This is a genomic window from Kitasatospora sp. NPDC101447 (assembly GCF_044767225.1).
GTDB lineage: Bacteria > Actinomycetota > Actinomycetes > Streptomycetales > Streptomycetaceae > Kitasatospora.
Map to the genome: position 1 here is coordinate 1 of NZ_JBIWNL010000005.1, position 56,916 is coordinate 56,916.

At 72.5% G+C, this 56,916-nt stretch carries 48 protein-coding genes and 2 pseudogenes; 22 read left to right on the top strand and 28 right to left on the bottom strand.

From position 1 onward, the window contains the following. Positions 1-372: 372 nt before the first annotated feature. The 4 genes from ACIRST_RS08925 to ACIRST_RS08940 all read right to left on the bottom strand — a co-directional run bounded on the left by ACIRST_RS08925 (position 373) and on the right by ACIRST_RS08940 (position 4,665). Positions 373-1,644, bottom strand: coding sequence for an MFS transporter (locus ACIRST_RS08925; protein ID WP_402800962.1), 1,272 nt, complete (start codon positions 1,642-1,644; stop codon positions 373-375). Positions 1,645-1,679: 35 nt separating this feature from the next. Further along, a complete protein-coding gene (locus ACIRST_RS08930; protein ID WP_402800964.1) occupies positions 1,680-2,273 on the bottom strand; it encodes an ArsR/SmtB family transcription factor in 594 nt (197 codons plus the stop codon). A gap of 316 nt (positions 2,274-2,589) precedes the next feature. Beyond that, positions 2,590-3,192: a hypothetical protein gene (locus ACIRST_RS08935; RefSeq protein ID WP_402800966.1), complete on the bottom strand. Its 603-nt coding sequence runs from the start codon at positions 3,190-3,192 to the stop codon at positions 2,590-2,592. A gap of 579 nt (positions 3,193-3,771) precedes the next feature. Continuing rightward, positions 3,772-4,665, bottom strand: a complete 894-nt coding sequence (locus ACIRST_RS08940; RefSeq protein ID WP_402800968.1) for a LysR family transcriptional regulator — start codon at positions 4,663-4,665, stop codon at positions 3,772-3,774. Positions 4,666-4,768: 103 nt separating this feature from the next. Between ACIRST_RS08940 and ACIRST_RS08945 the strand changes: the two genes are divergently transcribed. Continuing rightward, positions 4,769-5,857 (top strand): alcohol dehydrogenase catalytic domain-containing protein, encoded by a 1,089-nt coding sequence (locus ACIRST_RS08945; protein ID WP_402800970.1) that lies wholly within the window; start codon positions 4,769-4,771, stop codon positions 5,855-5,857. Positions 5,858-5,877: 20 nt separating this feature from the next. Next, complete coding sequence (locus tag ACIRST_RS08950; protein WP_402800972.1) at positions 5,878-6,249, top strand: hypothetical protein; 372 nt, start codon at positions 5,878-5,880, stop codon at positions 6,247-6,249. Between the two features lie 166 nt (positions 6,250-6,415). Here the strand turns inward: ACIRST_RS08950 and ACIRST_RS08955 are convergent, their stop codons facing one another. Continuing rightward, positions 6,416-6,814, bottom strand: coding sequence for a peptidoglycan-binding protein (locus ACIRST_RS08955; protein WP_402800974.1), 399 nt, complete (start codon positions 6,812-6,814; stop codon positions 6,416-6,418). 301 nt (positions 6,815-7,115) lie between these two features. Here ACIRST_RS08955 and ACIRST_RS08960 point away from each other — a divergent pair, with 301 nt between their 5' ends. Beyond that, positions 7,116-8,033 carry an undecaprenyl-diphosphate phosphatase gene (locus tag ACIRST_RS08960; protein WP_402800977.1) on the top strand — a complete coding sequence of 306 codons (918 nt, stop codon included), beginning with the start codon at positions 7,116-7,118 and terminating at the stop codon, positions 8,031-8,033. Positions 8,034-8,277: 244 nt separating this feature from the next. On the opposite strand, the gene ACIRST_RS08965 is transcribed toward ACIRST_RS08960, so the two are convergent. Beyond that, positions 8,278-9,144 carry an SDR family NAD(P)-dependent oxidoreductase gene (locus ACIRST_RS08965; RefSeq protein ID WP_402800979.1) on the bottom strand — a complete coding sequence of 289 codons (867 nt, stop codon included), beginning with the start codon at positions 9,142-9,144 and terminating at the stop codon, positions 8,278-8,280. A gap of 324 nt (positions 9,145-9,468) precedes the next feature. Here ACIRST_RS08965 and ACIRST_RS08970 point away from each other — a divergent pair, with 324 nt between their 5' ends. From ACIRST_RS08970 to ACIRST_RS08990, 5 genes are all read left to right on the top strand, one after another. Next, positions 9,469-11,358, top strand: coding sequence for an amidohydrolase (locus tag ACIRST_RS08970; protein WP_402800981.1), 1,890 nt, complete (start codon positions 9,469-9,471; stop codon positions 11,356-11,358). A 116-nt stretch (positions 11,359-11,474) separates the two neighbouring features. Continuing rightward, positions 11,475-12,542, top strand: a complete 1,068-nt coding sequence (locus ACIRST_RS08975; protein WP_402800983.1) for an MBL fold metallo-hydrolase — start codon at positions 11,475-11,477, stop codon at positions 12,540-12,542. 190 nt (positions 12,543-12,732) lie between these two features. Further along, entirely contained in the window at positions 12,733-13,536 is an 804-nt protein-coding gene (locus ACIRST_RS08980; RefSeq protein ID WP_402800985.1) for an alpha/beta hydrolase, read from the top strand. Positions 13,537-13,627: 91 nt separating this feature from the next. Then, on the top strand, positions 13,628-14,635 hold the full coding sequence (locus ACIRST_RS08985; RefSeq protein WP_402800987.1) for an alpha/beta fold hydrolase: 1,008 nt from the start codon (positions 13,628-13,630) through the stop codon (positions 14,633-14,635). 74 nt (positions 14,636-14,709) lie between these two features. Continuing rightward, positions 14,710-15,387 carry a YoaK family protein gene (locus ACIRST_RS08990; RefSeq protein WP_402800990.1) on the top strand — a complete coding sequence of 226 codons (678 nt, stop codon included), beginning with the start codon at positions 14,710-14,712 and terminating at the stop codon, positions 15,385-15,387. A gap of 58 nt (positions 15,388-15,445) precedes the next feature. On the opposite strand, the gene ACIRST_RS08995 is transcribed toward ACIRST_RS08990, so the two are convergent. Continuing rightward, positions 15,446-18,268, bottom strand: a complete 2,823-nt coding sequence (locus tag ACIRST_RS08995) for a LuxR C-terminal-related transcriptional regulator (protein ID WP_402800993.1) — start codon at positions 18,266-18,268, stop codon at positions 15,446-15,448. A 69-nt stretch (positions 18,269-18,337) separates the two neighbouring features. Beyond that, positions 18,338-21,061 (bottom strand): ATP-binding protein, encoded by a 2,724-nt coding sequence (locus tag ACIRST_RS09000; protein ID WP_402800995.1) that lies wholly within the window; start codon positions 21,059-21,061, stop codon positions 18,338-18,340. Between the two features lie 261 nt (positions 21,062-21,322). Here ACIRST_RS09000 and ACIRST_RS09005 point away from each other — a divergent pair, with 261 nt between their 5' ends. Next, positions 21,323-21,733 carry a hypothetical protein gene (locus ACIRST_RS09005; RefSeq protein WP_402800997.1) on the top strand — a complete coding sequence of 137 codons (411 nt, stop codon included), beginning with the start codon at positions 21,323-21,325 and terminating at the stop codon, positions 21,731-21,733. A gap of 695 nt (positions 21,734-22,428) precedes the next feature. After that, positions 22,429-22,704: a hypothetical protein gene (locus ACIRST_RS09010; RefSeq protein ID WP_402800999.1), complete on the top strand. Its 276-nt coding sequence runs from the start codon at positions 22,429-22,431 to the stop codon at positions 22,702-22,704. A gap of 130 nt (positions 22,705-22,834) precedes the next feature. On the opposite strand, the gene ACIRST_RS09015 is transcribed toward ACIRST_RS09010, so the two are convergent. The 3 genes from ACIRST_RS09015 to ACIRST_RS09025 all read right to left on the bottom strand — a co-directional run bounded on the left by ACIRST_RS09015 (position 22,835) and on the right by ACIRST_RS09025 (position 25,289). Then, positions 22,835-23,878, bottom strand: coding sequence for a hypothetical protein (locus ACIRST_RS09015; RefSeq protein WP_402801001.1), 1,044 nt, complete (start codon positions 23,876-23,878; stop codon positions 22,835-22,837). Positions 23,879-24,061: 183 nt separating this feature from the next. Continuing rightward, on the bottom strand, positions 24,062-24,328 hold the full coding sequence (locus ACIRST_RS09020; protein WP_402801003.1) for a hypothetical protein: 267 nt from the start codon (positions 24,326-24,328) through the stop codon (positions 24,062-24,064). Between the two features lie 265 nt (positions 24,329-24,593). Next, a complete protein-coding gene (locus tag ACIRST_RS09025) occupies positions 24,594-25,289 on the bottom strand; it encodes an alpha/beta fold hydrolase (protein WP_402801007.1) in 696 nt (231 codons plus the stop codon). 723 nt (positions 25,290-26,012) lie between these two features. On the opposite strand from ACIRST_RS09025, the pseudogene ACIRST_RS09030 reads away from it, so the two are divergent. After that, positions 26,013-26,441: pseudogene (locus tag ACIRST_RS09030) on the top strand (transposase); the annotation flags it as partial. Positions 26,442-26,508: 67 nt separating this feature from the next. Here ACIRST_RS09030 and ACIRST_RS09035 read toward each other — a convergent pair. After that, entirely contained in the window at positions 26,509-26,952 is a 444-nt protein-coding gene (locus tag ACIRST_RS09035) for a helix-turn-helix domain-containing protein (RefSeq protein WP_350522320.1), read from the bottom strand. Between the two features lie 130 nt (positions 26,953-27,082). Here ACIRST_RS09035 and ACIRST_RS09040 point away from each other — a divergent pair, with 130 nt between their 5' ends. Together ACIRST_RS09040 and ACIRST_RS09045 are read left to right on the top strand one after the other, a co-directional pair. Next, positions 27,083-27,955, top strand: a complete 873-nt coding sequence (locus ACIRST_RS09040; RefSeq protein WP_402801010.1) for an aldo/keto reductase family oxidoreductase — start codon at positions 27,083-27,085, stop codon at positions 27,953-27,955. Positions 27,956-28,338: 383 nt separating this feature from the next. Next, complete coding sequence (locus tag ACIRST_RS09045; RefSeq protein WP_402801013.1) at positions 28,339-28,734, top strand: hypothetical protein; 396 nt, start codon at positions 28,339-28,341, stop codon at positions 28,732-28,734. Positions 28,735-28,760: 26 nt separating this feature from the next. Here the strand turns inward: ACIRST_RS09045 and ACIRST_RS09050 are convergent. From ACIRST_RS09050 to ACIRST_RS09085, 8 genes and pseudogenes are all read right to left on the bottom strand, one after another. Continuing rightward, positions 28,761-29,216: pseudogene (locus ACIRST_RS09050) on the bottom strand (transposase); the annotation flags it as partial. A 140-nt stretch (positions 29,217-29,356) separates the two neighbouring features. Continuing rightward, on the bottom strand, positions 29,357-30,055 hold the full coding sequence (locus ACIRST_RS09055) for a hypothetical protein (protein ID WP_402801015.1): 699 nt from the start codon (positions 30,053-30,055) through the stop codon (positions 29,357-29,359). Positions 30,056-30,285: 230 nt separating this feature from the next. Further along, on the bottom strand, positions 30,286-31,089 hold the full coding sequence (locus ACIRST_RS09060) for a hypothetical protein (protein ID WP_402801017.1): 804 nt from the start codon (positions 31,087-31,089) through the stop codon (positions 30,286-30,288). A gap of 350 nt (positions 31,090-31,439) precedes the next feature. Beyond that, positions 31,440-32,018, bottom strand: coding sequence for a TetR/AcrR family transcriptional regulator (locus tag ACIRST_RS09065; protein ID WP_402801020.1), 579 nt, complete (start codon positions 32,016-32,018; stop codon positions 31,440-31,442). A 66-nt stretch (positions 32,019-32,084) separates the two neighbouring features. Then, on the bottom strand, positions 32,085-32,975 hold the full coding sequence (locus tag ACIRST_RS09070; protein WP_402801023.1) for an SDR family NAD(P)-dependent oxidoreductase: 891 nt from the start codon (positions 32,973-32,975) through the stop codon (positions 32,085-32,087). A gap of 895 nt (positions 32,976-33,870) precedes the next feature. Then, positions 33,871-34,761, bottom strand: a complete 891-nt coding sequence (locus tag ACIRST_RS09075) for a hypothetical protein (protein WP_350522328.1) — start codon at positions 34,759-34,761, stop codon at positions 33,871-33,873. A 356-nt stretch (positions 34,762-35,117) separates the two neighbouring features. Then, positions 35,118-36,257 carry an FAD-dependent oxidoreductase gene (locus tag ACIRST_RS09080; protein ID WP_402801026.1) on the bottom strand — a complete coding sequence of 380 codons (1,140 nt, stop codon included), beginning with the start codon at positions 36,255-36,257 and terminating at the stop codon, positions 35,118-35,120. A gap of 190 nt (positions 36,258-36,447) precedes the next feature. After that, complete coding sequence (locus ACIRST_RS09085) at positions 36,448-37,143, bottom strand: TetR/AcrR family transcriptional regulator (RefSeq protein ID WP_402801028.1); 696 nt, start codon at positions 37,141-37,143, stop codon at positions 36,448-36,450. A 304-nt stretch (positions 37,144-37,447) separates the two neighbouring features. Here ACIRST_RS09085 and ACIRST_RS09090 point away from each other — a divergent pair, with 304 nt between their 5' ends. Further along, the gene (locus ACIRST_RS09090; protein ID WP_402801030.1) at positions 37,448-37,816 is read left to right on the top strand and encodes a hypothetical protein; all 369 of its coding nucleotides are present in this window, start codon (positions 37,448-37,450) and stop codon (positions 37,814-37,816) included. Between the two features lie 251 nt (positions 37,817-38,067). On the opposite strand, the gene ACIRST_RS09095 is transcribed toward ACIRST_RS09090, so the two are convergent. After that, positions 38,068-38,493, bottom strand: coding sequence for a DUF4267 domain-containing protein (locus tag ACIRST_RS09095; protein WP_402801032.1), 426 nt, complete (start codon positions 38,491-38,493; stop codon positions 38,068-38,070). Between the two features lie 111 nt (positions 38,494-38,604). Then, positions 38,605-38,955, bottom strand: a complete 351-nt coding sequence (locus ACIRST_RS09100; RefSeq protein WP_402801034.1) for an antibiotic biosynthesis monooxygenase family protein — start codon at positions 38,953-38,955, stop codon at positions 38,605-38,607. 220 nt (positions 38,956-39,175) lie between these two features. Here ACIRST_RS09100 and ACIRST_RS09105 point away from each other — a divergent pair, with 220 nt between their 5' ends. Beyond that, the gene (locus tag ACIRST_RS09105) at positions 39,176-39,757 is read left to right on the top strand and encodes a TetR family transcriptional regulator (protein ID WP_350522336.1); all 582 of its coding nucleotides are present in this window, start codon (positions 39,176-39,178) and stop codon (positions 39,755-39,757) included. A 256-nt stretch (positions 39,758-40,013) separates the two neighbouring features. On the opposite strand, the gene ACIRST_RS09110 is transcribed toward ACIRST_RS09105, so the two are convergent. Then, positions 40,014-40,730: a hypothetical protein gene (locus ACIRST_RS09110; RefSeq protein WP_402801036.1), complete on the bottom strand. Its 717-nt coding sequence runs from the start codon at positions 40,728-40,730 to the stop codon at positions 40,014-40,016. A gap of 231 nt (positions 40,731-40,961) precedes the next feature. On the opposite strand from ACIRST_RS09110, the gene ACIRST_RS09115 reads away from it, so the two are divergent. Together ACIRST_RS09115 and ACIRST_RS09120 are read left to right on the top strand one after the other, a co-directional pair. Then, positions 40,962-41,117: a hypothetical protein gene (locus ACIRST_RS09115; RefSeq protein WP_402801038.1), complete on the top strand. Its 156-nt coding sequence runs from the start codon at positions 40,962-40,964 to the stop codon at positions 41,115-41,117. Further along, the gene (locus tag ACIRST_RS09120) at positions 41,114-41,365 is read left to right on the top strand and encodes a response regulator transcription factor (RefSeq protein ID WP_402801638.1); all 252 of its coding nucleotides are present in this window, start codon (positions 41,114-41,116) and stop codon (positions 41,363-41,365) included. The genes ACIRST_RS09115 and ACIRST_RS09120 overlap by 4 nt, the downstream gene beginning before the upstream one ends. A 188-nt stretch (positions 41,366-41,553) precedes the next feature. On the opposite strand, the gene ACIRST_RS09125 is transcribed toward ACIRST_RS09120, so the two are convergent. Beyond that, complete coding sequence (locus ACIRST_RS09125; protein WP_402801040.1) at positions 41,554-41,718, bottom strand: hypothetical protein; 165 nt, start codon at positions 41,716-41,718, stop codon at positions 41,554-41,556. 212 nt (positions 41,719-41,930) lie between these two features. On the opposite strand from ACIRST_RS09125, the gene ACIRST_RS09130 reads away from it, so the two are divergent. Further along, positions 41,931-45,632, top strand: coding sequence for a HEAT repeat domain-containing protein (locus tag ACIRST_RS09130; protein ID WP_402801042.1), 3,702 nt, complete (start codon positions 41,931-41,933; stop codon positions 45,630-45,632). A 117-nt stretch (positions 45,633-45,749) separates the two neighbouring features. Here the strand turns inward: ACIRST_RS09130 and ACIRST_RS09135 are convergent, their stop codons facing one another. Beyond that, positions 45,750-48,467, bottom strand: coding sequence for a tetratricopeptide repeat protein (locus ACIRST_RS09135; protein ID WP_402801044.1), 2,718 nt, complete (start codon positions 48,465-48,467; stop codon positions 45,750-45,752). Between the two features lie 39 nt (positions 48,468-48,506). Here ACIRST_RS09135 and ACIRST_RS09140 point away from each other — a divergent pair, with 39 nt between their 5' ends. Both ACIRST_RS09140 and ACIRST_RS09145 read left to right on the top strand, forming a co-directional pair. Further along, a complete protein-coding gene (locus ACIRST_RS09140) occupies positions 48,507-48,758 on the top strand; it encodes a hypothetical protein (protein ID WP_402801046.1) in 252 nt (83 codons plus the stop codon). Between the two features lie 60 nt (positions 48,759-48,818). Then, positions 48,819-49,592 (top strand): glycosyltransferase family 2 protein, encoded by a 774-nt coding sequence (locus ACIRST_RS09145; RefSeq protein WP_350522342.1) that lies wholly within the window; start codon positions 48,819-48,821, stop codon positions 49,590-49,592. A 229-nt stretch (positions 49,593-49,821) separates the two neighbouring features. Here ACIRST_RS09145 and ACIRST_RS09150 read toward each other — a convergent pair whose 3' ends face one another. From ACIRST_RS09150 to ACIRST_RS09160, 3 genes are all read right to left on the bottom strand, one after another. Continuing rightward, positions 49,822-50,772, bottom strand: coding sequence for a DUF2218 domain-containing protein (locus ACIRST_RS09150; RefSeq protein WP_402801049.1), 951 nt, complete (start codon positions 50,770-50,772; stop codon positions 49,822-49,824). 246 nt (positions 50,773-51,018) lie between these two features. Next, complete coding sequence (locus ACIRST_RS09155) at positions 51,019-51,669, bottom strand: response regulator (RefSeq protein WP_402801052.1); 651 nt, start codon at positions 51,667-51,669, stop codon at positions 51,019-51,021. Beyond that, entirely contained in the window at positions 51,666-52,808 is a 1,143-nt protein-coding gene (locus tag ACIRST_RS09160) for a sensor histidine kinase (RefSeq protein ID WP_402801055.1), read from the bottom strand. Before ACIRST_RS09160 ends, ACIRST_RS09155 begins: the two co-directional genes overlap by 4 nt. Before the next feature lie 235 nt (positions 52,809-53,043). Between ACIRST_RS09160 and ACIRST_RS09165 the strand changes: the two genes are divergently transcribed. Both ACIRST_RS09165 and ACIRST_RS09170 read left to right on the top strand, forming a co-directional pair. Next, on the top strand, positions 53,044-55,296 hold the full coding sequence (locus ACIRST_RS09165) for an MMPL family transporter (protein WP_402801057.1): 2,253 nt from the start codon (positions 53,044-53,046) through the stop codon (positions 55,294-55,296). 280 nt (positions 55,297-55,576) lie between these two features. Continuing rightward, entirely contained in the window at positions 55,577-56,572 is a 996-nt protein-coding gene (locus tag ACIRST_RS09170; RefSeq protein ID WP_402801060.1) for a WD40 repeat domain-containing protein, read from the top strand. The last annotated feature ends 344 nt before the right edge of the window (positions 56,573-56,916 follow it).

A 56,916-nucleotide genomic window follows, 5' to 3' on the forward strand; every position in this document is an offset into this window, starting at 1 on the left:
GCAGCAGCGGCTCGATCACCGCCCACTGAGCATCCGTCAACGACGAGTCATAGGACGGCTTGCACGCACAGACACACATGGCGGTGATCTTCGCGGACAGGGCAACGCAAAGATCACCACCAGTGGATCACGCCATGAAGTTGATCAATTACCCAACACTTTCTCAGGCGAGCCGGCCGCAAGCGCGGTGTCGAAGCCGAGGCGGATCGGCTCCGCACTGGTCGTGCGACCTGTCGCTCTGTCAGGCGGGCGGTTTCGGTGGCAGCAGGACGGGATTGCAACCGATGGTGAGGTAGGCGTCGTCCCCGGTGTGCGAGAAGCGGTCGGTGGTCAGTTCGACCGGGTGGGCGCCGGACAGGGCATGGAGCCCGATCAGCGAGTCAGCTTGGTCCGCTGCCGGGGCAGTTCGGCGTGGCGTACCGCGTCGGAGGCCAGGGCGATGACCGCGCCCAGGCCGGCGAGGGTGCCGCAGCCGAGGAACACCGGGGCGGTGCCCCAGGCTCCGATGGCGGCGCCGACCAGCGGGTAGCTGAGGGGGGCGATGCCGACCATGGTGAGCATGACGACGGAGGTGACCCGGCCGAGGTAGGCCGGGTCCGCGGCGGTCTGCATGAGGGCGTTGTTCAGGCTGCCGAAGACACCCGCACACAGGCCGATGACCGCGGCCAGCACCGCGGCGAGCCAAAGGGCGGGTACCAGCGCGATGGTGGCCGCGCCCGCGCAGCCCACGAGCAGTATCCAGGTCATCGTCAGGCCGGCACGGGGCAGCCATCCGGCGATGGCCAGCAGTGTGGCGCTGGCCGCCGCTCCTGCGCTGAAGCTGCTGACGATCCAGCCGTAGCCGGCCGTTCCCCAGCCGCGTTCGGCGTTGAGGAGCACCATGCCGACGTTGAGGGTGCCGGTGAGCCCGAGTTCGCAGACGGCGCCGGCGACGACGAGCGGGCCGATGAGGCGGTGGCGGCGGATGTAGCGCAGGCCGTCGAGCAGGTCCTGGCGCGCGGTGCCGGGCTCCGGCTGCTCGGCGTCGCTCGCCCCGAGGGGCCGTATCCGTATCGTCAGCAGGAGCGGCAGGGACAGTGCGAGGAGCACCCCGGCGACGGTGAAGGCGGCCGCGGGTCCGCCGACTCCCATGGCCAGGCCGCCGATCGGCGGGCCCACGACCTGGCCGAGGCGGGTCGACAGCGAGCGCATGCCGGTGACCCGGGCCAGCTGGTCAGGGGTGGTGATCCGGGACGGGAGGGCGCCGACGGCAGGTACGAACAGTGCGTCCGCGGCGCCGAAGACGAGCGCCATCGTGACCAGGATCCACAAGGCCGGCGCCGTCAGTGCGATGCCTGCGGCCACTGCCAGGATGAGGGTGCAGCGCAGCGTGTCGCTGCCGAGAATCACCCGGCGGGGGTCGAACCGGTCGGCCACCACGCCCCCGGCGAGCATGAGTAACGCTCGTGGTAACGCTCCGGCGGCCATGACGAGGCCGACTTCGGTGGGGCCGGCGGCCTTCTGCGCGGACCAGCCCAGGGCGACGAAGTACACGCTGTCGCCGACGAGGGAGAGCGTGTAGGCGGTGAGCCAGCGCAGCACGTTGGCGTCACGGTGAGCCGGTGTGGTGGCACGTTCGAACAGGACTGCTTGCGGGACGGCCATGGTGGGCTCCAGTGCGCGTTCGGAGTTCGGCTGGGTCAGGGCCGGAAGGGAAAGCCGTAGACGTGCACGGACACGTGCTCCCGGCCCTCGGTGTCGCCGGCCGCCCTGGCGGCCTTGCCGCGCTCGCGCCAGCGTCGGGCGAGCGCCTGGAGCTCGTCGCTCATCTCGGCGAGTTCGCTCGGCGTGAGGTCGAGCAGCCACTCGGAGGAGAAGGATGCGTCGGTCCACGTCTGCCCCCAGGCGGACTTCTGGTCGAGATATGTGCGGTACTGGGCGACGCGGGTGTCGAACATCCCTCGGGTCACTGCACCGACTGCGGCGGCGCCCTCGGGTGTGTCCGCGAAGTCCGATTCGCGAAAGCCCCAGCCCTCTTCGGATGAGACCTTCCACCACCGCTCGCGGCCGTCGGTGCTCTGGTCGCTCGCCTGGGTCACGAAGCCGTGCTCGGCCAGCTTGCGCAAGTGGTAGCTGACCAGCGAGGGCGTTTCGTCGACATGCTCGGCGAGCTGGGAGGCGGTCGCGGTGCCCGCGGCGTACAGCAGCCGGTACAACTGCATCCGCAGCGGGTTCACGAACGCCTTCAGCCGTGACAGGTCAGTGATGTGCCCAGGCTCGTGCTTCGGTCGCATGCACCCACGCTAGATATGAAGCAAAAACTTCGCAATAGTTGCTTCAGAGTTGGACGGCCGACCGCCGGCTCCGGCGTCGGGCGCAGCGGGGCCGGTGGTGTCGACGGTGGGGTGCGGGCGGTGGCGAGGTATTGGGGGATGACAGGCTGGCGGTGGCCTCCAGAAGGAGCGGGTCCTCGTCGGGGCGCTCCAGGAGGGCCTGGGTGAGGTGGAACGCGGACTCCAGGAGTGCGGCCGAGCGTTGTGGCGTGGCGATGGCGGCGGCCTGGGGTCGGTTTCGGGTGCGCGACGGGTTCGGCGGCTCGTGTCCGTCGTTTCAGGCGTTGGGGTCGCTGAGCGGTCCCTCGAAGTCGCTGATCATCGCCGGGTCGTCGAAGGAGTTCGACTGTGGCCATGGGGTGGCTCCTGTGACGCCCAGGTCACCGCGCATTGCCTCTCTGGTGGCGCGTATCAGGGGCCAGAGGGCTTGTTGCGCCTCGGCGGCGGATCGCAGGGTTTCGCCCGTCCTGGGGTTTCCCTGTTCGATGCGCTTGATCTGCCCGTAGACCCGGGTCAGTGCGTCGTTCAGCTCGTTGGCCGGTCCGATCACTGTGTCGGGGGCGACCATCAAGGTCTCCGACCAGCGGTCCCGGTGGGCGTCCTTGGCTCCTTCCAGCGCCCGAATGTCGTCCTCCCCGGATGCGCGATCCCGCAGGACATACAGGTGGCGGCTCAGCGCTGTGGCGAACTGCCGGGCATCCCGGTGGAGTTCGGTGTAGCAGCGCCGCCGCAGTTCGCGGTTCTCGCGGGCCTCCTGGATGGCGTGGCTCGTCTCAAGTTCGCGCTTCTTGGCTCGTTCGGCGCCCCGCTGGGTGAGCAACGCACCGCCCAGCGTGCCTGACACACCGGTGATCGCAAGCAGTACCGCCCCCAGGTCCATTGGATCACCATAGGGCTTGGTTTCTCGGGTCATGCCAGTTGTTCAGCTGCTCGCACCAGTCAGGCCCGGGGCTGTTCCTCTGCTTTGTCACGGCCGCAGCCTCCCACCGCCGTGCCGATGCCGGACCAACTTCACCGAACGGGGGACACCCGCGGCCCGCCTGTGCTCTGGCGGCTGAGTGCTCCCGGCGCCTCGGCACGTCGCTTTGACCAGTCCTGACGCAGACGCCGAGCTGCGCTCCACCCGGGGTACCGCGCCGTCGCCTGCACGGGATGGGCCTGTCGACGGCGTACCGGCTGCTGGACCGCGCTTCCACGTCCGGCCCCTGCTGGTCGACTGACCACCCCGACTTCCCGCGTCAAGAGCTGCGCGGCCTCGTGGACGAGCCGAACCGAGAACGCGCCTCCTCGGCCTCAAGGATCCCGAGCCGCCCGTCGCGGAGCTGCGACGGTTCGGGGGACTGCGCGGAGGCCTCCTGCGCGCGGGCGCGGTCCGGCATCCCAACGCCGGGGCCGACCTGCTGGAACGACTGCTGACGGACCCGGGCCCCCACGCCGTCGAGGACGCTGCGGCCACGTGTCAGGCGGTCGAGCAGATTGCTCGGGTGACGGCCGTGATCGCCGGGGTCGGACGGCCGGGCAGTCGCGCCACGAGTACCCGGCGGATCTCGGGAGGTGCGCCTTCGACGTGCAGCAGACTCACCCCGGAGGGCAGCATCGGTGAGAGCCGGGAGGGCACCGTTGTCACCCCGAAGCCACCGGCGACCAGTTGAAGCTTCGTCAGCCAGTCGCGCGCGCAGTGGACGATGTGCGGCCGTCCGGGCAGACCTGGCCAGACGCCGAGCAGTGGCTCGGAGTCCGACGCCGGGGTGGCGATCCACGGGGCGTCGACCAGTTCGTCGACGTGCGCCGCGGTGCGGCCGGCGAAATCTCCGGTCGAAGGCACTGCCACGACCAGTTCGGTGTCCGTGACGGTCTCGACGTGCAGGCGCGGTGACTCGCCGTCCAAGGGCCGGTGGGGCGGGCGGGACGTCAGCACGGCGAGGTCGATCGAACCCGCGCGCAGTGCCCGGACCAAGGTGGGCGTGGTGCCCTCGGAGGTCGTGACCGTGATCTGCGGGTCGGTTGCCGCGAGGCGGGCGAGCGAGGGAGGCAGGAGGGCCGCGCCCGCGCTCAGGAACAGTCCGAGCCGCACCGGTTCGGTCCGCGAGACGGTGCCGGTGAGGTCGCGCTCGGCGGCCGTGAGGCAGTCCAGGATCGTGCGGGCGTGGCGCAGCAGGGTCAGACCCGCGGGGGTGAGGCGCACTCCGTCGGGGCGGCGTTCGAACAGGGCGGTGCCCGCGCTTCGTTCGAGCGAGGCGGCCTGGCGTGAGACCGCCGACTGGGTGTAGCCGAGCCGGGTGGCTGCTGCGGTGAAGCTGCCGGACTCGGCGATCTGCCGCAGGACGCGCAGGCCTGTGCTGGAGATGTCCATGCGGCATACGCATACCACGGATGCAGGATCGTCGCTTCCCGCATTGCCGTGGGGCTCCTAGTGTCGATCGCGATGAAAGACGGACGAACACGGAGGTCATCACGTGCGAGCAGCAGTCCTGACGCGGTTCGGTGCCCCGCTGACGGTGCGGGAGGTGCCCGACCCCGAGGCCGGCGGCGGCGAGGTGGTGGTCGAGGTGCTCGCCACCTCGGTCGCCCCGTACGCGGCCGAGGTCTTCAGCGGCGAGCGGAACTACCCCCTGGTCCCTCCCGTCGTGCCCGGGATCGGCGGCGTGGGACGGGTCGTCCACGTGGGCCCGGACGCCACCCGGCTGCGCCCCGGTGACCTCGTGTGGTGCGACTGCACGGTGCGTTCGCGGGATGACGCCCTGACGCCCGACATCACGCTCCAGGGCTGGAGCTCTCGCGGCGAGGGCGGCGCGCGGCTCGCCCGGTACCTGCATGACGGATCGTTCGCCGAGCTCATGCGGGTCCCGACGGAGAACGTCTTCCCGCTGCCCGCAGCGGCAGGGGACGACCCGGCCCGCTGGGCCGCGCTCGGCGTGCACGTCATCCCTTACGGCGGGCTGCTGGCTGGCGCGCTCGCGGCCGGTGAGACGCTGCTCGTCAGCGGGGCCACCGGCAACCTCGGCAGCAGTGCGGTCGCGGTCGCGCTCGCCATGGGGGCGGGCTGTGTCGTCGCGCCGGGCCGCAACCGGGCCGCGCTCGACCTCCTCGCCGACCGGTTCGGTCCGCGTGTGCGCCCGGTCCCGCTGTCCGGGGACGAGGCCGGCGACCGCGCGGCGATGTCCGCGGCGGCGGGCGGCCGGATCGACATGGTGATCGACCTGCTGCCACCGAGCGCACCCAGCTCGGCGGCGCGCACGGCAGCCATGACCGTGCGCGAGTACGGCCGCGTCGTTCTCATGGGCGGCGTCGGCATGCTCGGTGGCGACGACCTCGCCCTCCCGTACCCGTGGATCATGCGCAACTCGGTCACGGTGCGCGGCCAGTGGATGTACCCGCGTACGGCGAATGTCGGCATCATCCGGCTCCTCGCCTCCGGCACCCTGGACCTCGCCCCCGAACGGGTCCGGTCGTTCGGCCTCGACGCCGTCAACGAAGCCGTCACGTACGCCGCCTCACACGGCGGCCCGTTCGACCGCACCGCCCTCACCCCACCGGCTCGCTGAGAAGACCGACTGATCCCCACATGTCAGCGCCACGGCCGACCGCCCTCACGAGCGCAGGTCGCCGTACGACCGAGCCGTCCAGCGGTGTTCGGCCCCCGGGCTTCGGCGGAACCGGCACCGTCGACGCCGCGGTCTCCTCCGACGGGCACTTCCTCTACGCCCGGACCGGCGTCAACGGCATCCTCGACGAGTTCGCTGACCGGTCGCTGGAGGGAGCCGAGATCCACCAGGCATGGATCTCGCGGCGAGTTGCCACCGACGTCCTGCCGCTCCTGGTCAACACCTGCGACGCAGCCTGCCTGCAGATCCTTCCCGAGCCTCCCGAGGACTACGTCCGGACCCTGCACACGGGCGGCCCCGGGCTTGCCCAACCCCTCGCTGACCACGCCTGACTCGTCGGCCGGTTGCCGGCTGCCGGCTGCCGTGCCGTGGCACGACACGGCACGGCACGGCACGGCACGACACGGCACGACACGGCACGACACGGCTCGGCTCGGCTCGGCTCGGCTCGGCTCGGGGGCGGCCGTGGGCCGCAGGCGGGCCGACGGCCGCAGGGCCTCAGGTCGTGGGGAGGGCCAGCCGGCACGTGTCCCGGTACGAGCCCGGGAACACCGACCCATCGCGGTCGATCTCCACCATGGCGGTACCGGTCAGCCGACCGACGACCCCGTCCGGCGGCCCGACGTAGTACCCGGGAACGCGGTTGATCTTGTCCTGGACGATCCTGACGGCCTTCTCGGTCATCGGCCCGAACTTCCCGTCCACGGTGATCCAAACCCCGTTGGAGGCCCAGACGTTGTAGAACTTCTGCACGCACGACACGGCCACAGCGGAGTTCGGGTAGCCGTACCCGATGTACGGCGCACCGCTGTTCGCCTCCGCGGCGCCCGGCACCGCGACCACGGTCAGCAGCGCCGCCGCCGTCGTTGCGAGGATCCGGCCACCCTTGCGCGTCACACCCATGTTTCCCCCGTTCGATCGAGCTCTTGATCAACAGCGCCCCGAGAGTACAGGTCTCCGCCCACCGGCACGCCGCTGGGACGAGGACTGCCGCACCGCCGGCCTTGCGCGGCGGTGCGGCGGTTGCTGTCGTGACGTCAATTCGCTTACCGGGCGCAAGCCGACCGCAGGCGACCCGGCGAAACGCATAGATCATCTTGTAGTAACCTCGCTCCGCCGAGGGACGGGGGAAGCGGCGTCACCCTCGTGCGGAGGCCGTTCACGGGCCTCCCGCCGATTGCGAAAGTCGTCGTCGAAGATGTCCGTCCTGACCTATCCCGAAGCCGTCGGTGTCGGCCTGCTGCAAGGCGTCACCGAGCTGTTCCCGGTCTCCAGCCTCGGCCACAGCATCCTCCTGCCCGCAGTGATCGGCGGGCGCTGGCGGCACGACCTCGACGTGTCCGCGCCGGGCTCGCCGTACCTGGCCGTCCTGGTCGGGCTGCGTCTGGCCACCACGCTGGCCCTGGTGATCCGGTTCCGGCAGGACTGGGCGCGGATCGCGCGGGGCCTGTGCAGCTCGGTCCGCCGCCGGCTCATCCGCGACCCGGACCAGCGCCTCGCCTGGCTGGTGATCGCGGGGGCCACGCCGGTCGGCATCGCCGGGCTGGCCATCAGCGGGGTGTTCAAGGCCGCCCTGGGCAAGCCCGTCCCCGCCGCCGTCTTCCTCACCGTGAACGGCCTCATGCTGTTCGGCGTCGAGCTGCTCCGCCGCGACGGCTCCGGCCGACGCCGGGCGCAGCCGTACATCGCCCCTGGCGACGAACACCTCTCCGCCGAAGGACAGTCGGACCGTCGGATCGTCCAGTTGAGCTACCGGCAGGCGGCCTTCATAGGGGCAGCGCAGATCACCGCCTTCCTGCCCGGGATCAGCCGAACGGGAATCACCATCGGCGCCGGCATCCTCAACGGCCTGTCCCACGAGGACTCGGCCCGCTTCGCGTTCCTCCTCACCGCGCCCGTGATCGGGTCCGCCGCCCTGTTCGAACTGCCCTCACTGATCGACGCGTACGGCGCCGACCTCGGCGCACAGGTCCCGGTCGCGAGCGCGCTTGCCTTCGTCGGCGGGTACGCGGCCGTGCACTTCCTCAGCAAGTACTTCCAGACGCACACGCTGAAACCGTTCGCCTGGTACTGCTCCCTGGCCGGGCTCGGCGGACTGGTCTACCTCACGGTGTGAACTCCGCCTCGAAGCCCCGGGATTCAGTCACCGACGACGCCGCTCAGCCGACCGCCGGCCCGCCACCCGATCCGTGCGGTTCAGGGCCGCCGGCTGACCAACGCCCGGCACGGGGGCGGTGACCCGACGGGCTCGACCGCGCTCCCCCGCTTACCCGCTCCCCCGCTTGCCCGACACAGCGTGCTCGATCCCTGAACCGGCCGGCCGGTCCGGCCACCGGCCGCCCCGAAGGCCGGCACCAGGGTCAGCCGGCGGACTCACGCGGGTCGATGCGGTAGGCGAAGGGCAGGGTGCCCGGGTCCAGGACGGTGGCGCCGCCGTCGACGGTGAGGGTCGCACCGTTGACGAAGGAGGCGGCCGGGGACAGCAGCCAGGCGATGGCCTCGGCGACCTCACGCGGGTCGGCGGGACGACGGGCCGGGAGCAGCCGGGTGGCTTCGGCATAGGCCGCGTCCGTGCCGCCGTCGCTGTCGCTGTTGCCGTCGCTGATGCCGTCGCTGTCGCTGTTGCCGTCGCCCAGCTGCGCGTCCTCGGCGAAGCGGGCCATTCGGCGGTCGGCCATCTCGGTGCGCACCCAGCTGGGGCACACGGTGTTGGCCCGCAGCCCGCTCGCGCCGTAGTCGACGGCCAGTGAGCTGCACAGCTGCAGCAGGGCCGCCTTGGACGCGGCGTAAGCGGCGTTGCGCAGGCCGTTGCGCAGCGCCGAGACGGAGGCGACGGCGACGACGGCTCCGCGTGCCCGCAGCAGGTGCGGCAGAGCCGCCCGCATCGTCAGGAACGGGCCGGTGAGGTTGGTGCGCAGCACCAGGTCCCAGTCCTCGTCGGAGGTCTCGCCGACGCCGCCGCCGCGGCCGACCCCGGCGTTGACCACCAGTCCGTCGAGGCGCCCGTAGCGGGCGACGGTGCTCTCCACGAGGTCGCGCACGGCGGTAGGGTCCGTCGTGTCGGCCGGGTGGGCCAGCGCGCCGCACTGCCGGGCGACGTGTTCCAGCGGCTCGCTCCGCCGTCCGGAGACGACGACCTCGTGGCCGCCCTCCCGCAACAGCCTCGCGGTCGCCGCGCCGATGCCCGTACCGCCCCCGGTCACGATCACAACTCGCTGCTCCGTCATGGGCCTTCCCCTCCGATCGGCCACCAACCACCCCTGCCGCCCTAGCTGTATCACAGGGCCGGCGCAGGCACGGCGCAGGCTGTCCCACTACGGCGGACGGAGCCCTGGGGGTTTCCCGCATTCCGGTGCGGCGGCCGACCGGCCGACGGCCCGACGACGATTCCCGGCGCCGCGGCACCACGGCTCGCGGGGGCTTCGCACCGGGGACGGTCCCCAGCCTTGCCACGCGCCGACGACGTGTCGGGACTGGGGTCTTTCCACGGTTCGAACGGACCGGGCTCGGTGGTCTGCTGTGCGTGGCACCCACCGCAGCGAGGAGCTCCGATGACATCGATGCCCGTGGCGGGCCTGCGGCCCCGCCTGGGAGACGACCGCGCCGATCTGGTCGTCCGCAACGCCCGGATCCACACCGGGGACCGACGACGCCCGACGGCCTCGGCGTTGACGGTGCGCGGCGGGCGGATCGGCGTGGTCGGCGACGACCGGGACGTCGCACCGTACCTCGGGCCGGACACCGTGGTGGTCGACGCGCAGTACCGCAGGGTCGTCCCCGGGCTGAACGACTCGCACTGCCACGTCGTCCGCGGCGGCCTGCACTTCGTCCTGGAGTTGCGGTGGGACGGCGTGCCGTCGCTCGCGGTGGGCCTCAGGATGCTGCGGGAACAGGCCGCCCGGACTCCGGCCGGCCAGTGGGTCCGGGTCGCCGGGGGCTGGAGCGTCGAGACGGTCGCCGAGCACCGCCTGCCCTCGCCCGCCGAGTTGAACGCGGCGGCGCCCGACACGCCGGTGATCATCACGCACCTGTACCAGTCCGCCGTCCTGAACCGGGCGGCGCTGCGCGCGGCGGGCATCACCCGCGACAGCCCGGACCCGGCGGGCGGGCAGATCGTCCGCGGCCACGACGGCGAGCCGACCGGGATGCTGATCGCCGCCCCGGCCGCCGGACTGCTCTACGCGACGATCGCCAAGGCCCCGGTGCTCGACCCCCCGCTGCAGAAGGCCTCGACCGCCCACTTCCTGCGCGAGCTCAACCGGTTCGGCCTGACCTCGTTGGTGGACGGCGCCGGCGGGTTCCAGGACTTCCCGTCGGGCTACACGGCCGTCACGGAGCTGGCCGCCGCGCAGGAGCTCACGGTGCGCATCGCCTACCACCTGTTCCCGCAGGCCCTCGGGCAGGAGGTCGAGGACCTGCGGCGCTGGGCCACCCTGGTCAAGCCCGGCGACGGGGACGAGTGGCTCAGGTTCAACGGCGCCGGCGAGAACCTCGTCTGGGCCGCCACCGATTTCGAGAACTTCGCTCAGCCCCGTCCCGAACTGGGTCCGTACGAGGACCAGTTGGAGCAGGCGGTGCGGGTCCTGCTGGAGAACGGCTGGGGATTCAGACTCCACGCCACGTATGACGAGACCATCCGCCGCGACCTCGCCGTCTTCGAGAAGCTCGCCGCCGAAGGGCTCTTCCCGGGACCGGGACGGTGGCTGTTCGACCACGCCGAGACCGTATCGCCGCAGAGTCTGGACCGCATCGCGGCGCTCGGCGGGTCGCTGGGGGTCCAGCACCGGCTGGCATACCAGGGCGAGGCCTTCGCGCGCCGGTACGGCGCCGCCGCGGCGGCGGCCGCCCCGCCGCTCGGCGCGATGCTCGAACGCGGGCTGGACGTGGCGGCCGGCACCGATGCGACCCGGGTCTCCACCTACAACCCCTGGGTCGCCCTGCACTGGCTCGTCTCCGGGCGCACCGTCGGCGGTCTGCGCACCCGTTCGACAGCACACTGCGTCAGCCGGGAGACCGCGCTGGAGATGTACACCGCCGCCGGGGCCCGGCTCACCGGCGAGCAGCAGGTGAAGGGCCGGCTGAGTCCGGGCTTCCTCGCCGACCTGGCCATCCTCACCGACGACTACTTCACCGTCCCCGAGCAGGACATTCCGCTCATCGAAGCCGCCCTCACCGTGGTCGGCGGCCGGATCGTGCACGCGGTCGGCGAGTTCGAGGGCCTCGCGGCGCCCGCGCCGCCGGTCGAACCCGACTGGAGCCCGCTCGCCCACTTCGGCGGCTACCGGGCCGACCCGCGCCGGGCCGGCGACGGCGCGCGCCAGGCCGAGTTGCTGGGGCAGGCCGCCGCCGACTCCACCGAGCAGCTGCGCCGGGCGGGCCGGCGCGGGGCCGGTACCGAGACGGACGCCGTCCTGCGGGTGTCCGACCCCTGCTTCGGGTGAACCGCCCCGAGCGCCTGACGCCCCCTGCTCGGCACGACCGAACCCGAACCCGAACCCGAACCCGTACCCGACCCGATGGCGAACCGATCCCGAAAGGCCACGCAATGAGCCACTCGATGAACACCCCGGCCGACCGCCGGGCCCTGCTGCGCACGGCGGCCGTCCTGCCCGCGGCCGCCCTCGCCGGCACGGCCCTGGGCGGTGGCACGGCGGCCGCCGCCCAGGGCACCGGCACCGACCTGCCCGACTTCGCGCCCGTACCGCTCGCCGCGAAGGGGCCGGCGATCGACGACACGGGCTACTACGTCGGCCGGATCGACGGGAACCTCCACTGGGTCACCGACGGGTACTACCAGGCGATGTTCCTCAGCACCCGGGAAGGCGTCGTCCTGGTCGACGCCCCGCCGACCATCGGGCACAACCTGCTGCGGGCGATAGCCGACGTGACGCGGGCGAACGGCCGGCCGTCGCAGGTCACGCACCTCGTCTACTCGCACTCCCACGCCGACCACGCGGGCGCCTCGTCGATCCTGGGCAAGGACGTCGTGCGGATCGGTCACGCCGAGTGCCAGCGCCTGCTGCTGCGCGACGGCGACCCGAACCGTCCCGCGCCGACCGTCACCTTCAAGGATCACTACACGCTGGAGGTCGGCGGCGAGCGCCTGGAACTGGCCTACCACGGCCCCAACCACAGCCCGGACAACATCTTCGTCCACGCACCGGAACACCGGACCCTGATGGTCGTCGACGTCCTGTACCCGGGCTGGGTGCCGTTCAAGAACCTCGCGGTCTCCCAGGACATCCCGGCCTGGCTGCGGGCGCAGGACATCGCCATGGGCTACCCCTGGCGGACCCTGGTCGGCGGTCACCTCGGCCGGCTCGGGGTGCGCGCGGACGGCGACCTCCAGCGCGCCTACACGGCCGACCTCGAAGCCGCCGCCCGCGCCTCGATGGACCTGGACCCCACCCCGTACTTCGCGAAGTACGGCCCGCAGGGCAACTCCTGGGCGATCTTCAAGACCTACCTCGACGCGGTGGCGGCGCAGGCCGCCGCACCGGTGATCGCCAAGTACACCGGCGTCCTCGCCGCGGCCGACGTGTTCACGCTCGACAACGCCGCAGCGATGGTCGAGTCGCTCCGGATCGACGCCGGGATCCTCGGCCCGTTCGGCACCCGCCCCTGAGGACCGGTCGGCACTCACCGCCCGAGAACCGCCCCGACCCGCTGTCGCCTCTGACCCGCTGTCGCCTCCGGCCCGGTAACGCCCTGCCCGGCACGACCGGGCGCGGCACGACCGGGCCCGGCACGACCGGGCGCGGCACGACCCGCCCCGGTCCCACCCGGTCCCCTCCCCGAGAAAGGGCACACGACCCATGACCAGCCCGACCCCCGTCCTCTTCATCCACGGCCTGTGGCTGCACAGCACCTCCTGGCAACCGTGGATCGACCTCTTCCGTGCCGAGGGCTACGCCCCGTCAGCGCCCGGCTGGCCCGGCGACCCGGACACCGTGGAGGAGGCCCGGCAGAACCCGGAGAGCATCGCCGACCACGGCATCGACGACGTCGTCGAGCACTACGCGACGATCATCCGCGGGCTGGGAGCGCCGCCGGTCCTGATCGGCCACTCCTTCGGCGGCATGATCGCCCAGAAGCTCCTCGGCCAGGACCTGGCCTCGGCGGCCGTGGCGATCGACGCAGCCCAGATCAAGGGCGTCCTGCCGCTTCCACTGTCCGCGCTGCGCTCGACGCTGCCGGTGTTCAGGAACCCGGCGAACCGGCACCGCGCGGTGTCCCTGACCACCGAACAGTTCCGCTTCGCGTTCGGCAACGCGCTGAGCGAGGAGGAGTCCGACGGACTCTTCGAGCGGTGGACCATCCCGGCGCCGGGCAAGCCGCTGTTCGAGGCCGCCGCGGCGAACTTCGACCCCCACTCGCCGGCCGAGGTCGACACCGCGAACTCCGGACGCGGCCCGCTGCTTCTGGTGTCCGGCGGCAAGGACCACACCGTCCCGGAGTCGGTCAGCCGCGCCACGCTCAAGCAGTACCGGCACTCCGGGGCGGTCACCGAGTTCCTGTCCTTCCCCGGCCGCGGGCACTCGCTGACCGTCGACAGCGGCTGGCGGGAGGTCGCGGAGGCGGTGCTGGCCTGGCTCCGGCGCCAGGGCCGGACGGCCTGACCACGCGTCGACGGCGGCACGACCGCCGCCCGCCCGACCGGCCCGCGCCAGGGGCCGCCGCCCCTCCGTCACCCACCACCTGGAGCACCGAGTGAGACTCCCCCTGCCCGGAACCCGCAGCCGCCGTCGACTGCTCGGCGCGGCCCTGGCCGCGACCGTCGCGCTGGGTACGGCGACGATCAGCGCCGCCGCGGGCCCCACGACCGCTTCCCCCGCCACCGCGTCCGCCGGTGAACGGATCCCCGCGGGGTTCACCGAACACCGCGCCCGGGTCGCCGGCATCGGCCTGCACTACGTGGCCGGCGGCCACGGGCCGACGCTGGTGCTGCTCCACGGCTACCCGCAGACCTGGTACGAGTGGCACGGCATCATGCCGGCCCCGGCCGAGCACTACACCGTCATCGCCCCGGACCTGCCCGGCGCCGGGCAGAGCGACGCACCGCCGTCGGGCTACGACAAGAAGACGATGGCCGCCGAGCTCCACGCGCTGCTGGCGTCGCTCGGCAAGGACGACGACGTGCGGATCGTCGGCCACGACATCGGCACGATGGTCGCCTACTCCTACGCGGCGCAGTACCCCGCCACCGTCGAGAAGCTGGTCCTCAGCGAGGCTCCGATCCCGGACCCGACCATCTACCGGATCCCGTCACTGACCGAACGGGGCCCAGGGGTCTGGAACTTCGGCTTCTTCAACCTGACCGACGGCCTGCCGGAGAACATGATCCGGGGCCGTGAGGTCAGCTGGACCGCCGGCTTCATCGGCGGGTTCGAGGGCGTGCCGGGCGCAGTGAGCCAGGCCGACATCCGGGTGTTCGCCCACTACCTGCGCGACCCCGCCCACCTCGCGGCGAGTCTGGCCTGGTTCCGGGTGTTCCCGCAGGACATCCGGGACAACGCGCAGTTCCAGCGGACCCCGCTCCCGATGCCGGTGCTCGCCATCGGCGCATCGGGCAGCCTCGGCAGCGCCGAGGGCGAGCAGATGCAGGCCTACGCCTCCGACGTCACCGGTGTGACCATCCCCAACTCCGGCCACTGGATCTACGAGGAGCACCCCGACGAACTGACGGCCCTGCTGCTCGACTTCCTCGGCCGCTCCTGACCCCGACGCCGCGCCACCCGACGCCGCGCCACCCTCGCCGCCGCGCCACCCCCGACGCCGAAGGAGAACGCCCAGTGCCCGCCCCCCGCAACCACGGTCCGCTGCCCGCGCTGCTGCTGGCCCTGACGGTGGCGACCGGGCTGGTCGACGCCGTCAGCTATCTGGTGCTCGGCCACGTCTTCGTCGCCAACATGACCGGGAACGTCGTCTTCGCCGGCTTCGCCCTCAGCGGCGTCGACGGAGTCTCGTGGAGCGCGACGTTGCTGGCCCTGGCAGCCTTCGGCGCCGGGGCGTACCTCGGCGGACGCCACGTCGGTGGCAGCAGCACGCACCGCGGGCGACTGCTGGCGCTCTCGACCGCCGCGCAGAGCGCCGTCGTCATCGGAGCAGCCGTGCTGGCGGCGCTCGCCGACCCGGGGCGGCGAGCGGTCCAACTGACCCTCGTCGCCCTGCTCGCGGTGGCGATGGGAATGCAGAACGCCGTCGTGCGGCGCCTGGCCGTACCCGACCTGACGACGACGGTGCTCACCCTGACCACCGCCGGCCTGTTCGCCGACCGGACCGGCGCCCGCGTCCGCGCTCTGCGCGTCGCCTCGATCCTGGCGATGGCCGCGGGCGCCCTCGGCGGCGGACTGCTGTTGCGGCACGCCGACGTGGCAGCCCCGCTGTGGACCGCCGCGGGGCTGCTCGCCGTCTGCTCGGCCACCGCCGGCCGGCTCAGCCGCGCACGGCACGCCGGAGCCTGGCACTGACCCGGTCCCGGCGCGGTGCGACGTGGCGCAGCGTGGCGTGGTGTGGTGTGGCGTGGTGCTACGGAGCGTGCGCCGGGTTCGCACCGGAGGTCGCCGGACCGTCGGCGAACGCGGCCGGATCGAGTGCGACGGCGATCTTCCGCCGCGAGGTGATACCGAGTTTGCGGAACACCTTGTTCAGGTGGAACTCGACCGTCGAGGTCGTGATGAACAGCCGGGAGGCGATCTCGGCGTTGGTCAGTCCCGACACCGCCAGCAGCGCCACCCGGCGCTCCTGGGGGGTGAGGTCGAGGCTGGTCCCCGGGACGCGCCGGCGCGCCGTCTCCCCGGTCGCGAGCAGCTCGGTCCGGGCCCGTTCGGCGAACAGTGCCGCTCCCCCGGCCTCGAACACCTCGTGCGCGGCCCGCAGGTGGGTCCTGGCCTCGGCGCGGCGCCTGCGCCGCCGGAGCCACTCGCCGAACAGCAGGCGTGACCTGGCCTGTTCCGCTGCCAACGGCACGCGCCCCAGCAGGTCGACCGACTCCGCGTACCACTTCTCCGCCTCGGCGTCCTCGGACACCAGCGCCCGGCACCGGGCCAGCAGCCCCAGCGCCCACGGCGTCCCGGCGAGCAGTGCACGTTCTTCGAGTCGCTCCAGCGTGCGGGTCGCCGTGCGCCGGTCGCCGGTGCGGACGGCGGCCTCGACGAGCAGTGGCAGCACCTGGTTCCCCTGTGACGGCGGGTCCTCGTGGCAGACCGTCGAAGCATGGCGCAGCGCCGCCTCGTAGCTCCCCTTTCCGAGCTCAAGGACGCAGAGCGCGTGGAGCGCCAGCTGGCGCAGCAGGCCCAGTCCGTACGTCCCGGCGACGGTCTCCATCGTCGCGACGGCGGCACGGGTTTCGCGCTCCCGGCCCATCCACGCGTAGAGCAGGGCCCTGCGCAGGTCCCCGTGTGTCGTCAGCCCGATCGCGGTGGCGTAGTCGTCGGCCTCCGCGTAGAGCGCCTCCGCCACGGCCGGCCGGCCGTTCCAGATCTCGGTGTACGCCAGGTCCGACAAGGACAGGCTGAGGCCGTAGAGCGCTCCGTTGCCGCGGTCCACGGCCGCCAGTCGGCCGACGATCTCCACGTACGCCTCGATGTCCCACACCTCGGTCGCCGCGATGCTCACCATGACGCTGAACGGACTGGCCATGTTGCGCAGTTCGGGTGCGGAGCGGAGCCGGGCCAGGGCCGCGCGGAGCACCGTCACGCTGCTCCGGTAGCCGCCGGCCGACCGCAGGCTCAGTCCTTCGATCAGCCCCGTGGGGCTCCAGGTCCGGTCGTCCGGCTCGGGCGGGGCGGCCGTCACGGCCCGGGACACCGCCGCCGAGGTCGTGCGGTAGACGGGCCCTCCGGCGATGACCGCGGCGTGCACGGCTTCGTAGAGCAGCTCCCGGGTCGTCCGGGGGTCCGCGTCGCCGAGCTCGGCGACGGCGTCGAGCATCATGGCCGGGACCCGGTCGATCCGGACGTTGAACAGCTCGACCGAGGCGCGCATGCGCAGCGCACGGGCCCGGGTGGCAGGACGGTCGAGGGCGGGTACGGCGAGGTCGAGCAGCGGTGGCACCGCGGCGTGGTCGCCGGAGGCCTGGTGGGCCTCGGCCGCGGCGAGGTAGCGCTCGGCGCGCCGGGCCGGGTCGGCGGTGAGTTCGGCGGCCCTGGAAAGGAACAGCGCCTGGGCGGAGTGGCCGCCCCTGGACCGGGCCCAGTCCGAGGCGGCGTCCAGGTCCGCCGCGGCCGAGTCGTCGGGTCCGAGGGCCGCCTCGGCCCGGTGCCAGGCGCGCCGGTCGGGCACGCGGGCCGGGTCGCTGGCCGCCGCGAGCGCGGCGTGGACCCGCCGCCGGTCGTCCCCCGAGGCCGCCGCGTAGACCGCCGACCGGATCAGCGGGTGCCGGAACCCGCCTCCGGCCCCGTGGTTGAGGATTCCCGCGTCGACGGCTGCGACGGTGGCCCCGGCCGGCAGGCCCAGCACGCCCGCGGCCTGCCACACCACCGCCATGTCGTCGGTCGGCGCCGCTGCCATCAGCTGGAGCAGCGTCCGGGTGTCGGGGGGCAGCGCGGCGACCGACTGCCGGAAGTGCTCCTCCAGCAGCCTGCCCACCGGCAGCGGCTCGGGCACCGGCGCGACCCCGGCGAGCCGTTCGGCACCCAGGTTCGCGCCCAGTTCGATGAGGGCCAGCGGATTGCCCCCGGTGCCGGCCACGATCCGGTCCGCGACCGCCGTGTCCAGGTGGCCGGGCACGGCGAGGGCGAGCAGTTCCCTGGCGTCGGTGGCGGCCAGCCCGTCGACCCGCAGGTGCGACACGGCGTCGAACAGTCCGCGGTCGCCGAAGTCGTCCCTGGCCGCGAAGATCAGGCCCAGTGAGTCGGCGTGCAGTCGCCGGGCGACGAAGGCCAGCGTCTCGGCCGACTCCCGGTCGAGCAGGTGGACGTCGTCCACCAGGCAGAGCAACGGCAGCTCGGACGCCACGTCGGACAGCAGGGTCAGGGCCGCGAAGCCCACCAGGTGCCGGTCCGGCGGCGCCGCGTCCGCCAGGCCGAACGCCGCGTTCAGCGCGTCCCGCTGCCTGGTGGGCAGCCGGTCGACGCGGTGCAGGTGCGGCCGCAGCAGCCGGTGCAACGCGCCGTAGCCCAGCGGCTGCTCGGCCTCGACACCGACCAGCCTGGTCAGCTCCAGACCGGCGGCCAGCGCCGCCGCGTGGTCCAGCAGCCGCGTCTTGCCGATCCCGGCCTCGCCCACGAGCACCAGGGCGCCCCCGAGCCCGTCGCGCACTGCGTCCAGCAGCTGTCCGATCACTTCGCGTTCGGCCGAGCGGCCGACCAGCGGCCGCACCGCCCCGGTTCGCGGCCCGCGCCACGCCATGGAAACCCCCTTGTCCTCGGAACACCGACCGGGGGAACGCTAGACGCACCGGCAGGAGTCGATCGAGCGTCACGTGACGGTGCATCGACACAAGGCGCCGACGACCGTGCGCAGCTCGGTGCGCGAGACGACGCCGAGTTTGGGGAAGATCCGGTGCAGGTGCGAACTGACCGTCCGGTGGGACAGGTAGAGCCGCTCGCCGATCTCACGGTTGGTCAGGCCGTCGGCCGCCAGCCGGACGATCTGCAGCTCGTGCGGGGTCAGCCGGTCGTGCACGTCCGGTGTCCGGCCGCGACTGGTCTCGCCGGCCGCCCGGAGTTCCCGGCGGGCCCTCTCCCCCCAGGGGATGGCACCGAGCGCGTCGAACATGTCGCGGGCGGTGCGGAGGTGCTCCCGGGACTCGACGCTGCGGCGGCGGCGCCGCAGCCACTCGCCGAAGGCCAGGTGGGTACGGGCCCGCACCAACGGCAGGGCGCTGAGGTCGGTGCCCAGTGCGGCCTCGAAGAGCGGCTCGGCGTCGCCGTCGGCTGCGACCACTGCCCGGGCCACGCGCAGATCGGCGTGCAGGGCCGGGGCCGGCGTCAGTTCGGCCACCGCCTCAAGCTCCGCCACGACCGGCAGCACCGCCGCTGTGCGTCCGCAGTGCGTCGCGGCGTCGACCAGGTCACCGAGGGTGGTCAGCCGCAGCGCGACCTGGAACGCCGGATCCGCCGGATCGTGCAGCCGCCGGAAGTGGCCGTACGCCTCCTCGAACCGGCCCTGGCCCGCCGCCGCCAGGCCGCGCGCCATCGCCGCGGTCGCCAGCACCGGACGCGCGCCGACCGGCAGGCCGATCTCCTCGGCCTCCTCTGCGAGCAGCAGGGCCTCGTCCTCCTCGCCGCGCAGTGCCGCGAGCTTGGCGGCCGTGGCGGTCATCAGGGCGTACATCATGGTCTGGCTGGTCTCGCGCGCCAGCCGCCGGGACTCCTCGGTCGCGACGATCGCGGCGCCGAGGTCGCCGGCCACCAGGGCGCTCCACGCGTCCGCGCCGACGGTGCGGGCCAGCAGCCCCAGGCGTCCCTGGGCCCGCAGCCCCGCGCCGCCGGCCTCCGAGAAGGCCCGGGCCAGACCGAACCCACCCGCGAGCAGGGCCGCGGTGCTCAACATCCGGTAGGCGCGCCCGTCATCGCCCTCCCGCAGGACGACGTCCCGGGCCCGGTTCAGGACGTACGCGCCGCGTTCGATCGGCGCGGCGTAGGCGCAGATGGCCAGCCGCCACGGATCGAGGTCGTCCGTCACCATGCGCTCCACGGCGGCCAGGACCTCGCGCCGGACCTCGGGGCCCGGGTCGGACCAGAAGCAGAGCTGGGCCGCACTCCACAGGATCCGCAGCGCGAGCGCCGGTTCCTCGGCGGCCATCTCCTGTGCCAGGGCCGTGAGCGAGAGGGCACCGGAGGAGTGGCTGTGCAGCCCTTCGTCGCAGGCGCCGCGCAGCCACACCGCCCTGGCATGCTGCTGCCGGGACAACCGGCAGGTCAGGGCCCGGTCCAGCAGCCTCGTCACGGTCTCCGGCCGTCCCAGCTCGGCGGCGAAATCGGCTGCCAGCAAAAGACGTTCGGCACGTCGACCGGCGTCCTCGCTGAGTGCGGCGGCCTGTTCCAGCGCGGTGACGGCCGCGGCGATGCCGCCGCGCCGGGCGGCCCGCCGCGCCGCGTCCTGCAGGGCATCGGCGACGGACTCGTCGGGGATACCGGTGGCGGCGCGGTGCCGCACCTGCCGGTCCGGCTGACCCCCGAGCACCGCGGCGAACGCAGCGTGCGCGGCGTGCCGGACGTCGGCCGCCATCGCCTGCTCGATCGCCGACCGCATCAGCGGATGCCCGAAGCGCAGCTCGGTCCCGACGACTTCGACCAGGCGGGCCCGGACGGCCGGCTCCAGGGCGGCCGCCCCGACGGCCGCGCCCGTGAACACCGCGGTGGCACGGTACACCTCGGGAAGCGAGGAGGCGTCGTCCAGGGCGGCGACCTGCAGCAGGCTGCGGGTGGCCTCCGGCAGCGTCCTGAGCCGGTCGGTGAAGGCGCGCTCCAGCCTCTCGGTGAGAGGGATCTCGGCGAACTGTGGATCGGCGGTACCCACCGCGCTCGACAGTTCTGTCAGCGCCAGCGGATTGCCGGCCGCGGCGGCGAGCAGCCGCCGGTGGGCGGTGGGGCGCAGGTGCGGCACCCGGTCCGCGAGCAGCACGGTCGCCTCGTCGGCGGACAGCGGTTCGAGCAGCACCGTGGTCATCTCGTCGGGGTTCAGGCGCGACCGGTAGCCGTCCCGCGCGGCCCCCACCATCACCACCGGCTCGGTGCCGACGCGGCGCGCCATGAACGCCAGGATGCTGACGGTGGCGTCGTCGAGCCATTGCACGTCGTCGGCGAGCACCAGCACCGGGGCCAGCGCCGCGGCGTCCGCGATGAGGTTGAGGGCCGCCAGTCCTACCAGGAAGACGTCCGGGATGTCGGCCTCGGCGTGCCCCTGGACGGCGTCCAACGCCTGTCGGTGCGCGGCCGCGAGCTCCGGGGTGCCGGCGGCCAGGGGGCGCAGCAGCAGTTGCAGGCCGGCGTAGGGGATGTCCCTCTCGGCCTCGACGCCGCTGGTGCGCAGCACCCGGTACCCGCGGGCTTCGGCAAGGACGGCGGCTTCGTCGAGCAGGGCCGTCTTCCCGATCCCGGCCGGGCCGCGGACCAGCACGGCACTGCCCCGGCTCCGCGACTCGGACAACAACCCGGCCAGGAGGTCCAACTGCGCCTGCCGGCCAACGAGTTCCACGATCCTCCATCGAAGTCGGTCCACCGGGGCGGGCGTGCCCGAACGGCGATCCTACTGCGCCGCACCGCCGCCCCAGGGCCCTGCCACCGCCGATCCGAACCAGCCGCTCCGGGTACGACTCGTGTGCCGGCGGAGACGCACGGGCGCCCCGCCGGCGTCCCGCCGGCGTCCCGCACGCGAGCGGGACGCCGCTGCTGAACGGATGCGGGGAACCTCGCACTGGCTGACCCTGGGGAAAGGAGCCAACCTCAGAGGAGAGCGATGACCAGTACCAGTGGCTCACGGAAACCGAGCGCCATGGTGCACATGTCGATCTCCGGCGCACCCCCCGTGGCGAACGTGGTCGCCGACACGGTCGGGCAGTCGTTCAGACTGATCGTCGTCCCTGGTCCCGGCACGGCGGGGGACTACGTCTCACCCGCCGATCAGGTGGTCCGCACCCGCTGGCAGGTGGACACGTCGGCGCCGGTCGAACAAGCCGCCGCAGGGCCGGTCGCCATCGCCGATGCCGGTGCCGGTCCGGTGAAGGTGGAGCTCAGCGGTCGAGCCGACGCCGTCGCCACGGTCGATGCACTGATCCGCGCGCGTTTCCGCGCCGGACCGCCGGCAGGGATCTCACAGGCGTTCGAAGTGTGGCCGGGGAGTCCGCCGCCCCCCACGGGCCAACCATGACCGCCGAACCTGGCCGACCCGGACCTCTCACCCGAATCGATCACCCGCTCACGGCAGATCTCGGTCCGCTACCTGCACACGCTCTTCCAGCAGGACGGATCGACGGTGGGCAGTGGGTCCGGCAGTGGCCCCTGGACGCCTGCCGCCGAGAACCGGAACGCCCGAGCCACCGGCGCCCGCCGACGTAGGCAAACCCGGACGCCGCACCGGATGCCCGTGATGCGTGACCGTCCGCACCACCGGAGCCCGGCCGGGCTTCCCGCCGGCCGGGCTCCGGTGATTGGTCGTCCTGGTCGTCACCGCGGCCTCCGGGGTGCGCTCGGCGGCGGCGAGAGCGCCGAGAGCGCCGAGGGCGTCGGCGCGCGGCACAGCGGTCGAACTGTTCGGGCTGGACATCACCGAGCCGGTACGCGGTCCGCTCCGGGCCGGGACGGCTGCCGCGGCGGTTCGACGACATCGGCCTGGTCGCCGTTGTCGTCAGGCCGGGCGGGGCACTGAGGGATGCTCACCGGAGTCTCCCGACGGTCCCGGGGCTCCCCACCTGCGGACCGGCGCCCTCTCCGAACCACCCCTCCCTGGCCTCCGCCGCCACCCCGACCAGCGAGCGGCCGGAACCCGCCGATTGAGTACGCATACTCACCTCAGCCGCCGACACGCCCGGAATCCTGGCAGCACGTCTGTCTCAGGAGGGAAGCATGTCCCGCCCGCCGCACACTGTCGCACGAGCTGTACTCGGACTGCTGGCCCTCGTCGGGCCGTTCATCCTGATGGCGTTCATTGCCCTGCTGGTCTTCACGTCGATCTCCGGGTTCTGGGCCACGCTCGGCATGACGCTGCTCGGCCTGCTGTCCGTCGCTTCCATCGGTGTCTGGGCGTTCCTCGGCTTTCTGGCCCATGGCTTGAAGTGGTGGGCGCGACGCTCCTGGACCCTGCCGACCACCCGCCACATTGCGCGCTCGCCCGCCAACTGAAGCCTTCAGTTGACAGCGGCGCCAGTGGCGGCGGGGCGTGCGTTGGACGACTGCGCCGTCCCCTCGGTCCGGTGGACCCGAGGGGACGGCGCAGTCGGCCCCAGGGAGAAGGGGCGGGGGAAGGGCTGGGTCAGCCGTAGTAGTTGTGGATGTAGTAGATGACGTTGTTCCGGAAGTAGTGACCCCCGACGTCGTAGAAGTTGCCGCCCCGGATGGTCACGCCCACGCCGTCGGGCTCGGAGTCGAGGCGCGGTGCCGACGGGCTGGCGACGTTGTTGCCGCGGGGCACGCCCTGCGGGGCCGTCGCCTCGGCGGCGTACGTCAGGGTCTCGCAGGTCAGTACCTGGCCGGAGTTGGCGTCGCGCCAGCCGACCGCCATCAGGTTCTCGTGGCCGTTGTAGGCGATCGACGGGGCGGCGTTGGTGTTGGTGTTCCTGATCTGCTGCCAGTTGTTGTCCCACTGCCAGTACCGGTACTGCAGGCCCTGGCGGTAGATCCGGTTGTCGGTGCCGCGGTGGAGCACGGTCAGCCGGCTGTCGGGCGAGGTCGCGGCGGCGGCCGCGGACTCCGTCCGGGCGCCGCCCGGCACCTCGGACCACGGGCTGAAGTTCCGGTTGACGCCCATGGTGGCCTGGTAGATGCGCTCGTTGGCGCCCACGGCGACGATGAACAGCAGGTCCGGCGAGGCCGCGATGGCCGGGCTCAGGTTGTTACGGACGGCCGAACCGGAGCCGCCGATGTTCTGAGTGCGGAACTGGATGGGCGAACTCCAGTACCAGCGGCGGTGGTTGGGCTCGTTCGGATTGGCCAGGGTCTGAGCCCAGAGGTCGCCGTTCTGCCCGGTCTGGAAGAGCCAGAGCTCACCGCGGAACACGGTGATCGCGGGCGCGGCGTAGGTGACCCCGCCGATGCGGTTGAACGGGCCACCGTCGACGTTGAACCAGAGGGCGTTGTCCTGACCGCGAATGGCCTCGATGTTGCTGCCCCGGTAGTACGCCATCGCCGGGGAGTCGGGGGTGCTGGCGTTGTGGTCCGCCTCCTGCCAGGGCGTTACCGCGCTAGCCGGGACCGTGCCCGCGAAGACAGCGGCGAACGCGGTGAGGAGGACGGCGACCAGGGTGGCGAGCCTGGCCGTGGCACGGCGGTGCGAAGTGGTGTGGGGTGGCGCGGTCATGTCTGCTGCCTTTCCGATCCGTGAGCCCCGGTGTCGCGGTGGCTCCGGCGTGATGACGTCGTGTGGCTCGGGTCCGGCGACGCGCCACGTGCAAGGCACGGGTCGGCCTGGACGCGGGCGGCGCGGAGCCGCTCACGGGAGAGGCTGGCAGCAGCAGCGACCGCCTCGCATCGGTCATCTGACTTAACCGTCGGTCCCGAGGGACCGTTGATCGTCCGGCGCCGGCACCAGCACCACGTCACGCGCCGCCAGGCGCCGGGCACCGCCAGGCGCGATCGGGGTCTTGCCGGAACCGGTCGCGGCGACGACCGTAGCCCGGCCGTCCGTCCTCGTGGCCTTCACGGCGGCGGCGACGGCGTCCGTCTGGACCCAGTGCAGCGGTAGCGGGTTGACAGTGGTGCTGGACTGCTGCGCCGGAATGGGCAGCGGCCCGTCGTTGTACAGTTCCACGCCCCGGGTAGGCGGGCGCTCCGCCCCGCGGAAGAACCGGGCCCCGACGGGAGGGACCCGCCTCGGGGCGCTGGCAGGATCGGAACCCGCGGTGTGTGCCGCATCCCATTGCCTGCGGCGCGCACCGCGTACGCGCCTCAGCAGTAGTGCGGTGCGCGGCGAACCCTCACACCCACCCTGGCGCGCTGATCTCGTGAGCCCGGCCGGGAGGACGCAATCCCATGCTGCCGGTACTGATGAGGCCCGTTTGATCTTATTGCTGCCGTCACAGGCTCAGCAGCAGGTCCCGGACCGCGGCGGGCCGGGAGAGGAACGGATGGTGGCCGGCGTCGAGTTCGACGACGTTGCCCGCCCGGCGGGCGAACTCTCGCTGCAGGCGTGGCGGGGTGCCCCGGTCCCGGGCGCAGACGAGGTATGTGGACGGTACGTGCTGCCATGCCGCGGCTCCGACCGGCTGTCCGGTCACCTGCACGCTCTGGCGGGCGAGGTGGTCCGCCGCCTGGGCCTGGTCCTCGGGGTCGCAGTCCTGCAGGAATGTGTCCACGAGGAGCTCGGGGCGAACCCCGAAGGTGCCGGCATCGGCGTCGACGTCGAGGAAGGGCGCGGGGGCGCCGTCCCCGAAGTCCGACAGGCTCTGGCCGGCCTCGGGCAGGTAGCTGGAGACCATGACCAGGTGGCGCACGGACGGGACGCCCGCAGCGGCTTCCGCGGTGATGATGCCGCCATAGCTGTGGGCGACCACAACGGTGGGCTCGTCGCCGTCCAGCAGCGCCTGCCGCACCGCCGCGACGTCCTCGGAGAGCCCCGGACCGCCCGTCCCGCCGGGCAGGCCCGTCTCACCGCAACTCGGCAGCGCCGGAGCCACGCTCAGCACCCCGCGCTCCTGCAGTAGTTCGGCAGTGCGATGCCACCACCACGACCCGTCCCGCACACACGCCCCATGCACGAACACGACCCTCATCGCTGCCTCCACGCCCGGCTTGGCTGCCTCCGGTCAAGCGTAGAGGCAGCGGCGGTCAGGACAGGATGCCGACAGTCACTCACAAAATCCCGGCCAGAGCCGCTTTCGAAGATCCACATCAGTGCCGCTCTCCCCGCAGCCGACAGGCCGGCCCCGCCCACAGCCGGGGGCCTGCGGAGCCGAGACGGGGGCGCGGCGGACCAGGACCAACCCGGCAGAACGGGGCGGGCCACCGACCATGCCCAGGCGCAGCGCGCCGCCGGACGGCAGGCCGGGGGGCAGTGATCGCCCGGTGGCGTCCCTCGCCCTTGGTGTGTGCCGCGGGTCCGGCAGGTCCGGCACCACCGTCTCGTGCCGCCGGGGCCGTCCGAGTGGGCCGCCTCCTGCTCAGTGATCGGGCGGGCGGATCGCCGCGGTTTCGGAGCGAGGTGAGGCCGCGTCTGGGAGTCGTGAACCCTTGGCGCGCTGCGGACCGTGCTCTGTGGACGGGCGGCAAACGATCAATGCCGTCCGGAACCGCTTCGGCGGTAGACGACGCATGTTCGACGGCGCCCGCGGGTGGGTTGTCGCACCGCCCGCCAAGGCCGTCGAGGGACGCGGAGCGATCCGCAGACAACGGGGTTCCGGTGATTGTGCGCCGACGGGTGATCGGGGGGCTGGCCGCGCTGGTCAGCGCTGCCACGCTGCTCAGCGCGCAGGCGGCGGGCAGGCGGCGCGCAGGCCATGACGGATGGGTATGGAATTCCGCTCGGCAGGGTCCTCGCCGGAGCGAACCGCCACGACTCCCCGCTGCTCGCCCTGACCTTGGACTTGCTGGAGCACCTGGGACCGCTGCCCGACGACATCACCGTGCGCCTGGACGCCGGCTACGACTCGGACAAGACGCGCACCGAACTGGCCGCCCGCAACCTGCACGGTCGCATCGCGCACAAGGGCGAGAAGGCACCGATCCAGGCCAGCGAGCGGTGGCACGTCGAGCGCACGCACGCCTGGCAGAACGCCTTCCACCGACTTGCCTGTTGCTACGAGCGCCGTGCGACTGTCGCCAACGCCTTCTTCGACCTCGCGGACACGATCATCACCATTCGTAGCCTGATCCGCCGGGCCTGGACCACCCACCACTGGGACCACCGCCCCAAACGACGCCCGTGACCACCCGCCCATCTGCCCGGCCCCTTACACGCAGACTGTTTCCGCTGATCAACAACCCTGGTGTGGTTCAGGCGCCGCGGGTGTCGTAGGTCTCGCGGTTGGCCAGCACGTCGTCCATGTGCACCTCGGCCCATGCCTTGAGGCCGCGCATCATCTCGTACAGCGACAGGCCGAGATCGGTCAGCTCGTAGGACACTGTCACCGGCACAGTCGGCACCACGGTCCGGGACACCAGGCCGTCGCGCTCCAGGGAACGCAGCGTCTGGGTGAGCATCTTCTGGCTGACGCCGGCCAAGAGGCGCTGCAGCTCCGAGTAGCGCATCACGCGGGGCCCGCCAGTGCAGTCGGCGCCGGGCTGATGCGCGCTGTCGCTGCCGAGCGCGGCCAGGATCAGCGTGACCCACTTGTCCGAGATCCGGTCGAGCAGCTTGCGGCTGGGGCAGGCCGCCACGAAGGCGTCGTACTCCATCTTGGCCTGTGCCCTTTGCTGGGCTGCCGTCATCGTCGCCATGGACCATTCCTCCCACCCGTGGGTGCCCTACGCACCTCGAAGTGCCTACTTCCCGTCAAGAAGCTACGTACCAATAGTGGTGCAAGGCGCCACTGGGCACCATCCCCCGGCTCAACACGAAAGGCACACCATGAGCACCCCCTCCGCCTCGCTCCCCGGCGGCACCTGGACCCTCGGCGACCTGACCGTCACCCGGTTCGGCTACGGCGCCATGCAGCTCGCCGGCCCCTGGGTCATGGGTCCGCCCGCCGACCGCGAGGGCGCACTCGCCGTTCTCCGCGAGGCCGTCGGCCTCGGCATCACCCACATCGACACCGCCGACGCCTACGGACCGCACATCACCAACCAGCTGATCCGCGAAGCGCTGCACCCGTACTCCGACTCACTGCACATCGTGACCAAGGTCGGCGCGACCCGCGACGGGGAGGGAGGCTGGCCCCCGGCACGCAAGCCTGAAGAACTGCGCCGGGCCGTCACCGAGAACCTGGAGAACCTCGGCCTCGACACGCTGGACGTGGTCAACCTCCGGCTCGGCGACGCCCAGGGCCCCGTTCCCGGTTCGCTCGCGGAGGCGTTCGGGACGCTCGTCAACCTCCAGCGGCAGGGCCTCATCCGGCACCTCGGCGTGAGCAACGCGACGGCGGAACAGGTCGCCGAGGCACGCTCGATCGCGCCGATCGTGTGCGTGCAGAACATGTACAACCTCGCCCACCGCCACGACGACGACCTGATCGACGAGCTCGCAGATCAGGGCATCGCCTACGTGCCCTTCTTCCCCCTCGGCGGCTTCAGCCCGCTGCAGTCCTCGGCACTCACGGCCGTAGCCGCCCGGTTGGAAGCGACGCCCATGTCGGTCGCCCTGGCCTGGCTGCTGCAGCGGTCGCCGAACATCCTGCTGATCCCCGGCACCTCATCGGTGGCACACCTGCGCGAGAACGCCGCCGGCGCGGGACTCCCGCTGTCCGACGACGATCTCGCCGAGCTCGCCAAGATCGGCCGCTGACCCTACGGCGCTCACCAGCGGCCGGGGCCGGATCGACCGCGGGACGCCCGGGCAGCAGGGCCGCGAATCGATCCGCAGGTCGGTCGACTTGCTGGAAGCACGGGCACAGGTCTCCCAGTGATCACAGAGCGTCGCAACTCCATGATCAGGGAGACTTGTGCCCGCCTCGCTGCCCGGGTGCCCCACCCGCCTATCGACGCAGGCTCTAAGCTTGTCCTTTATCCACCGGGCTCGCGCTGGAGCGGTCTTCGCCGCCTGAAGTGCCACCAGCTTCAGTTGATCTCGGCCGACTTCCTTGACGTCAAAGCAGGTTGCTCCGCCATCGGAGACCCCACCGCCCAAATCCGGTGGCACCGTCCACGGCCGGTGACTACGGTCTCGGCATGACCAGCCAGAACGAGCACCCGACCCGGCCCGGTCTGGCCGCCATGCTCGCCGACCAGACCGCCGCCTGCGCCCCGGCCCGCGAAGCTCTCCTGGCCGGCGGCGAGCTGCGGCTGTTCGACCGCGAGCTGCCCGACTGGATGGTGCGCGGCATCGCCGCCACACGGCTGCGCCGCGCACGACGAATCGGCCTGACCACCGTCGGCCTCGACGAGTCGGTCGAGATCCTCTCCCGACACCGCGACGTACCGTTCCGAACCGGCCTCCTCGACGCGCCGGACCGGTCCTGGTTCTTCACCCTCTACTTCAACGCCGCCGGCACCGAACTGCTCGCCTGCAGCGCCGTCAAGAACCAGCCCGCGACCCGGAAGCCCACCCGACGCCCTGGCCCGTAGCGGCCGCTGCTCCCTCCTTCGCATTGTCAGTGGAGGTCAGAGTCCTGTGCCCATGAGCCCTGCCGTTGTCGGTTGATCCGGTCGCGTTCGCTGATGGTTTCGGGGCGTCGGACGGTTTTGCCCACGTCGTAGCGGGTGGCGGGCTGCTGGTTCTTGGAGCCGCGCGGCCTACCGGGGCCGGGTCGGATGGGTTCGGGCGCACTGGCCGGGCAGGGCGGGTGGGGGCGGAGGTTCCTGAACCCCTGGCGGACCCTTGCAGGGGTGAGTTCGTTCGGTTCCAACGGCCGCTCCCAAGGCCGGCGGATGTCCTCGGCGAGCGGCCGTGCGAGCCGCAGCTGGGTGTGCGCGACGATGATCAACCATGTCCACCGGTCCGCCGCTGCCGGGGTGCGGAGCTTCGGCCGGGTCCAGCCGAGCGTCTGCTTGATCATCCGGAGAGTGTGCTCCAGGTCGAAGCGTCGCAGGAACGCCTGCCACCGCAGAAGCGGAACTCCCTGCCGTGCTTCGGATACCGCCCGCCCCGGGGATATGCCTCGGCGCCCGCCGCCTGCCTGTCGGCCGCGATGCTTGCGGATGTCGGACCATCGCCCAGCTGCGGGTTTCTGACGAGGCGGCAGGTGCCTTATCGGCGCTGGCGGCCCTGGAAGGCAACCGCGGACAGGTCAGCAGCCAGTTCGACCGCCTGGTAGCCGTAGGTGTCTGCCGCGTCGACCCGCAGCATGAGGCAGAACCGATCGAGCGATGCGACGGTCTTCGACAGACGCCGGTAGTCGCGCTTGAGGAGGTACACAGCCGCCTGGTTCGCGATCGACGACTGCCCCATGATGACCAGGACCGGCTGTGTGGACTGCGGAGGGGTGAACTTCGCGACCAGAGCATGGTCCTTCCGCCCCTGCTCGTGCAGGAACCGCTGCTCTCCGACCGTGAAGTCACCATCCGGGTTGACCCTCACGCCCGGCAGGTGCGAGGCCACGTACTCGACGTTGCGCTGGTTCGACCCGAGTCCGCCTATGCTGAGCCCGGTGCGATCCCCGTTGAGTTCATGCGCGTCAGCCGCGACAAGGGAGAACGGACACCCGGCTTCCTCGGCGAGCATCGCAAGCTCGATGATCGCATACACGTCGCTGTGGTCGGTGACAGCGGGCATCTGCCAGTGACTGTTCAGGATGATGACGCACGGCACGCCGGGCTGCAGGCCGAGAAAGGCCTGCTTCTGATGCAGGAGGCGGGCAGTGCTCGCCCTTTTCCAAGCCCATACGGATCCGCCGCTGACAATGCTCGTGACAAGCCCGATCACGATGTTCAGCACTGCATCCGACACGAACGCCCCCCCGGCCTCGTCGTGATGGCACGATCAGATCGGCGGCTCAGCTTACTGATCGATTGCCCGGCGGGGCGGGCGAAGGGCGTTATCGGTCAGGTCGGTTGGCAGGCCCGTTGCTGACGCAGCGAGGCCCCGGCTGGGGGGTGACCTTGCCAAGTCGCCCTGTACCGGAGCCCCGATGTGCCGTCAGTCCGCCACGGTGAGGGCGGACACCGGCAGATGCGCACCTAGCGCTTCGCCGCGCCGGCGATGAACTCGTCCCAGGTGCCGACGGTTTCGGCTGGCGGTGCCGTGATGGCCGGGACGGTGCCGAAGTCGGAGTACTCCTCGAAGACCTGGGCCTGGCCCTTGCTGCCGGTGGTGACCTGCTGCGACTTCAGGACGAGGTCGTCCTTGCCGACCCACATGTCGAGGACCGCCGAGGTGTCGCCACGCCGCTTGGCCAACTGGACGTAGTAGTCGCGCACTTCGTCCTTGATGGCGGGCCCGGTGTAGCGGGCCAGCTCCTCGAAGACCACCGTGCCGCGGTAGTGGTCGGCCGCTCGACCGCCCACCTGCTCCTCACCGACCCACGACGTGGACCCGGTGGCGGCGAGCGCGCCCGCGACCTCGTCGATGGACCCCGCAGCCCGTGCGTTGGAGGGGCCGCTGCTCGCCGGCGTGTCCATGCGGTACCAGCTCTTGCCCGGGATCTGGTCCGACTTGATGTAGGTCGCGTCGCCCGTGACGATCACCTGGCTGACGCCGGTGGGGTTGTCCGCACTCTTCTTCCCCGACGACGTGATGGACGAGGCGTACGGCTGCTTCTGGAAGAGCATCTCGGACTTGTCGGAGCCGCCCTCCCCCGTCTGGATCGTCCGGTACGAGGCCTGTTCCGCGGTCTTCTTGGACGCGGCCATCAGCACGGTCGGAGCGTCGGTCCGCTTGCTCGCGGCCTTGTCCCCGGCCGGGCTCGCCCCCGCCGCACTGCTGTGGGACTCCCCGCCACAGCCCGCCAGGACCATCGTGAGCGCCGCTCCCGCAGCCGCCACCGCGATGCCCCTCCCCCTCACTCGCACAGCTCTGATTCCCTTTCAGTTGTTTCAAGTTTGGCCGTGCTCATTATCGTTTGCACAGGTCAGGCTGCCAAATGAAATAGATCGTCCGCCTCCCGGAGCACCGCCCGGCGGAACGGCGACCGGACGGCCGCCAAGACAGGCTCGATCCCCGAGCGGCAAGGACAACCCGGCCCGGGATTCCCCACCTTTGACCGTTTCCGCGTAGCAGAATTCTCCGCCCTCGTGGTCACGAATCCCCAGGGGGGCAGCGATCGCAGACCGGTGCGCCATACAGGTCGTTTCAGCAGGTAAGGATCACCCCGGTTGGTGCGCGGGCGGTGTTCTCACGCGTGCTGTGGCGTGGCGTGCAGTCCTTCGAGGAGTGTGGCCAGGTAGCGGTGTGCGGTGTCGATCCGGTCGGCAGGTGTGCCGCCGTGGACGTTCACGGCGTAGGCGACGCCGCACATGAGCGGGACGAGGTCGGTGGCGGCCAGGTCACGTCGGACCGCTCCGGCATCGCGAGCCCGGCCAAGGAGCGCGGTGCCGACCGATCGAAGCGTCTCCTTGAGTTCCGTGGTGCGCGGCAGGGTGTCGGTGGCTGCCGCGGTGACCGGGGCGAGGGACGCGTCGGTGACCTGCGCTTCGACGGTTCGGAACAGGAAGCCTTCGAGTGCGAGCCAGGGGTCGGTGCTGGTCAGCGCCTCCCGGCCGTGGTCGGCCAGGGCTTCCAGGCAGGGCGTGGCGACGGTCTCCAGCAGCGCCTCGGGGGTGGCGAAGTGCCGGTAGACGGTGCCGACTCCGAGTCCGGCGCGGGCGGCGACGTCGTTCAGCTGCAGGGGTGTGCCCTGGTCGACCAGGGCACGGGCGACCGCGACGATCCGGTCCCAGTTGCGGGCCGCGTCCTTGCGCAGGGGCGTCGTCATGGGGACATGCTAACCGGATTCCCCATCCGGATGATGCCGCCGACGGCGCCCGCACCGCCTGGCGGGTCAGGCGACGGTGAGAGGTGCGTACCGTTCACTGAGCCGGCGCACGTTCCGGGCGATGCGGGGGTCGGTCGCTGCGCGCAGTGGCGTCACCGGGTGCGCGTGGGCGCCGATGACGATGCCGGTCCGGCCCGCGAGGGCTTCGTCGGTGGCGGCGACGATCGAGGAGCGGGCGGCCACGGACGCCGGACCCGAGGTGGAGCGGTCGAACTTGCGGCGCACCAGCGGCCACAGCAGTCGCAGGGCCGGTGAGACGATCTTCGGGTCGGTCATGGTGCCGTTGGTCATGTCGGTCGCGGCGCCTCCCGGATCGGCGGCGAAGACGGAGGCGGCTGTGCCCTTCAGCCGGTTCGCCAGGTCGAGCGTGTAGGCGAGGTTGGCGAGCTTGGCGCGGCCGTACCAGTGGAAGCCGTAGTAGCCGCCGGGCGGCTCGACGGCGTCGAAGGCCTTCTTCGCGAGCCCGACCGCGCCCGAGGTCACGTTCACGATCCTGCTCGGCGCCCCGCCTGTCAGCGTGGGCAGCAGCAGTTCCGTCAGCAGGTACGGCGAGAGGTGGTTGACGACGAACGACGCTTCGATGCCGTCCAGGGTCTGTCGCTGCGGGAACATCGCCCCGACGTTGTTGACCAGCACGGTCAGCGGGTTGCCGGAGGCGACGTGCTCGGCGGCGATCCGGTCGGCGAGCGCGCGCACCTGGTCGAGCGAGCCGAGGTCGGCGGGCAGGAACCGTCCGGGATGCGCCGGGTTCGTTGCGTTGATTCGGTCGACCGCCCGGGCGCCGCGGTCGGCGTTGCGTCCGACCACGGTGACCGAGAACCCGGCGTCGGCCAGTCCCAGGGCCGTCTCCAGCCCGATGCCGGCCGTCCCCGCTGTGACCACGGCTGTCTTCATCATGTGCCCCTCCACCCAGATATCCGGATAGTTAATCCGCTTGCTCGGACGGTAGCACACAATCGGATGAACTATCCGCTTAGAGGGTCGGGCGGCGGGACGGGCAATGCCGGGTGCCACCCGGCGGGGGCTGAGTGAGGAGCAGCTTGCCGAGTCCGCCCGCCTTGAGGAGGCCGAGCGGCAGGCCTCCCACGCGGTGTGGGCGGACGAGCGCTGGGCCGCGCTCCGCGCTGTCGGGCGAGGACCGGGTCACCGCCCGCAGTCGCCTCCAGCACATCGACGACGAACCGGTCGCGGCTGCGGCGGCGTAGCGACGGCCCGCACCGCTCTGCGGCCGGGGGCTGACCGCAGACGGGCAGCGGTACGCGCGGCCCCGGCGATGTCGCACTCGTCGCGGCTGCGCAGCGCCAAGCCGTCAACCAGCGCGGCCCGGCGCAGCCGGAACTCCCGCTCCAGGGAGGCACGCGAGTACTCGCCGCCGCGCCTGAACGCGGTCTGGAGGCGAGCTGCCGCGCAGGGTACGGCCGTGCCCCTGGGGTGCTCGATGCCGGGGCACGCCCCACTCATCACCGGCGACGACGGAGCGTGCAGCGGAGTGCCACGGTTCTGACCGGCGGCCGGGGCGGGTGGACTGTCCGTAGCGGATGGCATGACCGGCCGGATACCCGGATCCGCTCCGGGCCCGACGTGCCGGGCCCGGGAGGTGCGGTCGTCGTGGGGGTACTACAACAGGGCCGCGGCCGCACCGGCCGTGCCGTTCCTGCTCCGGATCGCGGCCGACCCTGCGGCTGGCCTGCACCGCGCCCGGGCGCTGACCGCGCGGAGACCGGCACCGAGCCCTACCGCCTCGCCCGCACCAAGGCCCGACAGAGCGTCGAGGCGGTCACGTAGCCGACGCTCACCAGGTAGGCATGGCGTTCGCAACCACGCGGTCCGCCACTGAGAACCCCGTCCCGCAGTCCGTGCAGGACGACTGCCCGAACAGATACAACAGCCTCTCGGCAACGACCGGCTGTCCGTCGGCGAGGGCTTGACCGTGAAGCCGCCCGGCAACGCCCTCCAGCTCTGCCGGACCAGTTGCCCGCAGCGGTGTCTTCTCAGCCTCCCCCAGCGCGTAGTCATCGCTGCACGAGAAGAAGCCCTCCTCGCCGAGCACGATGAACAAGTTGACGCCGCAGTAAGGGCATTCGACCTCGTACTCACCTTGCGCCACATTGTCCAGGCACTCGTCCCAGACCTCGACGCCCTCGAAGGCCAGAGCCATCTGGAGCAGCCCGACATACTCCTCCAGGCCCAGCGGCAGACGGAGGCAATCTCCGGTGAGCCGCGCGAGCTCGGCGATCTCCGACGAGTAGACCTCCCGCGCGGCGACGCCTTCGACCGATCGCCGGGCGGACGACACGATCGGGCCCGCCGCGAACAGGACCCAGCCACGATCCTCCGGTTCCCGGCCGGCCGCGATCCCGACAAGCCTCGGAAGCGCCGCGAAACTCGCCGAGAACGCGGTGTCGAGCTGTGGGCACAGCCGGTCCATCAGCTCCGGCCAGACACCCCGCGGGTCGGCCGCGAACCGTTCGAGCAGGGCGGGCACACCCTCCGCAGAACCGAACGCGTCGCTGAGCTTCGACCAATCCGTCATGCCCGGATCCAAGCAGATCACTGGTGCCCAGCCTCGGTGGGGCCGCTTCGAACCGACGCCGCAGCAAGGGCATTCGACCTCGTACTCACCTTGAGCCACATTGTCCAGGCACTCGTCCCAGACCTCGACGCCCTCGAAGGCCAGAGCCATCTGGAGCAGCCCGACATACTCCTCCAGGCCTGGGCGAGAGGATCACGGCCCCGTCCGCGGCGTGACCGCCGCCCGCAAACCCCGCCCAGCGGGCTCTCGTCCTCGCGATGCCGAACCGTCGGCGGCAGCTGTGCCCGGTCGCCGTCAGCCTGTCGATCGGACGCCGACGCGTCCGGTGCTGGTGCTGGTGCTGGTGCTGGTGCTGGTGCTGGCCACGATGATCGCGAGGTTCAGCATGATGACTCCGGTCGGAGAAGGCCCGGCCGCCGCCGGGCGGTGAGGACACGGTCAGGTGGGACGGCGGGCGTGCGCTGAAGGGTCTTCGGCGGGAGGCTGCCGCTCCCGCCGAGGGGCTGTCACCCGCGGGCCGGGGCGGTGGTGAAGAAGGCGGTCATCCTCTCCAGGCCGTCGTCGCCGAACATGGTGTTCAGGCTGGCGGCGGACTCGGCAGCGGAGGCCTCGCTGCGCGGGAAGAGGGCGTTCTCGTAGGCGGTGAGGGCTGCCTCCGTGTCGCCGGGGTGGGCGGCGATGGCCCGCCCCAGTTCGGCGCCGTCGAGCATGGCGAGGTTGGCGCCCTCGCCGGCGAAGGGGGACATCAGGTGGGCGGCGTCGCCGAGCAGGGTCACGCCGGGGACGCGGTCCCAGCGGTGTCCGACCGGCAGGGCGTGGATGCGGCGCGGGGTGAGGGTGTCGGCGTCGGCGACCAGGGCTCGCAGGTCCTCGTGCCAGCCCTCGAAGTGGGCCAGGACGGCGGCCTTGGCGGCGTCGCCGTCACGGAAGTCCACGGTGTCCAGCCAGTCCTCGGCGGCCTTGAGCGCGGTGTAGACGTGCAGGCTTCCGTCGGTCTCCCGGTGGGCGAGGAAGCCCTTCCGGCCGCCGAGGCAGAGGAAGAACCCGCCGCCGATGACGGCGGCGCTGCGCGGGTGACGGGTGTCGGCGTCGAAGAGGTCGGTCTCGACGAAGGAGATGCCGGTGTAGCCGGGGGCGGCGTCCGAGAGCAGCGGCCTGATGCGTGACCAGGCGCCGTCGGCACCGACCAGCAGGTCGGCGGTGAGGGTGGTGCCGTCCGCGAAGGACACTTCGTGGCGTCCCCCGTCCAGCGGGCGGGCGCCGGTGGCCTTCCTGCCCCAGTGGACGGTGCCGTCGGGCAGGGAGTTCAGGAGGAGGTCGCGAAGGTCGCCGCGGTCCACCTCGGGCCGGCCGCCGGTGGCGTCGTCCTCCTCGGCCACGTGGACCGTGCCGTCCGGGCCGAGCAGGCGCAGGGCCTGGCCGCCCGGATGGATGATCTTGAGGAAGTCGTCGTGGAGGCCGGCGGCGCGCAGGGCCTGCTGGCCGCTGTCCTCGTGGATGTCGAGCATGCCGCCCTGGGTTCGGGCTTCAGCGGACGCCTCCAGGTCGAAGACGGCCGCCTGGATGCCGTGGACGTGCAGCACCCGGGCGGCGGTAAGGCCGCCCAGGCCGCCGCCGATGATCGCGACGGGGAAGTGCGTGTTCATGGGTGCCTCCGGAAGGTCGTGGTGCCGGGTGTCGGCCGGGAACGGGGTTGCCCGTGCCCGGCCGTGCCGCCGGATGCTGCGGCCCTTCCAACGTAACGAACATGTTCGTTACGAACAAGTTCGTCGAGACTGTGCATGCGAAAAGACCCCGGGAGCGGCAGCGCCCGGGGCCGGATCGGAAAGAGGACGCTCAGTCGGCGCCGGCAGGAAGGGGGGTGTGGGTGATGCCGTTGACCAGGACGTCGAAGCCCCAGGCCAGACGGTCCTCCACAGCTCCGGCGAGCAGGGCCGGCATATGCGCGCTGATCATCGGGTGGGTCGTCTCATCCACGGCGCTCACGGCCTGCGTCAGCGCGTCCCAGTCCTCGCGCGAGGCCGGGTCGCGCTGCTGGGTGCCGTGCTCGGCGGCGGTGGCCGTGGCATGCAGCAGCAGGTTGTCGACACCCCAGGCCACCTGCCCCCGGGGCGCGCCGCTAACGGCCAGCAGACCGAGGACGCGTTCGACCAGGCGCAGGTAGTTCTCGCCGCTGGGCCGGGCCACCAGAGCCGAGCGGGCGAGCTGCGGGTGCTCGAACAGGACCCGGGTGTAGGAGGAGAGCACCGCGAAGAGCCGCTCCCGCCAGCCCTCTCCCGCCTCTCCGGCGGCCAGGTCGACCTCGCCCAGGAGCGCGTCCAGGACGGCCGCGTGCAGTTCTGCGGTGTTGGCCACATAGACGTACAAGGACGCGGGGCCGGTGTCCAACTCCTGGGCGAGCCGGCGCATGGTCACCTTCTCCAGCCCCTCCGCGCGCATGATCCGCATGGCCGTCTCCACGATGCCGTGCCGGGTCAGAGCGGGCTTCGCGGGACGCACACGGCGGCTGACCGGCTCTCGTTTCACGTCCATACCCTGATCGTAACGAACACGTTCGGGATCGGCGTCGGCCTCCACACGGGCCGGCCTCGGGCTCCGCAGGCCGGACAGTGGTGACCTGGGCGCGGACTGATGGCTGCAGCCGCCTCACCCGCACATCACTGAGCCGGCCTGTCGCCGAAGTGCCAGTCCCGGACCTCGGTCCAGCTGGATCGGCGGGGCGTGCTCGACCCGTTCGTTGCGGCTGATGGCTCCGCGGGTTGGCCCCTGGGGTCGGTTCGGGTTTGAGTGCCGACTCGTGCGTGAGGCTGCTGAGGTCTGTCCGGTACTGTCCGGCGTGAACTTCACCTCTGGCGGGACCGACGGGCCAGCTCTTGACGACGTCGCTTTGACCCAACTCGCCCTTGGCAACAACGTGTGGGGGTCACTGGCAGGGATCGCCGCTGTTCAACGCGTGGCTGAGTTGTTCCACCGCGCAGGCTGGCGGGTCCGGCGATCGAGCTGGACCGAGTTCGAGGTCGAGAATGCCTGCGCGGCGCTTGAGTTGTGTCCGGGTGAGCCCGTCTTGTTCAGCGGGTTCGTGGACCCCGATCGCATCGCTGACCTGTTGGAAGCCTTGAACGGGACCCGCTTGTCCTTCAGCGTCGAGTTCGAAGACCGTGAAGGGCGTGAGCACGTCCATCGCTCGGCGGACTGGCAGGGCTGACCCTGTCATGGTGAGCGCTGCTCTCCCCCGCCAGGGGTCGGCGTCGTCGGCGGCCCGGTAGGAGTCGCCAAAGGGTGCGGACCTCGGCGCGGTGGGCCGTGCGGTCGACCATTGCGGTTGCGACGACGTCGCCGGAGGACGCGCTGGTCCCGCGGGGATCGGTCGAGGTTCGGCGGGCGATCGGAGTTCGACTCGGAGTTCAACGCGGCCCGGGCGCCGATCGCCGGCTGCGCGGCCCCGGGGCGGTGGAATCAGGCGGGCTGCGGGACGGTCGTCCCCGGGGCGGCCGCGGCCCTGCGGGTCTCGCGAAGCATCAGCAGGCCGGTGGACGCCATCAGTGTCGCGGTCAGGCCGTGGACGCCGAGCGCGGTGGCCGCCGAGCCGTGGTGGGCGAGCACGGTGGCCATGTCGCCGTAGGCGGCGAGGGCCTCCACGAGCAGTACCGAGCCCAGTGCCCGGCGGTGGCCCGTCACCAGCAGGACGCCCAGGACCAGGGCCAGGACGACGTCACGGATCCCCTTGACGACGAGGAAGCCGCCGCCGTCGCCGGACGGCCAGGCCGGCAGGCCGAAGCCCGGTGCAGTGGTCGCCGGGCTCAGGATGAACTCCGTCCCGAACCAGAGGATGAAGAGGACGAAGGCGGTGGCCAGGGCGGTGTTGATCTTCTTCAGTGACACGGTTCTTCTCCTTGCGGGCCTCGGTGCGGTTCAGTCAGAACCGGGTGGGTGAGCACGGATGGCGGGGCCGGGGCGCCGCGGCGCCCCGGCCCCACGCATCGATGCGTGATGTCACGCGTCGATCCGCTCGAAGATGTGCGGGTACGACACGATGTCGTCGGGGAACTCGGCCGCCAGGCGCTGGAACTCCGGGCTGCCGAACGCCGCGGCGAGCGCCCCGGTGGACTCCCAGACCGCGATGTTCATCAGGAGGCGGCTGCCCGCCGCCCCCTTGTGCATCTGCAGGCTGACGAATCCCGGCTGGGCCTGCATGAACTCCGCCTGCCTGCGGAAGAGCGCCAGGAAGGCTTCGGTCCTCTCCGGCGGAACGACGAACGTGTTGGCCAGGACGATCGGCCCGGTGTCCTGCGTGAACTGCGCGAACAGCGGCGTGCTCGGGTCCAGGCTCTGCAGCTCGGCCATCTCCGGTACTTCCTCTCGCTCTCGGTCTGCCCCGCGGCACCGGATCCGGCGGCGCTCGCCGCCCATGCCGCACGAGGGGATCTGTCGGGCACTCATGTCGCCTTGCCGCACGGGCTGTTCGGCGACAGCCGCGATGCCAACGCTTGTTGGTCAACGCTTGTTGGCAAACGTAGAGCGGCGATTCTGGACTGTCAACACCTGTTGGCCTACAGTCGTTGGCATGACCGGCACCACGGAGAACCAGCAGGCCGCCCGACGTTCCGACGCCACCCGCGCCACGATCCTCGCCGCGGCCCGCGAGCGCTTCGCGGCGGACGGCTACGAGAAGGCCACCATCCGGGCCATCGCACGCGACGCGAAGATCGACCCGTCGATGGTGATGCGCTACTACGGCAACAAGGCCGGCCTGTTCGCGGCCGCCGTCGCCATCGACCCCGGCCTGCCCGGCCTGCCCGTCGAACCGCGCGAGGAGATCGGCCGCACCCTGGTGCGCCACTTCCTCACCCTGTGGGAGGAGAACGGCGAGCTCACCGCCCTGATGCGGGTCGGCGCCACCGACCCCACCGCCGCCGAGCGCATGCACAGCGTGCTGCGCGACCAGCTGATCCCACTGGCCCGCCGCGTCGGCCCCGCACCCGAGCAGGCACCGGCACGGGCGGCACTGTGCGCCTCGACCGTGCTCGGACTCGCACTCACGCGCTACGTACTGCGATTCCCCGAGAGCGTGGACCTCTCCCCCGAGCAGATCGTGGACTGGCTCGGACCCACGCTCCAGCGCTACCTCACAGCGCCGACACCGTAGACGACAGTCGGCACAGCGACCGGAGCGACCGAAGCGACCCACTGGGGCGCAACAGCGTCGCCCAGGCCACCCACCAGCGGCCCGGACGGCAGGATGATCACCGGCGGGCCACGCGGCGGCGCAGTGCAGGCGGACGGCGTGGCGTCTGCCCGGCCACCGGCACCGCCCGCCTTCCGGCCTCGGTACGTGCGACGGGGCCGCGACGGGTCGGCCCCGTCGCGGCCCCGCGGGTCACTGCCCCTGCGACCCTCCCGGCTCAGCTGCCCAGCGGGCGGAGGGCCGAGTCCAGGGGGTCGAGCGACCAACCGCCGCCGCCGGGGCGGCAGCTGAGCGCGGTGTCGGCCGTCTCGGCCGCGTTGGTGCCGGTGTTGAAGTTGGCGTTCGGGGTGTTCGGCAGCAGGCCCATGTAGTACATGCCGGCCGACGTCCACACGCACTGGTGCAGGTTGAGGAAGCGGTTGCCGGCCAGGTCGAAGGACTTGACGGCGGAGTTGGCGAGCGTCAGCGTCCAGCCGCCACCGCCCGGGCTGCACCGCAGCACCGTGTCGAGCGTGTCGGAGACGTTGGTACCGGCGTTGAAGTTGACGTTCGGGGTGTTCGGCAGGATGGCCGTGTAGTGCTGGCCGGCCGAGAAGTACACGCACTGGTGGACGTTCAGGTAGCGGCCGGCGGCGAGGTCGAACGCCTTCACCGCCGAGTTGGCGGGCGCCGGCATCCAGCCCCCGCTCCCCGGACCGCAGGAGAGCGCCGTGTCGGGCGTGCTGGAGACGTTCGTCCCGGTGTTGAAGGACGTGTCGGCGGTGTTCGGCAGCAGGTTGGTGTAGTGCCCACCGGGGCCGTAGTACACGCACTGGTGGATGTTCAGGTAGCGCGCGGCGAGCCGCGGCCCCGGCGGTCCCGCCACGGCGGTACTCCCGAGGACGAGGGCGACGGCCCCCGTGACCGCCGCCACGATGATCGACAATCTACGCATGGTGCACTCCTCCCGAACCCACGCCCACCCGTCAGGGCGTGCACGCACCAAGCTAGTGGGGACCGGCGGGTGGGTGTTCGTGACCGCACGTCAGCAACCCATTCGGCCGTATTGAGCGGACGATATGCCCATCAGATCGGACGACCGCCCAGCTCGGCTTGAGCTGGGCGGGGGCGGCGGGGGCGGCGGGGACGGCGCCAAGAGGTGCGTGGCGCCTGCTGACGGCGTGCCATGGCTTCCGCATACGGCCGCACCCGCCTCGCGGACGCCCGCTGGCAGCGCCCCGGGTTCTGGAGCGACTACCATCGCGGCGACCCACGGGCCCGGGCCGACTACGAACACGTGAAGCGCCAACTCCTCACGGCTGACCGGCAGTCCGAGAGCTGAACCCCACCGGAGCCGCCCGGACCGACCGCCCCCGATCCGGTGGGCTCACCGCTCGCGAGCAGGAGGTGCTCGCCCTCATGGCCGAAGGCCGCTCCACCACGGAGATCGCGGCAGAGCTGGTCCTCTCGGGCTCCGCTGTGAGCAAACACGTGGCGAACGTCTTCGTGAAACTCGGCATGCCCCCCGACGAGGACAACCGTCGGGTGAAGGCCATCCTGACCTGGTTCGAATACAACCAGTCAAGATAATGACGGCCTCGTACCGGCAGCCGGCCGCTTCGACGTCCGGAAGTGCGTCGACGGTGGCGAGGTCGGGCAGCACCGTCGAGCTTGCGGGGGTGGGGCGCCTGCACTTGAACGGGGCGGCGGGGTGGAGCCGGACCAAGTGCCGCTGGGGCAGGAGGCGAGGCGCCTTGGCGGGCTCAGGGCCAGGGGCGTCATCGGCCTCGGCGCAGTTCCCGCACGCATTCCGCGACGGCGCGCAGGATGCCGGCGCGGTCCTCGGAGGCGGTGTCCTTCAGCGCCAGGCCGGTGATGGTCACCAGGGCGGTCGCGAGGATCGCGAGCCCGGCCAGGGCCACCGTTGCCCACCAGATGTCCATGCGTCAGTCCTTCCCGAGGAGCCTCGGCCTTCCCCGGGCGGGGTGGCCACGGGCAGCTTCTCCAGGACGCGCCGGGGCGGCTACGGATGCCGGATCGCCGGATTTCCGTCCGCGAGCTGCCAGGTGGGAGGAGCATGGTCCGGGGGCGCCGGATCGGCCGGATCGGATCGGATCGGATCGGCCGGAGCGGCAGTCGAGCGGGAAGGCTGGACGTGAGCGCGAGGACGGAGCACGCCGGACGGCGAGCCCTGGCGCAGGAGCTCGGGCGGCTCGGGGAAGCGCTGCGCGATCTGCGCGCCAGGGGCAAGAACCAGAAGACCGCGGTCGCGGAGGCCAACAGGCGCCTGCGCGCAGCCGCAGGACCCGGTGGCGGCAGGGATCTGCCCGTCACGACGGTCAACGAGTGGTTCCCCAAGCCGGGGGGATCGCGCGAGCCCACGGTCCCGAAGGATCTCGCCGATCTGTGGGCCGTGGTCGCCGTGATGCTGGAATGGACCACCGGGAGGAGCGAGCGCCACGTGCAGCGCGAGTTCCCCCGCTGGAAGGAGCTCTACGCGGACGCCCGGCGCGGGACCGGCATGGACGAGGAGGTGCGCGGCTACCTCGCGGCCGCCCGGAAGGCTGCCGAGAAGCACCCGTACCAGGACTTCGCCGAACCGCCGTCCCTGGTCGACGTCTATGTGCGCCAGCGCAGCCGCCCTGCGGTCCGGGACGGGCGTGCCGGGCCCGGCGACGGCCCGGCCACCGGAGGAGGAGGTGGCGCCGGTGCCGTCGTTCCGTTCGAACCGGCCGAGGCGGTCTTCCGGAGGGCCGACCGGATGTGCGTGCTCGTCGCCGGCCCCGGAGTGGGCAAGTCCACCCTGCTGCGTGCGCGGCTGCGCGACACGGCCGGTGTACTGCTCGACGACACGCACAGTCCCGGGACGTACGGCCCGGCCGTCCCGGTGTGGGTGAGCGCTCACGCCCTCGTCGGCGAGGACAGGCACGTACCCGACGTGCTCGCCGACGCCACCGGGAAGCTGGGCACCTTCGGGCGGCACCCCGTACTGACGCGGGACCGCTTCCTGCGGCGGCCCTGGACCGGGGCGCACTGGCACCTCCTCGTCGACGACCTCGACGAGCTGCCCGACGCGCGCATGCGCCGCGCCGTCCTGGAGAAGCTGGCCAACGCCGTCGCGGCGGACCCGCCGCTGTACCGGTGCGTCGTCGCGACCCGTCCCCTCGCCGAGGGCGAACTCGACGTCCTCGACCACGTCCTCGGCCTCAGGACACCGCACTACGAACTGCAGCCGTTCACCTCGCACGACCTGCACACCTACCTGGAGAAGTACTTCGGCACCCGGTGGCCGCGAGAGGAAGCCACCCGCCACGCCCGCCACCTCGCCGGTGCGCTCCGCGAAGGCTCCCTGGACGAAGCGGCGCGTGTCCCGCTGATGGCCTTCATGCTGTGCCGGCTCTACCTCGCCGAGCCCGGCCGCTCGCTGCCCGACGGCCGGGCCGCGGTGTACGAGGACTTCACCGACCTGCTCTACCAGAACAACCAGAGCAAGCAGGTGGCGAGGAGCCACGAAGAATCGATCAGGCACCTCGTGGAGAGCGTCCAGAGTCCACGGGCGCGCGCGGAAGCCGAGGCCGCCGCACGGCAGGTCCACGAACGGCTGCCCGAACTGATCGGCTACCTCGCCCACCGGAGGCTCGCGGACCACGGGACGCCGATCACCGAGGCGTTGGCCTCGCACGAAGCCGTGCGACGCCCCGGCAAGGTCCGCCCGGAGCGCTGGGAGGCCTTCCTGGAGAACCTCCTCCGGCACACCGGACTGCTGGTCCACCGCGCCGACGGCCTCGGCTTCCCCCACCAGGGCTTCCTCGAATACCACGCCGCGGCGGACATCCGGCACCGGCTGACCGTCGAATGCAGCCTGACCGAGGACGCCCTCGTCGACCAGGTGTACGGCGAGCACTGGGCCGACCCCACCTGGCACGAGACCCTCGTCCTGGTCGCGGGGATGGTCGAACCGCGTCTCGCGGGCCGGATCGTCGACCACCTCCTCGCGGCCGATCCGTTGTGGTTCCTGCGGCGGACGGGGGCGTCCTCGGACGTGACGCCCCAGCACATCGTGCTCGCCGCCAAGTGCCTCGGTGAGGTCCGTGAGCCCGGCGGCGAGCTCGGCGTCCAGTGCTCCGCCGTCGTCGACGCGGTGATCGCACTCATCGAGTACGTGGTCGAGAAGCGGGCCTTTCCCGGGTCCGCACTGAGTCGCGCACTGGCGGAGACGCTACCGCCGGTGCTCGGCCGGATCGGCGCAGCCGACTCCGCAGCCGCGCAGCGGTACCACGCCTGGTACCGGGTCTACGGCCGGTTCCTGAACGTCATGCGGGAGGGAGCGAACTTCGTCTGGTTCGAGGTGCCGCCGGCCGCGCGGCTTGGCGCCGCGTTGCTGCGCGACGACGAGGGGTTCCGCGAGGGCCTGTTCAGCCGGGCGGTCTTCGACCCGGTGCCCGCCGGCCGGGAGGAGGCACTTCGCGCACTCATCCAGGAACGGCCCGACGATCCGCAACTCGCCGAACTGCTGCGCGAGTTCGCCGGGACGGACCCGGACGGAGACGTCAGAAGGGGCTCGCTCCGGCTACTCGCACTGGCCCGCCCCCGGGACCGTTCCATCGGGGAGTGGCTGGAAAGGTGCCTCACCGACGACGACCGGCACCTGCGGCAGGGGGCGCTGGCCGCGCTCGCCGACGGCCGGCGCGGCGAGCCCGGGGCGCTCGCCCTGATACGCCGGTCCGCGACCGACGACCCCGACGACTCGGTCCGCCTCAGCGCGCTGGAATCCCTCGCGAGGGGCTGGCCGCGTGACCCGGACGCTGCGGCCGTGGTGCGCGACCGCGCCACCCGTGATCCGGACCCGCACCTGCGGACCAGGGCGTTCCACATCCTCGCCGAGGGCCGGCCCGACGATCCGCCCGTCGCCCCGGCTCCTGCCCGGTCGGCGCCGCCGCCGCCCGCCGCGGAGGATCCGCGCCATACCGTGCTGAAGCCCCTCGTCGTCGACCGGCGCAGCGATGCACGGACCCCCGTGCTGCTGCGCGAACTGGCCGAGGAGCACCCCGACGACGAGGTCCGGGTGGCCGCGGTGTGGGTCCTGGCCACGACGTGGCACACCCATCCGCGGACGCTGCCGTGGCTGTGCGAGCTCGCCGCCTCCGGCGCCGGCGAGCCGGTGCGACGGGCCGCACTGCGGGCCGTCGGCTCGGGGTGGCCCGGCCGTCCCGACGCCGAGGCACTACTGCGCGGAGTCGCCGAAGGGAGGGGCGGGTCGCGAGGCCGGGTGGTGGCCGTCCTCGCCCTCGCCGGCGGTTGGCACGACGACCCGGCCACCGGGTCACTGCTGCGCGGACTCGCAGGTGACGACGACGAGTTCGTCCGCGCGGCGGCGGTACTGGCGCTGGGAACCGGCTGGCGTGACCACCCCGACACCGTCGCGCGGCTGGAGGACAGGGCCGAGAACGACACCGCGCCCCATGTCCGTCGGAACGCCGTCCACGCCCTCGTCACGGGCTTCCGCACCCAGCGGACCGCCGACCTGCTCCGCCGGCTCGCCGTCGACGACCCCGACGACCACCTGCGCGCCGCCGTCGTGCACGACCTGGCGGCCGGCTGGCGCGACCCCGGGACCGGCGCGCTGCTCCGACGGATCGTCACCGGCGGAACCGGCCCGATCAGCCGGGGCGCGGCGGTCGGGGCACTGGCAGGCGGCTGGCGCGACGACCCCGCCACCGAGGAACTGCTGCGCGAGCGGGCCGCCGACGACTCCGACTGGCAGCTGCAGCGAACGGCCGTGACGGCCCTCGCCGATCGCTGGCCGTACGACCCGCAGATCCACGCACTCGCCGAACGTCTCGCCGACGACTGGTAGCCGACTGGTAGCCGGCACACGCCTCCCGACGAGTGGTGGACGGCATGCCCCCGGCGGGCGGTACCGCCTCCCTCAGTCCTCCACCCCGGCGCCGGCACCGGGTGCACCGTGGCGCGCCTACAGCGCGGCCCGGGCCGCCTCGGCGAGGCGGTGGGCGTCCTCCAGCGCCTCGTCCAGTGCGGGCAACCGGGGCAGCACGTGCGGGCCGACCGCCTCGATGGCCAGTTCGGCGTCCCTCGCGGCCTGCGCCGGATCCTCGGCGAGGACGGACTCCCCGCGGTGGACGCGGAGGAGTGCCACGGCGTGGCGCCCCGACAGCGTGGTGTCGTCGTGGGGGCCGAAGACGCGTTCCTGGTGCGGCCGCAGGCTCTCGGCGAGCTTCAGCGCTCGCTCCGTTTCGCCCGCGGTGGCGTAGGCGTTGACGAGGTTGCCGGCGGAGATCAGGGTGTCGGGGTGGTCCCGGCCGAGGATCCGCGACCGGAGCGGGAGGACGTGCTCCGCGATCGCGACGGCCTCCTCGTGGCGGCCGGTCCTCCGGCACGACACCGAGAGGTCGGCGAGGGCCTTGAGGGTGTCGGGATGCTCGGGGCCCTGGACCCGGTACCGGTCCGCCACGGCCCGCTTCCGCAGGACGAAGGCTTCCTCGTCCTGCCCCGTCGCGGCGTACGAGGAAGCGAGGGAGACCCGGACGGCGATGGTGTCGGGGTGGTCGGGCCCGAGGATGCGCTCGGAGACCTCCAGCACCTTCTCCTCGATCTCCATCGCGTCCCCCAGCCGCCCGGCCTGGGCGTAGCTGGAGGCGAGGCTCGCCAGTGCGATGAGCATGCGGGGGTGGTCGCCCGTGCCGAGCAGGGTCGCGAGTTCCATGACGACCCGTTCCTTCAGGACAAGTGCTTCGTCGTGCCGCCCGTTGATCTCGTAGGCGAGGGCGAGGTTGTTCCGCGCGTTCACGGTGTCGGAGTGGGACAGGCCCAGGACCCGTTCCCTGGCGGCCAGGACGTGTTCCTTGAGCGTGATCGCGTCGCTCTCGTAGCCGAGGTCCGTGTAGGAGCCGGCGACGGAGGCGAGGGCAACGAGGGTCTTGGGGGAGTCGGCGCCGAGGAGGCGCTCGAACTCGACCGCGACCCGCTTCCGGAGGGCGAGGGCCTCCGCGGCCCGTCCGGCCAGCGCGTAGGCGGCGGCCAGGTTGGCCTGTGAGGCGAGGGTGCGCTCGTCCTCGGGACCCAGTTCCGCCGTGTCGGCCTCGGCCTCCTGCGTCCAGTGGTCGACGGCTTCGGCGTGCAGACCGGCGCCGAGGAGACTCAGCCCTGCTCTCTCCCGCAGCGCGAACCCCGGGAAGAGCCGGAGGACCTCCGGCCCGACCGTGTCACGCAGGGTCTCGGTGTTGGCCCGGAGGCAGGCGGCGAGGCGGTGGTCGAGGTGGTCCTCCTCCGGCCAGAGCCGGTACATCGCGAACATCACCGCGGACCGGACGGGAGTCGGGTCCGGGGTGGTGTCCCGGGCCGCGCGGGCGGTCAGGGCGTGGATGGAGACCTCACGGTGGGCGGCCACCGTGCCCCGGTACGGAACGTCGACCCCGGCCGGGTAGTTGCCGATCAGGTTGTAGGTGTGTAGGACGGCGAGGACGGTGAGCGCCTCGTCGGCTGTGACCGGCGGGGGCTCTCCCGCTTCGGCCGGCTCCGCGTCGGAGCCGCCGCCGGGTGCCGCCGGACCGGGCACCGCCGCTCCGGCGGCGCCCCGCTCCGTGGCTCGCTGCTTCGTGAGGTAGTCGGTCACCGCCCTGGTGGTCCAGAGTTCGCGGGGGTGTCCGGCCGGGTCCAGCAGGCCCGCCAGTCGGACGGCCGGGACGGCGAGGCCCTTGGGCTCGGTCTGCTGGGCGGCGTCCAGCGAGATCAGCAGCGCCGCGGCGACGGGCCGGCCGTACAGCTCGGTGTCCGCCTCGGGCGGCAGCACCGAGTCCAGGGTGCGGGTGCGCTCCCGGAAGATCTCCAGGTAGGCCGAGCAGGTGCGCTGCTGGTTGACCATGTAGGCGGCGGCGTGGGCGAGGGCGAGCGGCAGCCGTCCGAGCGCCTCGGCGAGTTCCTCGGCCTGCCGGTCGAGCAGGTAGGGGTAGCCGGCGGTGGTGAGGCGCTCGCGGAGGTAGGCGACGGCCTCGGCCGCGTCGTAGACGTCGACCGGGACGACGGCCCGCCCGCCGCCGGACGCGTGGGCGCCGCGCTGGCGGGTGGTGGCGAGGACCCGGCCGTTGCCACGGCGTGACCGCCCGGGCCACAGCGGCCCGGTGGCGGTGAAGTCGGTGACGTCGTCGAGGACCACGAGCCAGCTGCGCTCGGTGCTGCTGAGCCAGTTCAGGAAGAGCCGGGCGTCCTGTGCGACGCGGTCGCGGGCGTTGGTCGCGCCGGGCAGCTGGACGGCGGCCGCGGCCTCGGCGTACGCGAGCAGGACGGACACCGGGTCGGCTGCGGCCGCCCAGATCACCACGTCGACGCCGTCGTCCAGGGCCTGCCAGGCGTAGTGCGCGGCCAGCTGGCTCTTTCCGACCCCGCCGCCCCCGGCGAGGACCTGGGAGAGCACCACCGTCTCGCTCCCGGCCCGTACCCGGTCGATCGCCTCGCGCACGGCGGTGCGCGGCTGGAAGGCGCTGGCCAGGATCGGGATGACGCCGATGGACAGCGGCCACTCCGGCGGAGCGGGCGACGGCAGCTGGACGGTGACGGTGCCGCCCTGGATCACCGAGCCGTTGACCGTCGAGTTGTGGATCGCGTTGACGACGGTCGTCCGGCTCTCCGCCTCCGCGCCGTCCCCCGACCGCTGCGGCGGCGTCACTTCGTCCATGATCTGATCCTCCGTCAATTGGTGTGACGGACCACATCCTTGCGCGGGACACTGTCGATCGGCACGGGTTCGGCCGAACTCGCCACCCGCACCGCGGCCTGCCGCGCCGACGGGCCGACGGCGCCGGGGGGCGCGGCCGTCGCGTGGGGCCGGCGGGTGGGGCCTGCGCGTGGGGCCGGGCCCGTCCGGCAGTGGATCGGCGGTGCGCTGCTCGCTGCGGTGCAGGTCCACGGCGTGGTCGGCCACGCGACGGCCCGCCCCGGCGACGCACACGGCGGCGGACTCACGTAGCCTTGGCCGGCGACGACAAGATCCATGACGCCTCCGAACGGGGGTGGGTGAGGAACTGCTGTGCCCCTGGTTTCTGTGGTGATGCCGGTACACAACTCGGTTGCCACCGTCGGCGCGTCGGTGCGCTCCGTGCTCGCGCAGACGCACGCCGACGTCGAGCTGTTGATCACCGACGACGCGTCCACGGACGGCTCCATGGACCTGTTGCGGGACCTGGCCCGACAGGACGAACGGGTGCGCCCGGAGGCCGCGCCCGGGCAGGGCGGCGCGGCCAAGGCCCGCAACCTCGCCCTCGCACGGGCGCGCGGCGAGTACGTGGCCTTCCTGGACAGCGACGACATGTGGCTCGCGGAGAAGCTGGAACGGCAGCTCGCGTTCGCCGCCGACGGCGATGCCCCGTTGACGTTCACCTCCTACTACAAGGTCGACGGCGACCACTCCGGCGAGGCCTGCGACTTCACTCCCAACGGACGGGTGATCGAGGCCAGGGATCGCGTGACGTACCGGGACATGCTGGTGCAGGACCACATCGGGGCCCTGACCGCGATGTACGACCGGAGTCGGCTGGGCACCCGGCTGATGCCCGACATGCCGAAGCGGCAGGACTACGCGCTGTGGCTGGCGATCATGAGGGACGGGCACCCCGCCCGGGGCCTGCGGGAACCGCTGGCGATCTACCGGTCCGGCCGGGCGGGGTCACTGTCCTCGAACAAGCTGTCGCTGGTCGAGCACAACTGGAGGCTCTACCGCGATCACGAGCAGCTGTCGCTCCTCCGGTCCACGCGGGCACTGGCCGGGGCGGCCTGGCACTCGGCGCGGAAGGCACGCGTCTAGAGCACGGCGCGGCGCCCGGCACTCACCCCCGGGGACGGATCCGCCGGGCGCACGTCGTGGAGAACATCCTGCGAGGCCCCGGCGACCCGGCCGGACTCCCCGCGAGCTGCGCGGACCTCCGGGACGTCGTGGAGACGTTCACCGACACGGCACGACGGGCCCTGAACACGTAGGACCCGATCCGGCGCCGCCGCGAGGAGGCGGAGGGTCGGCGGCGGTCACCACGCGGTCACCGCTTGCGCGCCAGGGTCACCCCGTCGCGGACCGTCAGCATCACGGCGTCCACCCGGTCGTCCGCCGCGATGAACTCGTTCAGCCGGCGCATCGCCAGGTGGTGCTCCTCCTGGTAGGCCGGGTCCAGGGAACGGCCGCCGAGCAGGACGTTGTCGAGGACGACCACGCCGCCCGGGCGCAGCCGGCGCAGGATCTCCTCGTAGTACGCGGGGTAGCTCTGCTTGTCCGCGTCGATGAAGGCGATGTCGATGTGCGGCTCGTCCGGCAGCGCCCGGAGGGTGTCGAGGGCGGGGGCGATCCGCAGGTCGATCCGGTCGGCCACCCCGGCGCGCTCCCAGTGCTCCCGGCCGATGGCGGTCCACTCGGCGTTGGTGTCGCAGGCGAGCAGGCGGCCGCCCTCGGCCAGGCCGCGGGCGATGCAGAGGGAGGAGTAGCCGGTGAAGACCCCGACCTCCACGGCGTACTTCGCGCCCAGCATCCGCACCAGCATGGTGAGCAGCGCGCCCTCGTCGGCCGAGACCTGCATCCAGGCGGCCCGGCCGGTGGCTTCCCTGGTCCGCTCGGCGAGGTCGTGGAGCACCTGGTCGGCGGGGGTGCAGTGGCGCAGTGCGTAGCCGTCGACCAGGGGGTGGACCGGCTCCAGTTCGGCGCCGTCGACGGGCGTGTTCCACTCGACGGTGAGTTCCTCCTGGGCGGCGAAGCGCACCAGGTGACGGGCGACCAGGTCCTGGACCTGGCTCAGCGCCTCGGCGTCGGCCGCGGCCGCGATCAGTTCCAGCTGTCCCGGACGGGCGGTCATGACGCAGTTCGCGCCGTTGCCGAGGGTGACGATGCCGCGGTCCTGGGCGTCGAGCGTGGTGCCGGTCTTGTGGCCCAGGTGGGAGACGAGCTGCTTGAGGTAGCGCTCGGGGCGGTCGGTGGTGACGTGGGTGATGGACAGCGGCATGGGGTTCCTCTCGCCAGCGTGGTGCGGTGGGGCGTGTGATGCGGGGCGGGCACGTGATGTGAAGCCGGGTCAAGCATCGATGATCATCGACGCTGGCTCAAGGCCCTCGGGCACCCGCTGCGCCACCGCCTGGTCAACTGCAGAAAGGCCGGGGTACGGGCAGCACAGCTGGGCGCGGGCGAAAGTCCGACCGCGGAGGCCTACGGCCTGCTGGTCAGCCTCTTTCCGGCCGACCCGGCCCGGGTGTCAGTCGTCGGCGATGCCCTCCTGGATGGCCAGGACGGCGAGGCGCACCCGGTTGGGAGCGTCGGTCTTGGTCATCAGGTTGGACACGTGCGTCTTCACCGTGGTCAGGCCGATGTGCATGCGGGCGGCGATCTCGCTGTTCGAGAGGCCGGCGGCGATGAGCCGCAGAACCTCCCGTTCCCGCTGCGTGAACGGTGTGCCCGGGCTCGGTCGTCCGGCCGTTCCGCCCCAGGCCAGGGCGGCGCGGGTGACCACCCGGTGCAGCACGGTCGGGCTGTACGGGCTGTCGCCCGCCGCGGCGCGCCGGACGGCGTCGAGCACGGCCGCCGGTTCGACGTCCTTGCCCAGGAAGCCGCAGGCGCCGGCGCTCAGCGCGGGGTAGAGCCGGTCGTCGTCGTCGAAGGTCGTCAACACGACGACGCGGGCGGCCGGGTGGACGCGGAGAGTACGGGCGGTGGCGGCGATGCCGTCCGTCCCGGGCATGTGGAGGTCCATCAGCACCACGTCCGGCCGCAGCCGTTCGGCCAGACGGACCGCCTCCTCGCCGTCGGCGGCCTCCCCAGCGACGACGAGGTCCTGCGCGGACTCGCAGAGCATCCGCACCCCGGCGCGGACCAGTTGCTGGTCGTCGACGATGAGCACGCTGATCACGGGCCCACTCCGGTCGCCGTGGGGGGCAGGGTCGCCGCGATCCGCCAGCCGCCCGGGGCGGGTCCGGCGTCGAGCGTCCCACCGACCAGGGCGACGCGCTCGCGCATGCCCAGCAGGCCGTGACCCCCGGACCGCTCCGGGTGGCCCGGCAACGGCGGGGTCGCGCCCGTCGGCAGGGTGTTCTCCAACGCAAGGGACAACGTCCCGTCCTCCATCTCCATCCGCAGCCGGATCCGGGCCGCGGGGCCGGCGTGCTTGGTGGCGTTGGCCAGCCCCTCCTGGACCAGCCGCAGGACCGTCAGCGACCGCATCGCGTCGAGTCGGGCGATCCCGGGGTCCACCTCGGCGTGGACCGCCATTCCGGACTGGCGGCTGCGTTCCACCACGCCCCGGACGGCGGCGGGCAGATCCGTCGTCTCGGCGAGCAGCGGGGCGAGGTGGTCGGCGGCGGGCTCGCGCAGCGCGGTCAGCAGCCTGCGCAGGTCGGTCAGCGCGGTGTTCGCGCTCGTGTGCACGTCGTCCAGCACCTCGGCGAGGCGCGGGTCGGCCGGTGCCAGCACGTGCCGGGCCACGCCGACCCGCAGCACCGTGGACGCCAGGTGGTGGGCGACCATGTCGTGGAGCTCGCGCGCGATCGCCGCCCGCTCGCCCATCCTCGCGCCCCACTCGGCCAGGTGTCGGCTGCGCTCGGCCTCCAGGGCCCGCTCCCGGGCGATGCCGGCGGCGCGCTCCGCGGAACGGATGTAGGCCGCCAGCAGGACGGGCACGCCGACGATCACCGCGGCCCGGTACAGCGCCGGGAACACCTCGACGGACGGCGGCCAGCCGGTGCGGACCAGCTGGGCCAGGGCCAGGGCAGCGGAGGCGACAGCGGTCGGTCTCCCCCAGCGGCGCACCGCCAGCTCGAACAGGGCCGCGCTCGCCCCGACCTTCGCCTCCACCGTGACCAGCGGGGCACACAGTTCCGCCAGCGCCAGCATGGCGCACTGGCCCATCGCCGTCCCCCACGGCCCGAAGCCGCCGAGCGCGGACAGCGCCAGCACCCCGAGGCCCACCGCCCAGTCGGCCGCCCCCAGCTCGCCGGGGCGGCGCAACAGCAGCAGGTAGCCGAGGCCGAAGGCCACGAGGGCCAGCCGCATCGGGCCGAACCTGCGACCGAAGAGGCGATCCATCCGTCCACGCAGCACGGGACCAGACCCTACGTCCCGTCAGGACGGGATCTCCTCCCCCGAGCGGAGGAGACGCCTCCTCCTTCCGGTCGGCCGGGATCGGGCCGGTCGCCCGAGGCCGGAACCCCGCCCGGACCGCCAACCTCGGGACAGCGCCCGCTGACGCCCCACGGGCCCCGTGTCCCACCCTCCCAAGGAGTCACCCGTGTTCGCCCTGCTCGGAAGATTCGCCGCCCGGCGCCGACGACCGGTCGTCGTCGCCACCCTCCTGTTCACCCTGGTGGCCGGCCTGTGGGGCACCCAGGTGTTCGGCGCGATCACCGGCGGCGCCGGCTTCGACGACCCCGACAGCCCCTCCGTCCGGGCCGACCGGGTGCTGGCCGGCCCGCTCGGCCGCCTGCAGCCCGACACCGTGGTGCTCTACCGCAGCGCCGACCGCCGCATCGACGACCCCGACCTCTCCGCGCGGCTCCGCACCGCCCTGGACGCCGTCCCGCGCGAGGACCTGACGCATCTGGAGTCGTACTGGTCCAGCCACGGCTCCGCGGACTTCGTCAGCCGCGACGGCCACTCCACGTACGTCACCCTGCAGTTCGCGGCGTCCGACGACCAGGAGCGGGTCAGGGCGCTCCAGCGCATCGCGGACCGCTTCCGGGTGCCGGGCCTGGACGTCGCGTTCGGCGGTGTCACCGCGATGACCGAACAGGTCAACACGCTGACCGGCCGCGACATCGGGCGCGCGGAGCTGCTCTCGGTACCGCTGCTCCTCGTCCTGCTCGTCCTGGTCTTCCGCAGCGCGATCGCCGCCCTGCTGCCACTGGCCACCGGCGCCGTCGTGGCGCTCGGCTCGTTCACCGTGCTCCGGATCACCGCCTATGCCGTGCCGATCTCCAGCAGCGTGATCAACGTGATCACCATCCTCGGGCTCGGACTGGCCATCGACTACGCCCTGTTCATGGTCAGCCGCTACCGCGAGGAGCTCGCCGCCGGCACGCCGCCGGACCTCGCCGTCGAACGCACCACCGCCACCGCCGGACGCACCGTCGCCTTCTCCGGGCTGGCCGTCGCCATCTCCTTCGCGAGCCTGATCCTCTTCCCCTCCCGCTTCCTCAGCTCGATGGGCTACGCCGCCGTGTCGGTCACCGCCTTCGCCGTGCTGAGCTCACTCACCGTCCTGCCCGCGCTGCTGCGCATCACCGGGCACCGCGTCGACGCCCTGCGGATCCCGCTGCCGTGGGGCCACCGGGCCGGTGGCTCCCGGCGCCAGGCCGCGCCCGCACCGGGGCAGGGCCACTGGTACCGCGCCGCCCGCCTGGTGATGCGTCGTCCGGTGCCGGCCTGCCTCGCGGCCGTCGTCCTGCTGCTCACCGCCGGTGCGCCCTTCCTCGGCGCGAACTGGGCCCGCCCCGGCGACTGGGTCCTGCCCGCCGACGCCGACGCCCGCGTCGTCGCCCGTCAGTTGGGCACCGGGTTCGACCACGACCCGACCAAGGTGCTCACCGCCGTCGTCCGGCTCGACGGTCCGGCGGGCACCGCCTCCCCCGCGCTGGAGGCCTACGCCCGACGGCTGGACGCGGTACCCGGGGTCACCGGCGCCGCGGTGACAGCCACCCACGGCGACACCGCCCGCATCACCCTGCGGTACGGCGCGGACCCGATGTCGCAGGAGGCCGCCGCGATGGTGCGCGACCTGCGGGCGCAGACACCACCGGACGGCGCCACCGCGCTGCTCACCGGCATGCCGGCCTCCCGCGTGGACATCGTCCGTATGATCGGCTCCCGGGTGCCGTGGATGGCGCTGTTCGTCGCGGCGGTCTCCGGCCTGGTGCTCTTCCTGGCCTTCGGCTCGGTGACGATCCCGTTGAAGTCCGTTCTGCTGAGCGCACTTTCCCTGTTCGCCGCGTTCGGCGTGATCACCTGGATCTTCCAGGACGGCCACCTGCACGGCCTGTTGGGGTTCACCCCGATCGGCGCGATCGACGCCGACTTCCCGGTGCTGATCGTCGCCATCGCCTTCGGCCTGGCCATGGACTACCAGGTGTTCCTGCTCTCCCGGATCAAGGAGCACCACGACCGCGGCGCGGGCACCGAGGAGTCGATCGCCCTCGGGCTCCAGCGCACCGGAGGGGTGATCACCAGCGCCGCACTGCTGCTGATCGTCGTGGTCTGCGGCTTCCTCGCCTCCTCCATCGCCTTCATGCAGATGATCGGCGTCGGACTGGTGGTCGCCGTCGCGGTCGACGCCACCGTGGTCCGGGCGCTCCTCGTCCCCGCGACGATGCGTCTGCTGGGCCGCTGGGCCTGGTGGTCCCCACGTGCCCTGACCGCGCTCCGGCGGCGCGTCGGACTCGGCCGCGCCGAGGCCCCCGCAACGCCCGGCCCGCCGGCCACCGAGGCCGCCCCCGTTCCCCCGGGTGCCCACGTCGCCCGCATCGCCCACGTCGCCCGGGAACGGTGACACCGGCCGACGCCGGCCCGCAGTCGGCCCGAGCCCGTGGCCGGGGCGGCGCCGGCGGTCGAGGCTGCGCCGGCGGCCGGGGGATCGCCGGCTCCGGCTCCGACTCCGGTGCCGGAGCCGGAGCTGACGAGGGCGCGCCCGTTGCCCGTCGGTCCGGCTGGTAGCGTCCGCGGTTCGGGGGCCGCCGCGCGGACCGTGCCGCCCCCTCTCTCCCCCTTCGAGGACAGTGAGGTTCGGCAGGAATGCGCAGGGCGACCCCTTCACGGCCCGGGACGGACCGGTGCTGACCGGCCCGGGCCAACTGCTCGGTGCCGAGCTTGACGGGCGGTCGGTGGTCATCCGGCCGGGCTCGACCCAGGGCCGGGGCTTCTCGGTGTACGACGCCGAAGACGGTTCCCTGGTACGGGAGTTCGCGCTCGGCCCAGGCTTCATCGGCGGCCCGCTCTGCCGGATGCACGTCGACGCCGGCGGCGAATCACCGGTGCTGGTGGTCCTGGATCAGTTCCGGGGGCTGCGCGGGACGCTGTTCCAGGTCGACCTGGTGACGGGCGAGCGGGTCTGTCCCGACACCTGGGGCAAGCGGCGCAAGCCGTGGGGCCGGACGTGGCCGCGGATGTCGGCGGTGGCTTCCCACCTCGGCCCCGGCGGGCAGCGGAGCCTGCTGCTCGGGTGGAGCGACGGGCGGGTGGAGCCGGTCGACGCGGTGACCGGGGCGGCCGCGGGGCCCCGGATGCGCGGTACCGGCCGCAGGGAGGTGTGGTCGCTGGCCGCGTTCACCGCGGCGGACGGCACGCCCCGGCTGGCCGGCGCGGACGCCGACGGGCTGCTCCGGGTCTGGGACCTGGCGACCGGCCGGCCGGTCGGCGGCCCGGTCAAGGCGCACAACGGGCCGATCTCACGCCTCGTCGCGTACCCGGCGGACGGCCGGATCCTGCTGGCCACCGGCGGTACGGACCACTCGGTGCGGATCTGGGACCCGGAGACCCGGACGCCGCTCGGCAGGATGATGGTGCAACCCGAGAACACGCTGGGCCTGTGCGACTATCAGGTGGACGGCCGGGCCGTGCTGGCGGTGGCCTCGGACCGCCTCTACCGGTACGACGCGCTCACCGGGCAGCCGGTGGGCGAGCCGGTCGACGGGTGGGAGGACGACGCCTGCATGGGGGTGTGCGCCGTCCGGGTGGGCGACCGGGTCGCCCTGGTCGCCGCGGACGAGATCGACATGCGGCGCCTCGACGGCGCCACCGGCGAGGAGTGGCCCGCCGGAACCGCGTGAACCCACCACCGGGGCGTGGGACAGCCGCGATCGAGGCTGATCTATCCTCACGGACCAGGAGGGACGGACCTCGGGTGGGGAGCAGACCAGGTGGGAACGTGGGGCGCTCGGTTCGCAGCGCCGGCAGGGGCCCGACCGTGGCCGGCGCGGACCAGGGCGGGAATGAATCCCGTCCTGCCGCCGAGCAGGTGCGCCGGTTCGAGGAACGGTCCTGATCGTCACCGGTCCGGCCGCCGGCCAGGTCTGGGAGGACAACCTGACGTGAACGGCACGCTCCGCCCCGGCCCGAGCTTCGGCGTCTGGTACCCGGCGAGGCTTCCCCGGAAGCCCGGGTGACGGATGGC

What these genes read in the sequence shown, in the direction of transcription:
- ACIRST_RS09075 (WP_350522328.1), bottom strand. Translation starts at nt 34,761, where the DNA reads ATGGCTCTGGCCTTCGAGGGCGTCGAGGTCTGGGACGAGTGCCTGGAC.
- ACIRST_RS09005 (WP_402800997.1), top strand. Translation starts at nt 21,323, where the DNA reads ATGACCAGTACCAGTGGCTCACGGAAACCGAGCGCCATGGTGCACATG.
- ACIRST_RS08980 (WP_402800985.1), top strand. Translation starts at nt 12,733, where the DNA reads ATGACCAGCCCGACCCCCGTCCTCTTCATCCACGGCCTGTGGCTGCAC.
- ACIRST_RS09100 (WP_402801034.1), bottom strand. Translation starts at nt 38,955, where the DNA reads ATGGCCGAGCTGCAGAGCCTGGACCCGAGCACGCCGCTGTTCGCGCAG.
- ACIRST_RS08935 (WP_402800966.1), bottom strand. Translation starts at nt 3,192, where the DNA reads ATGGACCTGGGGGCGGTACTGCTTGCGATCACCGGTGTGTCAGGCACG.
- ACIRST_RS09025 (WP_402801007.1), bottom strand. Translation starts at nt 25,289, where the DNA reads ATGAGGGTCGTGTTCGTGCATGGGGCGTGTGTGCGGGACGGGTCGTGG.
- ACIRST_RS08940 (WP_402800968.1), bottom strand. Translation starts at nt 4,665, where the DNA reads ATGGACATCTCCAGCACAGGCCTGCGCGTCCTGCGGCAGATCGCCGAG.
- ACIRST_RS09080 (WP_402801026.1), bottom strand. Translation starts at nt 36,257, where the DNA reads ATGAACACGCACTTCCCCGTCGCGATCATCGGCGGCGGCCTGGGCGGC.
- ACIRST_RS08925 (WP_402800962.1), bottom strand. Translation starts at nt 1,644, where the DNA reads ATGGCCGTCCCGCAAGCAGTCCTGTTCGAACGTGCCACCACACCGGCT.
- ACIRST_RS08975 (WP_402800983.1), top strand. Translation starts at nt 11,475, where the DNA reads ATGAACACCCCGGCCGACCGCCGGGCCCTGCTGCGCACGGCGGCCGTC.
- ACIRST_RS09110 (WP_402801036.1), bottom strand. Translation starts at nt 40,730, where the DNA reads ATGCGTAGATTGTCGATCATCGTGGCGGCGGTCACGGGGGCCGTCGCC.
- ACIRST_RS09045 (WP_402801013.1), top strand. Translation starts at nt 28,339, where the DNA reads ATGACCAGCCAGAACGAGCACCCGACCCGGCCCGGTCTGGCCGCCATG.
- ACIRST_RS09010 (WP_402800999.1), top strand. Translation starts at nt 22,429, where the DNA reads ATGTCCCGCCCGCCGCACACTGTCGCACGAGCTGTACTCGGACTGCTG.
- ACIRST_RS08950 (WP_402800972.1), top strand. Translation starts at nt 5,878, where the DNA reads ATGTCAGCGCCACGGCCGACCGCCCTCACGAGCGCAGGTCGCCGTACG.
- ACIRST_RS09150 (WP_402801049.1), bottom strand. Translation starts at nt 50,772, where the DNA reads ATGCCGCTGTCCATCACCCACGTCACCACCGACCGCCCCGAGCGCTAC.
- ACIRST_RS08995 (WP_402800993.1), bottom strand. Translation starts at nt 18,268, where the DNA reads ATGGCGTGGCGCGGGCCGCGAACCGGGGCGGTGCGGCCGCTGGTCGGC.
- ACIRST_RS09115 (WP_402801038.1), top strand. Translation starts at nt 40,962, where the DNA reads ATGGCTTCCGCATACGGCCGCACCCGCCTCGCGGACGCCCGCTGGCAG.
- ACIRST_RS09065 (WP_402801020.1), bottom strand. Translation starts at nt 32,018, where the DNA reads ATGACGACGCCCCTGCGCAAGGACGCGGCCCGCAACTGGGACCGGATC.
- ACIRST_RS09015 (WP_402801001.1), bottom strand. Translation starts at nt 23,878, where the DNA reads ATGACCGCGCCACCCCACACCACTTCGCACCGCCGTGCCACGGCCAGG.
- ACIRST_RS08960 (WP_402800977.1), top strand. Translation starts at nt 7,116, where the DNA reads ATGTCCGTCCTGACCTATCCCGAAGCCGTCGGTGTCGGCCTGCTGCAA.
- ACIRST_RS09105 (WP_350522336.1), top strand. Translation starts at nt 39,176, where the DNA reads ATGACCGGCACCACGGAGAACCAGCAGGCCGCCCGACGTTCCGACGCC.
- ACIRST_RS09125 (WP_402801040.1), bottom strand. Translation starts at nt 41,718, where the DNA reads ATGGACATCTGGTGGGCAACGGTGGCCCTGGCCGGGCTCGCGATCCTC.
- ACIRST_RS09160 (WP_402801055.1), bottom strand. Translation starts at nt 52,808, where the DNA reads ATGCGGCTGGCCCTCGTGGCCTTCGGCCTCGGCTACCTGCTGCTGTTG.
- ACIRST_RS09135 (WP_402801044.1), bottom strand. Translation starts at nt 48,467, where the DNA reads ATGGACGAAGTGACGCCGCCGCAGCGGTCGGGGGACGGCGCGGAGGCG.
- ACIRST_RS08930 (WP_402800964.1), bottom strand. Translation starts at nt 2,273, where the DNA reads ATGCGACCGAAGCACGAGCCTGGGCACATCACTGACCTGTCACGGCTG.
- ACIRST_RS09070 (WP_402801023.1), bottom strand. Translation starts at nt 32,975, where the DNA reads ATGATGAAGACAGCCGTGGTCACAGCGGGGACGGCCGGCATCGGGCTG.
- ACIRST_RS09085 (WP_402801028.1), bottom strand. Translation starts at nt 37,143, where the DNA reads ATGGACGTGAAACGAGAGCCGGTCAGCCGCCGTGTGCGTCCCGCGAAG.
- ACIRST_RS09040 (WP_402801010.1), top strand. Translation starts at nt 27,083, where the DNA reads ATGAGCACCCCCTCCGCCTCGCTCCCCGGCGGCACCTGGACCCTCGGC.
- ACIRST_RS08970 (WP_402800981.1), top strand. Translation starts at nt 9,469, where the DNA reads ATGACATCGATGCCCGTGGCGGGCCTGCGGCCCCGCCTGGGAGACGAC.
- ACIRST_RS08965 (WP_402800979.1), bottom strand. Translation starts at nt 9,144, where the DNA reads ATGACGGAGCAGCGAGTTGTGATCGTGACCGGGGGCGGTACGGGCATC.
- ACIRST_RS09035 (WP_350522320.1), bottom strand. Translation starts at nt 26,952, where the DNA reads ATGGCGACGATGACGGCAGCCCAGCAAAGGGCACAGGCCAAGATGGAG.